General features: G+C 71.9%; 56 protein-coding genes and 2 tRNA genes. 21 read left to right on the forward strand and 37 right to left on the reverse strand.

The genetic code is table 11. The features are described from left to right. Window positions 1-451: 451 nt before the first annotated feature. Window positions 452-1,717: a tyrosine--tRNA ligase gene (tyrS, locus tag ASC64_RS12765; protein WP_056907941.1), complete on the reverse strand. Its 1,266-nt coding sequence runs from the start codon at window positions 1,715-1,717 to the stop codon at window positions 452-454. A 72-nt stretch (window positions 1,718-1,789) separates the two neighbouring features. Here tyrS and ASC64_RS12770 point away from each other — a divergent pair, with 72 nt between their 5' ends. Then, a complete protein-coding gene (locus ASC64_RS12770; RefSeq protein ID WP_056907942.1) occupies window positions 1,790-3,169 on the forward strand; it encodes a serine/threonine-protein kinase in 1,380 nt (459 codons plus the stop codon). Window positions 3,170-3,275: 106 nt separating this feature from the next. Further along, the gene (locus tag ASC64_RS12775; RefSeq protein WP_056907943.1) at window positions 3,276-4,823 is read left to right on the forward strand and encodes a serine/threonine-protein kinase; all 1,548 of its coding nucleotides are present in this window, start codon (window positions 3,276-3,278) and stop codon (window positions 4,821-4,823) included. A gap of 28 nt (window positions 4,824-4,851) precedes the next feature. Here ASC64_RS12775 and ASC64_RS12780 read toward each other — a convergent pair. Together ASC64_RS12780 and ASC64_RS12785 are read right to left on the reverse strand one after the other, a co-directional pair. Beyond that, window positions 4,852-4,925 (reverse strand) — tRNA-Ile (locus tag ASC64_RS12780). Between the two features lie 12 nt (window positions 4,926-4,937). Next, a complete protein-coding gene (locus ASC64_RS12785; RefSeq protein ID WP_056907944.1) occupies window positions 4,938-5,894 on the reverse strand; it encodes a GNAT family N-acetyltransferase in 957 nt (318 codons plus the stop codon). A 148-nt stretch (window positions 5,895-6,042) separates the two neighbouring features. On the opposite strand from ASC64_RS12785, the gene ASC64_RS12790 reads away from it, so the two are divergent. From ASC64_RS12790 to ASC64_RS12805, 4 genes are all read left to right on the forward strand, one after another. Beyond that, the gene (locus tag ASC64_RS12790) at window positions 6,043-7,467 is read left to right on the forward strand and encodes a DUF1800 domain-containing protein (RefSeq protein WP_056907945.1); all 1,425 of its coding nucleotides are present in this window, start codon (window positions 6,043-6,045) and stop codon (window positions 7,465-7,467) included. Window position 7,468: 1 nt separating this feature from the next. Beyond that, a complete protein-coding gene (locus ASC64_RS12795; RefSeq protein WP_082550454.1) occupies window positions 7,469-8,767 on the forward strand; it encodes a DUF1501 domain-containing protein in 1,299 nt (432 codons plus the stop codon). Between the two features lie 52 nt (window positions 8,768-8,819). Then, a complete protein-coding gene (locus ASC64_RS12800) occupies window positions 8,820-9,560 on the forward strand; it encodes a PIG-L deacetylase family protein (RefSeq protein ID WP_056907947.1) in 741 nt (246 codons plus the stop codon). A 193-nt stretch (window positions 9,561-9,753) separates the two neighbouring features. Continuing rightward, window positions 9,754-10,500, forward strand: coding sequence for a hypothetical protein (locus ASC64_RS12805; RefSeq protein WP_056907948.1), 747 nt, complete (start codon window positions 9,754-9,756; stop codon window positions 10,498-10,500). Window positions 10,501-10,554: 54 nt separating this feature from the next. On the opposite strand, the gene ASC64_RS12810 is transcribed toward ASC64_RS12805, so the two are convergent. The 3 genes from ASC64_RS12810 to dnaG form a co-directional block, all read right to left on the reverse strand. Further along, window positions 10,555-10,627: transfer RNA gene (locus tag ASC64_RS12810), tRNA-Asn, on the reverse strand. A gap of 52 nt (window positions 10,628-10,679) precedes the next feature. Then, entirely contained in the window at window positions 10,680-11,183 is a 504-nt protein-coding gene (locus ASC64_RS12815; protein WP_056907949.1) for a hypothetical protein, read from the reverse strand. Continuing rightward, window positions 11,180-13,081, reverse strand: coding sequence for a DNA primase (dnaG, locus tag ASC64_RS12820; protein WP_056907950.1), 1,902 nt, complete (start codon window positions 13,079-13,081; stop codon window positions 11,180-11,182). Before dnaG ends, ASC64_RS12815 begins: the two co-directional genes overlap by 4 nt. A 138-nt stretch (window positions 13,082-13,219) precedes the next feature. Here dnaG and ASC64_RS12825 point away from each other — a divergent pair, with 138 nt between their 5' ends. Genes ASC64_RS12825 through ASC64_RS12835 form a run of 3 tightly spaced genes read left to right on the forward strand, consistent with a single transcriptional unit; the run spans window position 13,220 to window position 14,218 of the window. Further along, window positions 13,220-13,627, forward strand: a complete 408-nt coding sequence (locus tag ASC64_RS12825; protein ID WP_056907951.1) for a phage holin family protein — start codon at window positions 13,220-13,222, stop codon at window positions 13,625-13,627. Beyond that, window positions 13,620-13,871 (forward strand): DUF3618 domain-containing protein, encoded by a 252-nt coding sequence (locus ASC64_RS12830; RefSeq protein WP_056907952.1) that lies wholly within the window; start codon window positions 13,620-13,622, stop codon window positions 13,869-13,871. The genes ASC64_RS12825 and ASC64_RS12830 overlap by 8 nt, the downstream gene beginning before the upstream one ends. A gap of 20 nt (window positions 13,872-13,891) precedes the next feature. Further along, the gene (locus tag ASC64_RS12835; protein WP_200937742.1) at window positions 13,892-14,218 is read left to right on the forward strand and encodes a YtxH domain-containing protein; all 327 of its coding nucleotides are present in this window, start codon (window positions 13,892-13,894) and stop codon (window positions 14,216-14,218) included. Window positions 14,219-14,256: 38 nt separating this feature from the next. Here ASC64_RS12835 and ASC64_RS12840 read toward each other — a convergent pair whose 3' ends face one another. After that, on the reverse strand, window positions 14,257-15,531 hold the full coding sequence (locus ASC64_RS12840; RefSeq protein WP_056907953.1) for a deoxyguanosinetriphosphate triphosphohydrolase: 1,275 nt from the start codon (window positions 15,529-15,531) through the stop codon (window positions 14,257-14,259). A 119-nt stretch (window positions 15,532-15,650) separates the two neighbouring features. On the opposite strand from ASC64_RS12840, the gene ASC64_RS12845 reads away from it, so the two are divergent. Continuing rightward, entirely contained in the window at window positions 15,651-16,142 is a 492-nt protein-coding gene (locus tag ASC64_RS12845; RefSeq protein ID WP_056907954.1) for a DUF5994 family protein, read from the forward strand. 24 nt (window positions 16,143-16,166) lie between these two features. Here ASC64_RS12845 and ASC64_RS12850 read toward each other — a convergent pair whose 3' ends face one another. The 5 genes from ASC64_RS12850 to ASC64_RS12870 form a co-directional block, all read right to left on the reverse strand. Continuing rightward, window positions 16,167-17,099 (reverse strand): SH3 domain-containing protein, encoded by a 933-nt coding sequence (locus ASC64_RS12850; RefSeq protein ID WP_156385185.1) that lies wholly within the window; start codon window positions 17,097-17,099, stop codon window positions 16,167-16,169. A gap of 230 nt (window positions 17,100-17,329) precedes the next feature. Then, a complete protein-coding gene (gene dusB, locus ASC64_RS12855) occupies window positions 17,330-18,469 on the reverse strand; it encodes a tRNA dihydrouridine synthase DusB (protein WP_056907956.1) in 1,140 nt (379 codons plus the stop codon). A gap of 37 nt (window positions 18,470-18,506) precedes the next feature. After that, window positions 18,507-19,070: a hypothetical protein gene (locus tag ASC64_RS12860; protein WP_056907957.1), complete on the reverse strand. Its 564-nt coding sequence runs from the start codon at window positions 19,068-19,070 to the stop codon at window positions 18,507-18,509. Window positions 19,071-19,321: 251 nt separating this feature from the next. Then, window positions 19,322-20,722, reverse strand: a complete 1,401-nt coding sequence (locus ASC64_RS12865; protein ID WP_056907958.1) for a glycine--tRNA ligase — start codon at window positions 20,720-20,722, stop codon at window positions 19,322-19,324. Window positions 20,723-20,783: 61 nt separating this feature from the next. Then, window positions 20,784-21,113, reverse strand: a complete 330-nt coding sequence (locus tag ASC64_RS12870; RefSeq protein WP_056907959.1) for an antibiotic biosynthesis monooxygenase family protein — start codon at window positions 21,111-21,113, stop codon at window positions 20,784-20,786. A gap of 63 nt (window positions 21,114-21,176) precedes the next feature. Between ASC64_RS12870 and ASC64_RS12875 the strand changes: the two genes are divergently transcribed. Genes ASC64_RS12875 through ASC64_RS12890 form a run of 4 tightly spaced genes read left to right on the forward strand, consistent with a single transcriptional unit; the run spans window position 21,177 to window position 24,289 of the window. After that, a complete protein-coding gene (locus tag ASC64_RS12875; RefSeq protein WP_056907960.1) occupies window positions 21,177-22,103 on the forward strand; it encodes a metal ABC transporter substrate-binding protein in 927 nt (308 codons plus the stop codon). Then, window positions 22,094-22,882, forward strand: coding sequence for a metal ABC transporter ATP-binding protein (locus tag ASC64_RS12880; RefSeq protein WP_056907961.1), 789 nt, complete (start codon window positions 22,094-22,096; stop codon window positions 22,880-22,882). Before ASC64_RS12875 ends, ASC64_RS12880 begins: the two co-directional genes overlap by 10 nt. Further along, window positions 22,879-23,886 carry a metal ABC transporter permease gene (locus tag ASC64_RS12885; protein WP_056907962.1) on the forward strand — a complete coding sequence of 336 codons (1,008 nt, stop codon included), beginning with the start codon at window positions 22,879-22,881 and terminating at the stop codon, window positions 23,884-23,886. The genes ASC64_RS12880 and ASC64_RS12885 overlap by 4 nt, the downstream gene beginning before the upstream one ends. Then, complete coding sequence (locus tag ASC64_RS12890) at window positions 23,873-24,289, forward strand: Fur family transcriptional regulator (RefSeq protein ID WP_056907963.1); 417 nt, start codon at window positions 23,873-23,875, stop codon at window positions 24,287-24,289. Before ASC64_RS12885 ends, ASC64_RS12890 begins: the two co-directional genes overlap by 14 nt. Before the next feature lie 15 nt (window positions 24,290-24,304). On the opposite strand, the gene ASC64_RS12895 is transcribed toward ASC64_RS12890, so the two are convergent. The 8 genes from ASC64_RS12895 to ASC64_RS12930 all read right to left on the reverse strand — a co-directional run bounded on the left by ASC64_RS12895 (window position 24,305) and on the right by ASC64_RS12930 (window position 32,418). Continuing rightward, entirely contained in the window at window positions 24,305-25,087 is a 783-nt protein-coding gene (locus ASC64_RS12895) for an isoprenyl transferase (protein ID WP_056908391.1), read from the reverse strand. A 154-nt stretch (window positions 25,088-25,241) separates the two neighbouring features. Continuing rightward, window positions 25,242-25,970 (reverse strand): DNA repair protein RecO, encoded by a 729-nt coding sequence (gene recO / locus ASC64_RS12900; protein ID WP_056907964.1) that lies wholly within the window; start codon window positions 25,968-25,970, stop codon window positions 25,242-25,244. 70 nt (window positions 25,971-26,040) lie between these two features. Next, window positions 26,041-26,907: an alpha/beta fold hydrolase gene (locus ASC64_RS12905; protein ID WP_082550455.1), complete on the reverse strand. Its 867-nt coding sequence runs from the start codon at window positions 26,905-26,907 to the stop codon at window positions 26,041-26,043. 20 nt (window positions 26,908-26,927) lie between these two features. Next, the gene (locus ASC64_RS12910; protein WP_235563737.1) at window positions 26,928-27,707 is read right to left on the reverse strand and encodes an FAD:protein FMN transferase; all 780 of its coding nucleotides are present in this window, start codon (window positions 27,705-27,707) and stop codon (window positions 26,928-26,930) included. Next, on the reverse strand, window positions 27,704-28,255 hold the full coding sequence (locus ASC64_RS12915; RefSeq protein WP_056907965.1) for an FMN-binding protein: 552 nt from the start codon (window positions 28,253-28,255) through the stop codon (window positions 27,704-27,706). Before ASC64_RS12915 ends, ASC64_RS12910 begins: the two co-directional genes overlap by 4 nt. Before the next feature lie 5 nt (window positions 28,256-28,260). Further along, window positions 28,261-29,664, reverse strand: a complete 1,404-nt coding sequence (locus ASC64_RS12920; RefSeq protein WP_056907966.1) for a ferredoxin reductase family protein — start codon at window positions 29,662-29,664, stop codon at window positions 28,261-28,263. A gap of 79 nt (window positions 29,665-29,743) precedes the next feature. Further along, window positions 29,744-31,471 (reverse strand): 2-isopropylmalate synthase, encoded by a 1,728-nt coding sequence (gene leuA, locus ASC64_RS12925; protein ID WP_056907967.1) that lies wholly within the window; start codon window positions 31,469-31,471, stop codon window positions 29,744-29,746. A gap of 188 nt (window positions 31,472-31,659) precedes the next feature. Further along, window positions 31,660-32,418 carry a class I SAM-dependent methyltransferase gene (locus ASC64_RS12930; RefSeq protein ID WP_056907968.1) on the reverse strand — a complete coding sequence of 253 codons (759 nt, stop codon included), beginning with the start codon at window positions 32,416-32,418 and terminating at the stop codon, window positions 31,660-31,662. 35 nt (window positions 32,419-32,453) lie between these two features. Between ASC64_RS12930 and ASC64_RS12935 the strand changes: the two genes are divergently transcribed. Continuing rightward, entirely contained in the window at window positions 32,454-32,942 is a 489-nt protein-coding gene (locus tag ASC64_RS12935) for a flavodoxin family protein (protein WP_056907969.1), read from the forward strand. Between the two features lie 2 nt (window positions 32,943-32,944). Continuing rightward, the gene (locus tag ASC64_RS12940) at window positions 32,945-33,766 is read left to right on the forward strand and encodes a septum formation family protein (protein ID WP_056907970.1); all 822 of its coding nucleotides are present in this window, start codon (window positions 32,945-32,947) and stop codon (window positions 33,764-33,766) included. 9 nt (window positions 33,767-33,775) lie between these two features. Here ASC64_RS12940 and era read toward each other — a convergent pair whose 3' ends face one another. The 6 genes from era to ASC64_RS12970 form a co-directional block, all read right to left on the reverse strand. After that, window positions 33,776-34,780: a GTPase Era gene (gene era, locus ASC64_RS12945; RefSeq protein WP_235563772.1), complete on the reverse strand. Its 1,005-nt coding sequence runs from the start codon at window positions 34,778-34,780 to the stop codon at window positions 33,776-33,778. Window positions 34,781-34,853: 73 nt separating this feature from the next. Next, window positions 34,854-35,630, reverse strand: a complete 777-nt coding sequence (locus tag ASC64_RS12950) for a siderophore-interacting protein (RefSeq protein ID WP_056907971.1) — start codon at window positions 35,628-35,630, stop codon at window positions 34,854-34,856. Between the two features lie 20 nt (window positions 35,631-35,650). Next, window positions 35,651-36,955 carry a class I SAM-dependent methyltransferase gene (locus ASC64_RS12955; RefSeq protein WP_056907972.1) on the reverse strand — a complete coding sequence of 435 codons (1,305 nt, stop codon included), beginning with the start codon at window positions 36,953-36,955 and terminating at the stop codon, window positions 35,651-35,653. Further along, complete coding sequence (locus tag ASC64_RS12960; RefSeq protein WP_056908395.1) at window positions 36,952-38,310, reverse strand: FAD-binding oxidoreductase; 1,359 nt, start codon at window positions 38,308-38,310, stop codon at window positions 36,952-36,954. The genes ASC64_RS12955 and ASC64_RS12960 overlap by 4 nt, the downstream gene beginning before the upstream one ends. A gap of 88 nt (window positions 38,311-38,398) precedes the next feature. After that, entirely contained in the window at window positions 38,399-38,752 is a 354-nt protein-coding gene (locus ASC64_RS12965; protein WP_200937745.1) for a cytidine deaminase, read from the reverse strand. Beyond that, window positions 38,749-39,441, reverse strand: coding sequence for a winged helix-turn-helix transcriptional regulator (locus ASC64_RS12970; protein ID WP_056907973.1), 693 nt, complete (start codon window positions 39,439-39,441; stop codon window positions 38,749-38,751). The genes ASC64_RS12965 and ASC64_RS12970 overlap by 4 nt, the downstream gene beginning before the upstream one ends. A 112-nt stretch (window positions 39,442-39,553) precedes the next feature. On the opposite strand from ASC64_RS12970, the gene ASC64_RS12975 reads away from it, so the two are divergent. Beyond that, the gene (locus ASC64_RS12975) at window positions 39,554-40,384 is read left to right on the forward strand and encodes a class I SAM-dependent methyltransferase (protein WP_056907974.1); all 831 of its coding nucleotides are present in this window, start codon (window positions 39,554-39,556) and stop codon (window positions 40,382-40,384) included. Here ASC64_RS12975 and ASC64_RS12980 read toward each other — a convergent pair. The 5 genes from ASC64_RS12980 to ASC64_RS13000 all read right to left on the reverse strand — a co-directional run bounded on the left by ASC64_RS12980 (window position 40,365) and on the right by ASC64_RS13000 (window position 44,871). Next, on the reverse strand, window positions 40,365-41,684 hold the full coding sequence (locus tag ASC64_RS12980) for a hemolysin family protein (protein ID WP_056907975.1): 1,320 nt from the start codon (window positions 41,682-41,684) through the stop codon (window positions 40,365-40,367). The two genes, ASC64_RS12975 and ASC64_RS12980, sit on opposite strands and share 20 nt — an antisense overlap. A gap of 14 nt (window positions 41,685-41,698) precedes the next feature. After that, window positions 41,699-42,160, reverse strand: coding sequence for an rRNA maturation RNase YbeY (ybeY, locus tag ASC64_RS12985; RefSeq protein WP_056907976.1), 462 nt, complete (start codon window positions 42,158-42,160; stop codon window positions 41,699-41,701). Beyond that, window positions 42,157-43,179, reverse strand: coding sequence for a PhoH family protein (locus ASC64_RS12990; protein ID WP_056907977.1), 1,023 nt, complete (start codon window positions 43,177-43,179; stop codon window positions 42,157-42,159). The genes ybeY and ASC64_RS12990 overlap by 4 nt, the downstream gene beginning before the upstream one ends. Window positions 43,180-43,288: 109 nt before the next feature. Next, on the reverse strand, window positions 43,289-44,506 hold the full coding sequence (locus ASC64_RS12995; RefSeq protein WP_056907978.1) for a hypothetical protein: 1,218 nt from the start codon (window positions 44,504-44,506) through the stop codon (window positions 43,289-43,291). A gap of 11 nt (window positions 44,507-44,517) precedes the next feature. Beyond that, on the reverse strand, window positions 44,518-44,871 hold the full coding sequence (locus ASC64_RS13000) for an HIT domain-containing protein (protein WP_056907979.1): 354 nt from the start codon (window positions 44,869-44,871) through the stop codon (window positions 44,518-44,520). A gap of 75 nt (window positions 44,872-44,946) precedes the next feature. Between ASC64_RS13000 and ASC64_RS13005 the strand changes: the two genes are divergently transcribed. Continuing rightward, window positions 44,947-45,906: a Gmad2 immunoglobulin-like domain-containing protein gene (locus ASC64_RS13005; protein WP_056907980.1), complete on the forward strand. Its 960-nt coding sequence runs from the start codon at window positions 44,947-44,949 to the stop codon at window positions 45,904-45,906. Window positions 45,907-46,005: 99 nt separating this feature from the next. Here the strand turns inward: ASC64_RS13005 and ASC64_RS13010 are convergent, their stop codons facing one another. Genes ASC64_RS13010 through hrcA form a run of 3 tightly spaced genes read right to left on the reverse strand, consistent with a single transcriptional unit; the run spans window position 46,006 to window position 48,938 of the window. Continuing rightward, window positions 46,006-46,746, reverse strand: a complete 741-nt coding sequence (locus tag ASC64_RS13010; protein WP_056907981.1) for a 16S rRNA (uracil(1498)-N(3))-methyltransferase — start codon at window positions 46,744-46,746, stop codon at window positions 46,006-46,008. A gap of 9 nt (window positions 46,747-46,755) precedes the next feature. After that, on the reverse strand, window positions 46,756-47,919 hold the full coding sequence (gene dnaJ / locus ASC64_RS13015; RefSeq protein ID WP_056907982.1) for a molecular chaperone DnaJ: 1,164 nt from the start codon (window positions 47,917-47,919) through the stop codon (window positions 46,756-46,758). Then, window positions 47,916-48,938 (reverse strand): heat-inducible transcriptional repressor HrcA, encoded by a 1,023-nt coding sequence (hrcA, locus tag ASC64_RS13020; protein ID WP_056907983.1) that lies wholly within the window; start codon window positions 48,936-48,938, stop codon window positions 47,916-47,918. The genes dnaJ and hrcA overlap by 4 nt, the downstream gene beginning before the upstream one ends. Before the next feature lie 81 nt (window positions 48,939-49,019). Here hrcA and ASC64_RS13025 point away from each other — a divergent pair, with 81 nt between their 5' ends. The 3 genes from ASC64_RS13025 (at window position 49,020) to ASC64_RS13035 (ending at window position 51,281) form a co-directional block, all read left to right on the forward strand. Continuing rightward, window positions 49,020-49,883 (forward strand): MBL fold metallo-hydrolase, encoded by an 864-nt coding sequence (locus ASC64_RS13025; protein ID WP_056907984.1) that lies wholly within the window; start codon window positions 49,020-49,022, stop codon window positions 49,881-49,883. Window positions 49,884-49,959: 76 nt separating this feature from the next. Then, window positions 49,960-50,340 carry a hypothetical protein gene (locus ASC64_RS13030; RefSeq protein ID WP_056907985.1) on the forward strand — a complete coding sequence of 127 codons (381 nt, stop codon included), beginning with the start codon at window positions 49,960-49,962 and terminating at the stop codon, window positions 50,338-50,340. 95 nt (window positions 50,341-50,435) lie between these two features. Further along, window positions 50,436-51,281 (forward strand): DUF3097 domain-containing protein, encoded by an 846-nt coding sequence (locus ASC64_RS13035; RefSeq protein ID WP_056907986.1) that lies wholly within the window; start codon window positions 50,436-50,438, stop codon window positions 51,279-51,281. A gap of 211 nt (window positions 51,282-51,492) precedes the next feature. Here ASC64_RS13035 and hemW read toward each other — a convergent pair whose 3' ends face one another. From hemW to ASC64_RS13050, 3 genes are all read right to left on the reverse strand, one after another. Continuing rightward, the gene (gene hemW / locus ASC64_RS13040; protein ID WP_056907987.1) at window positions 51,493-52,710 is read right to left on the reverse strand and encodes a radical SAM family heme chaperone HemW; all 1,218 of its coding nucleotides are present in this window, start codon (window positions 52,708-52,710) and stop codon (window positions 51,493-51,495) included. 20 nt (window positions 52,711-52,730) lie between these two features. Continuing rightward, window positions 52,731-53,663, reverse strand: a complete 933-nt coding sequence (locus tag ASC64_RS13045) for an intradiol ring-cleavage dioxygenase (RefSeq protein ID WP_056907988.1) — start codon at window positions 53,661-53,663, stop codon at window positions 52,731-52,733. A gap of 118 nt (window positions 53,664-53,781) precedes the next feature. Then, the gene (locus ASC64_RS13050) at window positions 53,782-55,602 is read right to left on the reverse strand and encodes an AMP-dependent synthetase/ligase (protein WP_056907989.1); all 1,821 of its coding nucleotides are present in this window, start codon (window positions 55,600-55,602) and stop codon (window positions 53,782-53,784) included. Window positions 55,603-55,652 lie beyond the last annotated feature (50 nt).

The following is a 55,652-nucleotide window of genomic DNA, read 5'->3' on the forward strand; positions in this document are numbered from 1 at the left end:
CACAAAGAAAGGCCAGCAAACGATGTCAACGGGGCATAACAAACTAATTCGTCGACTAATCAAACACACTGTTGAGTTCTCAAGTATCAGACGCACCCACATCGCGATCCGGTGAGGATCTCGGTTGCGTGAGGCAACTGGTCAAACCTAGCGAGCGACTTTCTGTCCGCGCAAATCGCGGACTGTTTCGCTCTGACCCGGTGGTGTCACCGTGACCGATGACCGCTTCGGGTTGTCCTGCCCGGGGCCGGGAGCCCGACCTGACCGGTCTTGCTCCCCGCCGCTCCCTGGCGACAGAGAGAACATTATGCGGATCGCTGGGATCGCGCAAATCGAAACGCTGTGACCGCGAGCACACTGGCGTTTTCGCAGGTCAGAGGCCTGTTGGGGCTGGTGGGGCGTGTCGGACTGGCCGATACGAGCCCTCCACGAGACCTCAGCAAGCGCCCCTTCAGGCCACCCGGACCCCCGCGAACTTCTTCTTCCCGCGCCTCAGCACGAGCCACCCTCCCGCGACCAGGTCGGCCTCCGTCGGCCGCAGCTCGGGGTCCTCGACACGGACGTTGTTGAGGTACGCGCCGCCCTCGGCGACCGTTCGACGCGCCTCGCCCTTGCTCGAGGCGAGCCCGGACGCCACCAGGAGGTCGACGATCCCGGGCAGCTCGCCGGCAGCGATCGTCGTGCCCCCGGCCTCGCGCAGCGCAGCACCGAGCGTCTCGGCCCGGATCGCGGCGAGGTCTCCCCCGCCGAACAGCGCCGCGGCCGCGGCCTTGGCCTGCTCGACCTCGTGCTGCCCGTGCACCAGCGCGGTCACCTCGTCGGCCAGGCGCTTCTGAGCGGCGCGCAGGAACGGCTTCTCCTCCGTCTGCTGCTGGAGGTCCTCGATCTCCTCGCGGGAGAGGAAGGTGAAGACCTTGAGCAGCTCGCCCACCTTCTCGTCCTCGGCGTTGAGCCAGAACTGGTGGAACGCGTAGGGCGAGAGCATGTCGGCATCGAGCCAGAGCGCGCCGCCCTCCGTCTTGCCGTACTTGGTGCCGTCGGCCTTGGTGATCAGGGGCGTGGCGAAGGCGTGCGCCTTGCCGCCGTCGGCCCTGCGGATCAGCTCGACGCCGCCGGTGAGGTTGCCCCACTGGTCGGAGCCGCCGAACTGCAGCGTCACCCCGTGCTGGCGGTGCAGCTCGAGGTAGTCCATGGACTGGAGCAGGACGTAGGAGAACTCGGTGTAGCTGATGCCCGCCTCGAGGCGGGACTTCACCACGTCGCGCGCGAGCATCCGGTTCACCGGGAAGTGCTTGCCGATGTCGCGCAGGAAGTCGATGGTCGACAGCGACGCCGTCCAGTCGTAGTTGTTGACCATGGTGGCTGCATTCGCGCCGTCGAAGGACAGGAACGGCTCGATCTGCCCCCGGACGCGCTCGACCCACTCCTTGACGATGTCGAGGGAGTTCAGCGTCCGCTCGCCGCTCTCGCGGGGGTCGCCGATCATGCCGGTGGCGCCGCCCACCAGGGCGTACGGCGTGTGCCCGGCCTCCTGCAGCCGCCGCGCGGTGAGGATCTGGACCAGGTTGCCCATGTGCAGGCTCGGCGCCGTCGGGTCGAAGCCCACGTAGAACTTGACGCTCCCCTCACCCAGCGCCGCGCGGAGCGCGTCGCGGTCGGTGGAGTGCGCGACGAGGCCGCGCCACTCCAGCTCGTCGAGGACATTCGGGGTCGTCACGTGGGTTCCTTCGGGTGGGGCGGGTTGGTGGACGGGCACTAGCCTAGGGCGCGGCATGAGGAGGCACGGCACGTGATCGCAGGCAGGTACACGCTCGAGCGGGAGATCGGTCGCGGAGGCTCCGGGACCGTCCACCTGGCACGCGACGAGGTGCTCGGGCGCACGGTCGCCGTCAAGCGCATCGGGATCCTGCCCGGCGAGCACGCCGCCCTGGGCCGCGCCGGCCGCGAGGCACGGCTGGCGGCCGCGCTCAACCACCCGCACGTGGTGTCCGTCTTCGACCTGGTCGAGGAGGAGGACGTGCACTGGCTGGTGATGGAGTACGTCGACGGGCGCACCATCAGCGAGATGGTGCGAGCCGACGGGCCGCTGGAGGTGGCCGAAGCGGCGGCGTACCTCGCCCAGACGGCCGACGCGCTGGCCGACGCGCACGAGGCGGGGATCGTGCACCGCGACGTGAAGCCGAGCAACATCCTGGTCTCGGACGGGGTCGCCAAGCTGAGCGACTTCGGCATCGCCAAGAGCGCCGACGACGCCTCCCTCACCCAGACCGGCCTGGTCACCGGCTCCCCCGCCTACCTGGCGCCGGAGGTGGCGTCCGGGTCGTCCGCGACGCCGGCCAGCGACGTGTGGTCGCTCGGCGCGACGCTCTACCACGCCGTCACCGGCCGCCCGCCGTACGAGGTGGGCGACAACCTCATCGGCGCGCTCTACAAGATCGTCCACGAGGAACCGCCGCGGCTGCCCGACGACCACCCGATGGCCGGGCTGCTCTCGGTGATGATGACGCGCGAGCCGGAGAACCGTTGGCCGATGCACCAGGTGCGCGACCAGCTCACGCGACTCGCGCGGGGCCAGCGCGCCACCGTGACGGCCACGGCTGCGCCCCGTGTCGACGGCGAGCGCACCGGGGAGCTGCCCACCGTGCGGACCACCGCTCCTGCGGTCGTCCCGGACGGGCCCCGCCGGAGCCGGGCGCCGTACGCCTGGATCGGCCTTGCCGCGGTGCTCGCGATCGCGGCGGTCGTCGCGGCCTACGTCTGGGCCGGTCGGGGCACGCCCGAGGCGGCCGAGGGCGACACCCCGAGCTCTCCGACCACGTCGGAGTCGACCACCACGAGCACGGCACCGCCGCTGTCGGCGAAGGACACCCGCGAGCAGATGGACGCGTTCATCACGTCCTACCTGTCGATGGTGACGACCAACCCGCGCCAGGCGTTCGACCAGCTCACGCCGGAGTTCCAGAAGGCCAGCGGCGGGTTCGACGGCTACATGGGCTGGTGGGGCAAGGTGCGCTCGGCCACGCTCGCCGACGTCCGCAGCGACCCCTCGGACCTCACCGTCGGCTACACCGTCGACTACGTCTTCACCTCTGGCGCCCGCGACACGCAGGACGTGCGACTGCAGCTGCAGCGCCTCGACGACCGCTACCTGATCGCCGGCGAGGGCTGAGCCGGCCCGGTTCGGGGCGACACATGTCCCCACGGGTGTGAAGCCCCAGCCGGGGTGGTGGCTAGCGTGTCCCGGAGCCCAGCCTTCCCCACGGAAAGGGGCACACGTGATCGCAGGCAGGTACACCCTCGAGCGGGAGATCGGACGCGGCGGCGCCGGGTCCGTCCACCTCGCGCACGACACGCTGCTCGACAGGTCCGTCGCCATCAAGCGCATCGGGCTGCTCCCCGGGACGACCGGGCAGGACATCGCGCGCGCCGAGCGGGAGGCACGCCTGGCCGCCGGCATCAACCACCCGCACGTGGTGTCGATCTTCGACCTCGTCAAGGACGCGGACTGCTACTGGCTCGTGATGGAGCTCGTCCGCGGACGCACGCTGGCCGAGGTGGTCACCGCGGAGGGCCCGTTGCCCGTGACGCGCGCGGCCGGCATCGTCGCCCAGGCGGCCGACGCCCTCGTGCAGGCGGAGCGGGCCGGCATCGTGCACCGCGACGTCAAGCCCGGCAACATCATGGTCGACGACGACAACCACACGAAGCTGGGCGACTTCGGCATCGCTCGCGCGGGCACCGACGCAGCACTGACCCAGACCGGCTTCATCACCGGCTCCCCCGCCTACATCGCGCCCGAGGTCGCCTCCGGGGCGCCCGCGACCGCGGCGAGCGACGTGTGGTCGCTGGGCGGCACGCTGTTCTACGCGCTCACCGGACGTCCGCCGTACGACGTCGGCGACAACGTCATGGGCGGCCTCTACAAGATCGTCCACGACGAACCGCCGCGCCTGCCCGACGACCACCCGCTCGCGGAGCTCCTGGCCGTGATGATGGCCAAGGACCCTGCGGACCGGTGGCCCGTGGAGAGGGTGCGCGACGACCTGAGGGGCGCGGCCCGCGGCAACCCCAGCACGGCTCCGGCCCTTTCCTCGCGACCGGGGACGAGCCCCGACGCGACGGTGCCGCTGGCCGCAGCCCCGCTCGCGGCTGGCAACGGCGGGGACGACGAGCCCACGCGGACCTCGTCGGTCCCCGTGACCCCTGTGCCACCCGTCGCACCTCCCCCGGCGCCACCGTCGGACGTGCGCGACCAGCCGTCGCGACGTCCGCTGGGCTGGGCGGCGGCCGTCCTGGCCCTCGTGGTGGTCGCCGGCCTGGCCGCCTGGATCCTGTGGCCGGGTGACGGCGAGCGCCCGAGCGGCGACGCCGGCACGACGCGCAGCGAGAGCCCGTCGGCCAGCGGCAGTCCCTCGACCTCCGCGAAGCCGTCCCAGGAGCCGTCCGAGGAGTCCACGCCGTCCGAGGAGTCCACGCCGTCCGAGTCCCCCAGCACCGAGCCTGCGCCCGCAGCCGGTGGGAACCCGGCGGAGATGCGCTCGTTCGTGGAGGGCTACTTCGCCACGGTGACCTCCGACCCCGAGACGACGTGGAGCATGCTCACGCCCGAGTTCCAGGACGCGAGCGGGGGCTACGAGCGCTACGCCGGCTTCTGGAGCACCATCGCCTCTGCGTCGCCGGGCAAGATCAAGGCGGACCCGAAGGCGCTGACGGCGTCGTACACGATCGACTACGTCACCACGTCGGGCGAGACCAGGACCGAGCAGGGCACCCTGCAGCTGGCGAAGCAGGGCGAGGACTACCTCATCGCCGGGGAGGGCTGACGCCCGCGCCCGGTTCGCACGATGCTCGTAGGGCGGGTGGGGCTCGAACCCACGACCCAAGGATTATGAGTCCTCTGCTCTGACCGACTGAGCTACCGCCCCTCGGGGCGCACCCTAGGCGATGACGGCCTCGACCTCGTACATGTGCTCCACGACGCGGAAGCCGAGGGCGGTGTTGGTGCGGTGCATCGCGGTGTTGGCCGGGGCGGTCCACGTGTGGACCTCGGTGACGTCCCCGGGCAGGCCGGCGTAGTTGGCGCACTTCAGCGCGGCACCGAGGCGGTGGCCGCGGTGCTCGGGCATCACGAGGGTGTCGTCCTGCCAGCCGTAGCGGGTGCCGTGCGGGACGAAGAGGAGCGAGTAGCCGCCGAGCACGCCGTCCGAGCGCCGGCGGGCCGCCGCCACGCGGACGTCGTACGCCTTCATGAGGCGCTCCTCGGACGCGGCCAGCCGCGCGTCGTCGAGGACCTCGACCTCGAGGTCGAGCTCACCGGTCGGGACGTCGGCGTTCATCTGGTTGCGCATCGCGAGATAGGCCTCGCGGTGCTCGTCGGGGCAGCGACCGCGCCAGGTGAGGACGTCGTACGCCGGGTCGACCTGGCCGGCCGCCACGGGGAGGTCGGCGAGCAGGTGGTCCTCGCGGTGCTTCTCGGCCGCGCCGACGGCGGTCGCGAACGCGAAGCCGGCCCCGGCCACCGAGAGGTCGACGCTGACCTCTCCCCCGAGCCGCGTGCGGCCGGCCTGTCGGGCACGCTCGACCACCGCGTCCCACAGTCCACGGCCGATCCCCCGCCGCCGGTGCTCGGGGAGCACGTCGACCTCGCACCACCCGACGTCGCGGTTCTCCTCCAGCGGCAGCTCCAGCTCGGCGACGCCGACGACCTCCGAGCCCTCCACCGCCTGGAGCCAGGTGCGCTCGAAGTACGTTCTCGGCGAGGTCGCGACGACCTCGAAGGCGTCGTACGTCGTCAGCAGCGCGTGCGGCCGGTCGGACCGGACGGCGTGCTCCATGACGGCGTGCCAGGCTCGGCGCGCGGCGGGGTCGGTGGTGTCGAGCTGCTGGATCTGCACCGGACGATCGGACCGCACCCGGCACCGGGCCGCAAACCAAATACGAGTTCGACTTCGTGTCCGGCCGCGGCCGTGGGACAGTGATCCGTCTCGGAAGTGGCTCGGGCACGGGAGGACCTCGGTGGCCAGGAATCGCAAGAAGCAGCTGTTGACCCCGTCGCAGCGGCACCTCGTCACGCGCTTCGGCTACGGCGTCGACGCGACGCTCGCCAAGGACGTGGTCCGCGCGGGCGGCGCACAGGCGTGGTTCGAGCGCCAGCTCACCCGCCCGGGGTCGTTCCCCGACGCCGCCGCCGACTCGGTCCGCCGCTGGTGGCCCGACCTCGACCGCAAGCCGGCCGACCTGTGGCAGCGCCAGGTGCAGGAGGTCCGCGGCGGCTGGGAGGTGATGGCCGACTACGGCCGGTGGCTCCTGGTCCGACGGATCCGCACGCGGCGTCCGGTGCTCGAGAAGATGACCGAGTTCTGGGAGGCGATGCTGCACGTGCCGGTCAGCGGCGACGCCCAGTTCACCTGGCGCGTCGACTACGGCGACACCATCCGCGCACATGCCCTCGGGCGCTTCGACGAGATGCTGCTCGCGACCACCACCCACCCAGCGATGCTGATCTTCCTGTCTGCCGCGACCTCCACCAAGACCGCGCCCAACGAGAACCTGGGCCGCGAGCTGCTCGAGCTGCACACGCTCGGCGCCGGCAACTACAGCGAGGACGACGTCAAGGCGTCCGCGCGCATCCTCACCGGCTGGCACGTCGACCTCTGGGAGTCCTGGGCGGCGTCGTACGTCAAGGAGGACCACTACCGCGGCCGGGTGAAGGTCAAGGGGTTCAGCGACAAGAACGCCAAGGGCGACGGGCGCCAGGTCACCAAGGACTACCTCCGCTACCTCGCCCACCACCCGCTGACCGCCCACCACGTCGCCGAGCGGCTGGCCACGAAGTTCGTGCGCGACGACCCGCCGAGGGCGCTGGTCAACCGCCTGGCCAAGGTCTACCTGAAGAACGACACGGAGATCGTCCCGGTGCTCCGCGCGCTGGTGGCGAGCAAGGAGTTCCGTGCCTCGGCCGGGCGCAAGCTGCGCGACCCCAGCGAGGACGTGGTGGCGACCTACCGGGCGCTCGGCGTCGGCATCGACCGCCCCGGGTCGGACGACTCGGGGGCGAACGCCATCCTCTGGCAGGCGCAGGGACTCGGTCTCTCGCCGCACGCCTGGCCGCGTCCCGACGGCACGCCGGTCAAGGACGAGATCTGGGCCTCGCCGGCCCGCGCGCTGGGCTCGATGAGCATGCACTGGTCGATGGCCGGTGGGTGGTGGCCCACCGTCGGGCTGCACTACAAGAAGCCGGAGAAGTGGGTGCCGGCGAAGAAGTCGATCAGGTTCGCCGACCTCGTCGACGACGTCAGCCGCGACCTGCTCCACCGACCCGCCACCAAGGGGCTGGTCACCACGGCCTGCCTGGCCACGGGCTGCAAGCCCAAGGAACGCATCGACCGCGAGCACGGGCTCGTGCAGTGGGGCTTCCCCCGGCTGCTCGCCGCCGTCCTCGACTCCCCCGACCACCTGGCGTGCTGACATGACGACTTCACCGACCTCCCCGACACCGGCCGTGCGCGCGTGCGGCTGCCCCGACTACGACGAGGCCCGGACTGCGCTCAGTCGTCGTGCGCTGCTCGGCGGCACGCTGCTCGCCGGTGGCGCCGTCGCCCTCGGCCCCGGCCTCAGCGGCACCGGCCCCCGGGCGTACGCCGTCACCAACCGCCCCGCCTCCCGGCTGGCCAACCCGTTCGGCTCGGTGCTGGTCCTGCTGTCCCTGCGAGGGGCTGCCGACGGGCTCTCGCTCGTCGTGCCGCACGCCGACCCCGCCTACTACGCGGCGCGCCCACGGATCGCGGTGCCGCACACGTCGCTGCTCGCGCCGGACGCGATGTTCGGCCTCCACCCGGCGCTCGCGCCGCTGCTGCCGATGTGGGACGCCGGCACCCTCGCGGCGGTCCACGCCACCGGCATGGCGACCCCGAACCGCTCGCACTTCGCGGCCATGGAGGCCATCGAGGACGCAGCGCCGGGCTCGACCGAGCGCAACGGCTGGCTCAACCGGCTGCTCGGCCAGCTGCCGGGCGCCTCGCCGCTGCAGGGCACCGCGATGGGCAACCAGGTCCCGACCTCGCTGTTCGGCACCGAGCCCGCCTTCGTGGTCGGCAAGGTCGACAGCGCGAAGGTCGCCGGCACCGACGAGGACGGCCGGCGCCTGGCCGCGCTCAAGCACGCCTGGAAGGGCAACGGCCTGATGGGCGCCGCGGTCCGCGACGCCATCGCCGGCGCGGAGACCTTCGGCGCGGCCCGTGACCTGCCCGCCGGCACCCCCGCCAGTGCGTACCCCTCCAGCACCCTGGGCAAGGCGCTGTCCGACGTCTCGCGCATCGTGCGCGCCGGCGTGGGCGCCGAGGTGATCACCGTCGACCAGGGTGACTGGGACATGCACACCGACCTCGGCACCCTCGAGTGGGGCGACATGAAGCGCAACGCCGGCGACCTGGCCGCCTCGATCGCCGCCTTCTTCGCCGACCTCGGTCCGGCAGCCGACCGGGTCACGCTCGTGACGCTCAGCGAGTTCGGCCGACGCGTCAAGGAGAACGACAACTACGGCACCGACCACGGCTTCGGCAACGTGATGTTCGTGGCCGGTGCGGGCGTGCGGGGCGGGACGTACTACGGCTCCTGGCCAGGCCTGCAGAACACGCTCGACGGCGACCTGCTGGTCACCACCGACTACCGCAGCGTGCTGACCGAGGTGGTCACCAAGCGCTTCGGGGTCAGCGTGGCCCAGGTGTTCCCGGGCTTCGCACCGCAGTCCGTCGGTGTGATGGCCTGAGCGCGGCCCGCTGAGGGCAGACACCGGCCGGCCCTGCTGCCATGCTCGGCCCATGGCGAACCCTCCGAGCTACGAGACCCTCCCCGAGGACTGGCAGACCGCGCTCTTCGTGGTCGCCCACCCCGACGACATCGAGTACGGCGCGGCAGCCGCGGTCGCGCGCTGGACCGGGGAGGGCAAGCGCGTCGTCTACTGCATGGTGACCAGCGGCGAGGCCGGCATCGACGGGATGCACCCCGACGAGTGCCGTCCGGCGCGCGAGGCCGAGGAGATCGCCTCGGCCGGCGTGGTCGGCGTCGACGAGGTCGAGTTCCTGCGGCTGCCCGACGGCGTCCTGGAGTACGGCGTCGCCCTGCGGGCGGCGATCGCGAAGGTCGTGCGGCAGCACCGCCCCGACGTCGCGGTGACCATCAACTTCCGCGAGACGTTCGGGGGCACGAACCTCAACCAGGCCGACCACATCGCGGTCGGCAAGGCGCTGCTGGACGGCGTACGGGACGCGGGGAACCGATGGATCTTCCCCGAGCAGCTCACCGACGGCCTCGAGCCGTGGGGTGGCGTACGCGCGGTGTGGGCCGCCGGCTCACCGCAGGCGACACACGCCGTCGACGTCTCCGACACGTTCGACGCGGGGGTGGCCTCCCTCGAGGAGCACAAGGCCTACATCGACGGCCTCGGCTGGGAGGGCTGGGACCCCGAGGAGTTCCTCGACGGCATCCTCCGCGCAGGTGGCCAGGGACTCGGCGTCACGCACGCGGCGACGTTCGAGGTGTTCCCGCTCGGCTGGGGGTGACGGCCGGCGTCCGAGTCGTCCGGCCAATGTTGCCTGCCAGGGCTGATTGCCACGCGCCTGGATGGGTAGGAGGTCGGGCGTGCGGCGGAGTTGCTACCTTTCCGGCGCACAACGGGGGTGCGTGCGGCGACGTGCGGGCCTGTGTCCGACCCAGGTCCGGAATCGTCCGGACGCAACCAAGGAGAAGCACTGCATGAAGATCCTCAAGCGCCTCGGCGGCGCCGTCGCCGTCGCAGCACTGGCACTGTCCACGGTCTCGCTCGCGACGCCTGCCCAGGCCGCGCCCGGCGACGCGACGCTCACGTTCGCCCCGACCGCGGTCCTGCCGGACAACACGTGCATCGACCACGCCTACACCTACTCCGTCGAGCTCCCGCAGGGCACTACGTCCTGGTCGATCGTCATCGAGCTCGTCGCCCCTGACGGCACCAACGCGCACCGCGAGTCCTTCGGCACCTTCAACGGCGACCCGTCCGCGGCGTCCGGCGGCCTGCAGCTGTGCTCGGTCTACGAGCAGTACGGCACCTACACGGTCGCCACGACCGTCGACTACAAGGTGGGCACCAGCCCGACCGTCTTCGGCGCCCGGCAGGTCGAGGGCACCATCGAGGTCGTCGGCCAGGCGAAGTCGAAGGTCAGCCTGAAGGCCAAGCGCAAGGGCTCGAAGGTCAAGGCTGCCGCGAAGGTCTCGGTGACCGTCGGCTCGACCACGGGGGCGCCGGCCCAGGGAAGCAAGATCACCTTCCAGAAGAAGGTCGGCAAGAAGTGGAAGAAGGTCGCCAAGGGCACCACCAACGCCTCCGGCGTGGCCAAGGCGAAGTTCAAGGCGAAGAAGGGCGACCGCGTCCGCGCGGTGTTCGCCGGTGCGGGCGAGGTCATCGTCGGCAGCGGCAGCACGCCGGTGCCCGGCGCGAAGTCGAAGGCGGTCCGCATCCGCTGACCCTCAGCGAGGACGACGAAGGGCCCGAGGCGTGACGCCTCGGGCCCTTCTCAGCTCCCCCGGTTGGACTCGAACCAACAACCCTCCGGTTAACAGCCGAATGCTCTGCCAGTTGAGCTACAGGGGATCGCTTGTGCAGCGAGGCGAAACCTTAGCAAGCCCGGACACCGTGGGTGAAATCAGGGCAGGCCGACGTCGCGCTGCATCGCCTCGAGCGCGCTGCGCGCGGCTGCCCGCACGGCAGGGGCGTCGGGGTCGACCCCTTCGTCGTACTCGTAGACCCACTGGATCCGCCCCGTGCCCGCGGGGGCGCGGCGGGCGATGACCCGCAGCCCCCGGCGCCCGCCGACCGTGACGTGGCGCTGCAGGACGACGCTGGCGGTGACCCGCTCGCGCACCAGCTCCAGCAGCCGGCCGGGCTCCTCGAGCGTGGCCGTGTGCACGGGCCGCTGCGCGCCCCAGGTGCCGACCTCGGAGAGCCGGAAGCTGTCGGTGTCGCGGTCCCAGTCGGCCGCCTCCACCTGCTCCCAAGGGACCCGCCGGGTCTCCCCTCCAGCGACGACGTAGAACGCGTCACGGGTGCCGGCGAGGACGGTGCCGTCGCTCGCGGTGGCCGCCGCCAGCACGCGCTCCCCCGCCGCGACTGCGACGGTCGGTGACGACGTGCGCGCCCAGCCCCTCACGACTGTCCGCTCGAGATGCCGACAGCACCCTCACGCAGCTTGCGGCGGTGCTGCTCGAGCATCACCAGCTCACCGAACATGCGGTTGTAGTCGAGGGCGTTGTCCACCGGATTGGTGCGCTGGAGGCGGGCCTTGACGTCGGCGATGCGGCGGGACGTGGTGAGCTCCTGGAGTCGGTAGACGTAGGCCACGGCGAACGTCGGGTTGGGGTCGGACGTGCCGCGGACGGGCTCGACGCCGAGCTCGGTGACCGCGGCGACGACGGCGGGGTCGGACGCCGCGCCACGCACCTTGGTGGACCACGCCGGGTCGTCGGCGCCGCTCGCCGGGCCGCCGGCCGCGGTGACCGCCTCCCAGACGCCCTGGAAGGTCGGGTGGGTGAAGTCGCCGGAGGTGACGTGGGTGGTCGTGCGCCCGACGCCGGACGGGTGCTGGATGACGAGCTTGAGCAGCTCACGCTCGATGAGGAAGCGGGGGTCGGAGAGGCTGGGGAGCGACGGCCGCACGGGCTCGGGTGCCGCCGCCGGCTCGGTGGCTCGTGGCGTACGACGCTCCTCGGTCGGCGCCGGCCGGCTCGCCGCGCGACGCACCTCCCGGCGCACCTCGTCGACGTCGACGCCGACCATGTGGGCGAGCTCGCGGGAGAACGACTCGACCTTGGTCTTGTCGCGGATGCTCGCCACCAGGCCGGCCGCGTCTCGCAGCGCGTCGACACGGCCGTCGGCGCGGTCGAGGTCGTAGCGGGCCAGGATGTTGTCGAGGGCGAAGCGGTAGAGCGGCTGGCGCTTCGCGACCAGCTCACGCACAGCCTCATCACCCTCCTTGAGCCGCAGGTCGCAGGGGTCCATCCCCTCCGGGGCGACCGCGACGTAGGTCTGCGAGGCGAAGACCTGGTCGCTGTCCAGCACCTTCATCGCTGCCTTCTGCCCGGCCGAGTCGCCGTCGAAGGTGAAGATCACCTCACCACCGGTCGGACCGTGGTCACCCATGAAGCGGCGCAGCACCCGGGCGTGGTCCTGGCCGAACGCGGTGCCGCACGACGCCACGGCGGTGCGCACCCCGGCGAGGTGGCAGGCCATCACGTCGGTGTAGCCCTCGACGACGACGGCCTGCTGGCTGTCCTTCATCGCGGTGCGCGCCAGGTCGATGCCGTAGAGGACGTGGCTCTTCTTGTAGATCGCGGTCTCGGAGGTGTTGAGGTACTTGGCCTCGATCCGGTCGTCGTCGAAGATGCGCCGGGCGCCGAAGCCGATCGTGTCGCCGTTGGCCTCGCGGATCGGCCAGACCAGCCGGCCCCGGAAGCGGTCGTAGTGGGAGCGGCCCAGGGCCACCAGACCGGCAGCGACGGACTCCTCGTCGGAGATCCGGCGACCGCGCAGGTGGCGCGTGAGCGCCTCCCCGTCGCGCGGCGCGAAGCCCACCCCGAACAGCTCCGCCGCCTCTTGGTCGAACCCGCGCTGGTCGAGGAACTGCCGGGCGACCACGGCGTCCGCGGTGGCGAGCTGCTCGGCGTAGAACTCCTGGGCGATGCGGTGCGCCTCGATGAGCCGGGCACGGGCCGGGCCCCTCGGGCGCTGCGGCTCGTCGTCGCCGTCCTCGCGGCGCAGCTGGACGCCGTACTTCTCGGCGAGGCGCTCGACGGTCTCGGTGAAGGTCAGGCCGTCGACCTTCATCAGGAAGGAGATGACGTCACCGCCCTCGCCGCAGCCGAAGCAGTGGTAGAAGGAGCGCGACGGGTTGACGTTGAACGACGGAGTCTTCTCGTCGTGGAAGGGGCACAGGCCCTTCAGCGTGCCGCCGCCCGCGCGCCTGAGCGTGACGTACTGCGACACGACGTCGTCGATCCGCGCCTTCTCGCGCACCTCGGCGATGTCGTCGTCGCGAATCCGGCCTGCCACGTCGGGGAGTCTACGGCGGGGCACCCACTCCCGCCGCGGGGTCTCCACATCGTCGCGGGATCCTTGGAGAGATGGCCCGTGCACCCCTTCGGGCGAACCGTGCTGGTGCGGGCCGGGGGTGTCTGCGAAGGTCGAGACATGACTGCTCAGCACGGAGCGCCAGAGGGTCAGACCCTCGGCGCACTCGTCCACCAGCTGTCCCAGCAGATCCCCGAGCTGATCCGCTCGGAGATGAGGCTGGCGCAGGCCGAGGTGGCGGAGAAGGGCAAGCGCGCAGGCGTCGGGATCGGCATGTTCAGCGTCGCCGGCCTCCTCGGGTTCTTCGCCCTCGCCGCCCTCGTCACGACCGCGATCCTGGGCCTGGCCACCGTCGTCGACGCCTGGCTGGCAGCACTCATCGTCGCGGTCGTCCTCCTCGTCGGCGCGGCCGTCGCTGGCCTGGTCGGCAAGAACAAGGTGGCCGAGGCCGGCCCCCCTGCGCCCGAGCGGGCGATCCAGGGGATCAAGGAGGACATCGCCACGGTGAAGGGAGACCACCATGCCTGAGCAGAAGACACCCGAGGAGCTCGAGGCCGACGTCGCGCGCCAGCGCGAGCAGCTCGCCGAGACCGTCGACGACCTCGCCGCCAAGCTCGACGTGAAGTCCCAGGCGCAGCAGAAGGTCGCTGCGCTCAAGGACTCGGCCACGACCGCCGACGGCTCCCCCCGCCCCGAGGTGCTCGCCGCGGCGGGGTCGCTGGCCGCGATGGCCCTCGTCCTGATCGTGTGGCGCCTGCGCCGCAACCACTGAACCACCGGAAGGAACGCACCATGAGGAAGCTGTCCCTGCTGATCGCCGCCGCTGCGGGCTACGTGCTCGGCACCCGTGCCGGACGCGAGCGTTACGAGCAGATCAAGAAGGCCGCCACCCGGGTCAAGGAGGACCCGCGCGTGCAGGAGAAGGCGCACCAGGCCGCCGACCTCGCCAAGGAGAAGGCGCCGGTGGTGAAGGACAAGGTCACCTCGGCCGCCAGCACCGCGGCCGACAAGGTGACCCCGTCGGGCAGCGGCAACCACCGCTCCGACCTCGAGGACAGCCTCAACCCCGACAACGTCGCGCTCCAGGACAACCCCTACCCGCAGGGCGACCTGCCCTAGGTCGGGTCTCGCTCGGGTCCTGCGCGTCCCTCGCTCGGCTACGGCCGGGTGAGGGACGTGTGACGGGCGACGGCGCTGGCGTCCGTGAGCGAGGCCACCTGGTCGATGACGACCCGGCGCCGTCCGGCGTCGTCCGTCGCTGCGTGCCAGTCCTCGGCGAACACGGGGTCGAGCGCCTCGACGCCGCGGGACCAGAGCGCCTCGACTAGCTCGGCCACGAGCTCACGCTGACGCTTCATCAGTGAGACGCGGTCGTCGGCCTGCATGACGTAGAGGGACGCGAGGCCCTTGAGCACGCCGATCTCGACCTCGGTCTGCTCGGGCACGACCAGGTCGGCACGGTTGCGCACGAGCGGATCGCCCCCGGTGGCGGCGAACGTCGCCTGCTGGACGCTCCCGCAGAAGCGGCCGATGAGGTCGCTGGTGAGGTTCTTGATCGCGGCGAGGCTGCGGCGCGAACCGTCGTAGGGCGTCTGCGGCCAGCTGCCGACGGCCCGCAGCCCGGCGAGGGCCTCGTCGAGGGTGGCGTCGTCGACGCCGGGGAGGTACCAGGATCGGACGGTCTCCCACAGGCCGTCACGGTCGAGCCGGGTGAGGTCGAGCCGGCCGGCGACGATTCCGTCCTCGACGTCGTGGACGGAATAGGCCACGTCGTCGGCGAGGTCCATCACCTGGGCCTCGAGACAGCGACGACGCCCCGCGACACCGGCGCGCATCCAGTCGAAGACCGGGCGGTCGTCGTCGTAGACGCCGAACTTGACGACCACCCGCGGCGTGCCGTCGGCGTGGACGCCGTGCGGGCCGGTCGCCTCGGAGCGTGGCCAGGGGTACTTCGTGCAGGCGTCGAGCGTGGCTCGGGTCAGGTTGAGACCCACCGACCGGCCGGCGTCGTCGAAGGTCTTCGACTCCAGCCTGGTCAGCAGGCGCAACGTCTGTGCGTTGCCCTCGAAGCCCCCGCAGTCGACGCTGAGCTCGGCGAGCACCCGCTCGCCGTTGTGCCCGAACGGCGGATGTCCCATGTCGTGGGCCAGCGCCGCGGTCTCGGCGATGTCGGGGTGCGTGCCCAACGCGCGCGCCAGGTCGCGGGCGACCTGCGCGACCTCGAGGCTGTGCGTGAGCCGGTTGCGGACGAAGTCGTCGGTCTGCGGACCGACCACCTGCGTCTTGGCCGCGAGCCGGCGGGACGCGGCAGCGTGGACCACGCGCGCCCGGTCGCGCTCGAACGCCAGCCGGACGGGGGCGTCGACCCGCTTGGGGGGCTCGGCGACCACGCGCTCGCGCGCCGGGTCGTCGTACAGGTCCTCGATGCTCATCGACCGGTGAGCCTAGCGAGGGCAGACGACCACCGCGCGTCGGCTCGACTAGGGTGGGGGTCGACGAACCGGCGAGCGCCACCCAGCCGGGTGCCCGGACCGGTCGAGAGGCACACGTCATGTCGACGCCGAACCACCCCGTCCACGTCCGCGATGCAGGCTCCCCGACGGATCGGCCGCTCCGGCTGCTCATGGCGCACCGCGTCGGCCACGACACCCTCGACGGCGGCTGGTGGCCCCGCAGCCGGGACCTCGCGACGGAGCTGCGCGACCTCGTCGACCACTTCCCGGCCGCCCTGGGTCGGGTCACGCACGCGCTCGTCTCCACACCCGACTGGGACGACGCGCCCGCGAGCGTCCGGGCAGCGCACGGCGAGGTCCGGGTGGGCACGCTGCCCCGGGACGGCGCTCACCTCGTCCACCTGACCACCTCGAGCCGGACGACGCTCGTCGTGCTGGTGGTTCCGCACCACTACACCGACGACCAGGGCGAGGAGGCCCTGCTGGCTGCCGCCACGAAGGGCAACTCGCACTCCACCACGGACCTGCTCGACACGGTCACCGAGCACCCCGACATCGACCGGCGGGACCTCTGGTCGACCGACGGGTGAGCCCCGCGGGGCCCCGGTGAAGTCTCAGTAGACGGTGACGTGCACGTGGTCGTAGTGGTTGGCGGTGACCGAGCCGCGGTCGGACATGCCCCGCCAGCCCTCGCCGGAGCGTTCCACGGACCAGATCTTCTGCGAGAAGATGATGTACTCGATGCCCAGCGAGGCGTAGTTGGCACGCAGGAAGTCGGCCACGGCCCAGCCGGTCTCGCCGGTGACCATGATGTCGATCGCCCGACCCTGCCCGTGCTCGCCGTCGCCGCGCCACGTGCCGTAGCTGGTGATCTGCGGCCAGTTGGCGCACACGACGTCGTGGATGTCGTAGAGGGCGGCGTGGCCGGCGTCGATGGTCGAGCCGTTGCTGCAGGTGCCGCCCAGGCTCGGGCCCTCGGGCTCGGGCTTCGGCTTGGTCGCGGCGAGGTAGTCGCTGGTCACCCAGCGCGACTGACCGTCGATGACGACCTGCGTGCGGCCGGCCTGCTCGCGGCCGGTGACGGTCACCTGACGGAGGGCGTCGATGACGCCCATCTTCTCGGCCTTCTCGCTCGGGCCGTCCCACAGGTTGAGGGCCTCCGTGGTCCACAGCGTGTCGTCGACACGCTTGGCCAGCCGACGCGCCTGCTGATCGACCTGGAGGTCGCGGCGTGCCGCCGACTCAGCCTTGGCGGCGGTGCGGATCTGCGACCGCGACACCGTGGTCTCGCCGCGGCGCAGCAGCGCGCTCGCGTTGGCGATCGACTGGCTGGTGCTGGACTGGCTGTCGCTCGACTGGCTGTCGCTCGACGCGGCCATCAGGTCCGCGCCCGAGGACTCCGGAGCCGCTGACAGCACGCCCATGGTCACCGCGGACAGGGTCGCCACGACGGCGAGCGGTGCCGACACCTGGACGGAACGGGGGATCCGGGACGGACGGGGCTTGCGGGTAGCAGGGGTTTCCCGCTTGTGGCGATGCTGAGCCACAGCGCTGATCCTTTGCACTTGCTGACGGGGGACTGCGCCGAACCACGAGGGAGATCAGGGAGAGATCACGGGGAAGCCTCGTGCCCACGTCGACGCGATCATCGAGTGAAGCACACGATTTCCGTGGTGTCCCAATCTCCCCAAGTAAAAATCAGGGTGTTTCGGCTCACCCGGCGCGGATTCCCTGCGTAGGGCGACAGGGACGACAGGCGTGACCCCGCCGGGCCGGTTCAACCGCCGGTCGTCTCGTCGGCATCCTCGCGCAGGTGCGAGCCGCGCCCGTCGGTGTCGTCGAGCCAGCCCTCGGGGAGCACGACCTTCTTGCGCGGGGCACCCTGGCGCCCCCGCGGCGTACCGAGCTCGCGCTCGGGGAACGGGGCGCTGTCGTCGAGGCCGTCGAGCAGCACGTCGAGCGAGGCGAGCGAGTGGACGAGCGCCAGCTGGTGGCGCAGCTCGCCTCCGGCCGGGAAGCCCTTGAGGTACCAGGTGATGTGCTTGCGGAACTCCTTGCAGCCCCGCTCCTCCCCCATGTGCTCCGAGAGCAGCTCGGCGTGACGGCGCATCATCGCCTTCACCTCGCCGAGGGTCGGGAGGGTGGCGACGTCCTCGCCGTGGAAGGCCGCCGCCAGGTCGCGGAACAGCCAGGGCCGGCCGAGGCAGCCGCGGCCGACGACGACGCCCGCGGCGCCGGTCTGCTCGACCATCCGCAGCGCGTCGGACGCCTCCCAGATGTCACCGTTGCCCAGGACCGGGATGTCGACGTGGTCGACCAGCGCGGCGATGGCGTCCCAGTCGGCTGCGCCGGAGTAGGCCTGCTGCACGGTGCGGCCGTGGAGGGCGATCGCGGCGACGCCGGACTCCTGGGCGATGCGCCCGGCGTCGAGGTAGGTGAGGTGGTCGTCATCGAGACCCTTGCGGGTCTTCATCGTCACCGGGACGTCGTACGGCGCGGCGGCGGCGACCGCGTGCTCGAGGATCTCCCCCAGCAGGCCGCGCTTCCAGGGCAGGGCTCCCCCACCGCCCTTGCGCGTCACCTTGGGCACGGGGCAGCCGAAGTTGAGGTCGACGTGCGCGACGCCGTGGTCGGCGCAGAGGATCTCCACGGCCTTGCCGATGTAGACCGGGTCGGTGCCGTAGAGCTGCACCGAGCGGACCGACTCGAGCTCGTCGAAGACGAGCATCTTCTTCGTGGTCTCGTCACCCTCGACGAGGCCGCGGCTGGTGATCATCTCGCAGACGTAGAGGCCGGCGCCCTGCTCGGCGCAGAGGCGCCGGTAGGCCGCGTTGGTGATGCCGGCCATCGGCGCGAGGACGACGGGGGTGTCGACGCGCAGCGGCCCCAGCGTCAGGGACTCGGGCACGGCACTCATGCCCCCATTGTCGAGCGGGGTGGCGGCCGCGCCCAAATCAGCCGGACCAGCTGATCGGGTCGTAGCCCTCCGTCGGCTCGAAGACCACGTCCTTCATGCGTGCGCCGTCCGGGGCGAGGAACACCAGGCACATCTCGGCGCTGTCGCCGGGCGCGAACGGCGTGGGCGGCGGCCCGCTCTGGCAGGCGGTGAAGTCGCCGCCCAGCGTCCACGGTGCGCCCAGGGTGTCGCGGTCGTCGCGCAGGTAGAGCGGGACGACCTGGCCGCCCAGGTCGGACTCCCCCGTGTTGGTGAGCGACACCGTGACGAAGTAGGGCCTCGCTGCCGCCATCGCCTCGTCCCGGGTCCAGCCGTCGAAGACCGACGGGCGCTGCTCGGCGACCCCGTCGACGCTCAGCTCGAGCTCGCCCGTGACGTCGGCGGTGGGCTGCCACACGAGGGTCGCCGGCTCGCCGTACGACAGCTCGGTGCCGGGCTCGGTGCCGGTCTCCACCGCGGAGATGACGGCCTCCGTCGGCTCGCCCTCCGACTCCGCGTCAGGTCCGGCGCACCCCGTCAGCGACAGCGCCAGGGCGGTTGTCAGGAGGAGGGCGCGTCGCATGGCGCCATCATCGCTGCCCCACGCGGACCGACACCACCGGTCGACGTGGTTTCGAGGCTCGCTTCGCTCGCACCTCAACCACCGAGAGTGGCGTGACCGTCCACCCCAGCCGACGCGCTCGGCGCCCGACGTCGTCTGGACCGACGAGCGAGCGAGCGCGACGAGCGCAGCGAGACAGCTCGGGAGCGACGAGGGAAGACGACGTCTTCAGGGGCGCCGAGCACGCGCGAGAGGAGCGAGCGCAATCAAACTCAGCAGCCGAGCAGCTTCTCCGCGAAGTACGCCGAGATGCCGTCGAGGCTGACCCGCTCCTGGCCCATGGTGTCGCGCTCGCGGACGGTGACCGCGTTGTCGTCGAGGGTCTCGAAGTCGACGGTCACGCAGAACGGCGTACCGATCTCGTCCTGGCGGCGGTAGCGGCGGCCGATCGCGCCGGAGTCGTCGAACTCGACGTTCCAGTTCTGTCGCAGCTCGGCGGCGAGCGCCTTGGCCTTGGGCGAGAGATCGGAGTTGCGGCTCAGCGGCAGCACCGCCACCTTGACCGGGGCGAGGCGCGGGTCGAGCTTGAGCACGACACGCTTGTCGACGCCCCCCTTGGTGTTGGGCGCCTCGTCCTCGGTGTAGGCGTCGATGAGGAACGCCATCAGCGACCGGGTGAGACCGGCGGCGGGCTCGATGACGTAGGGGATGTAGCGCTCGTCGGCGGCCTGGTCGTAGTAGGACAGGTCCTTGCCGGAAAACTCGCTGTGCTGCTTGAGGTCGAAGTCGGTGCGGTTCGCGATGCCCTCGAGCTCCTCGAAGTCACGCCCGGAGAAGCCGAAGCGGTACTCGATGTCGGTCGTGCCCTTGGAGTAGTGGGAGAGCTTCTCCTGCGGGTGCTCGTAGTGGCGCAGGTTGTCCGGGTTGATGCCGAGGTCGACGTACCAGCGGGTGCGCTCCTCGATCCAGTAGCGGAACCACTCGTCGTCCTCGCCGGGCTTGACGAAGAACTCCATCTCCATCTGCTCGAACTCGCGGGTGCGGAAGATGAAGTTGCCGGGCGTGATCTCGTTGCGGAAGCTCTTGCCCATCTGGGCGATGCCGAAGGGCGGCTTCTGACGGCTCGAGGTCACCACGTTGGCGAAGTTGAGGAAGATGCCCTGCGCGGTCTCGGGACGGAGGTAGTGCAGGCCCGACTCGTCCTCGATCACGCCGAGGTAGGTCTTGAGCATCATGTTGAAGTTGCGCGGCGCGGTCCACGCGTTGCGGGTGCCGCAGTTGGGGCAGGCGACCGAGTCGTTGATGTCGACCGTGTCGGGGTCGTCGATGCCCTTCTTGGCGGCGTAGTCCTCCTGGAGGTGGTCCTCGCGGAAGCGCTTGTGGCACGACTGGCACTCCACGAGCGGGTCGCTGAAGGTGCTCAGGTGGCCACTGGCCTCCCACGTGCGCGTCGGCAGGATCACCGAGGAGTCCAGGCCGACCACGTCGTCGCGGCGGGTGACCATGAACTTCCACCACTGGCGCTTGATGTTCTCCTTGAGCTCCACGCCGAGCGGGCCGTAGTCCCAGGCGGACTTGGTGCCGCCGTAGATCTCACCGCAGGGGAAGACGAAGCCTCGCCGCTTGGCGAGGGAGACGACGTTGTCCAGGGCGGTCGGAGCGGGCTTGGCCACGGTGGAAGTCCTTCTGCATGGGGCATGTCCGGGCCGGCTGGCTGCCGGCTCGTGCGAGCGCTCAGCCTAACGACCGGGGGTGTGCCTCGTTGAGGTCGGTCCCCTCCTCGACGACCTCGTAGGCGCTGGGCTCGTCGAGGGCGTGGACCATCAGCGGCTGGATGTGCATCTTGCTCTCGTAGGAGCCGAGCGCCCGCCGGTAGGACCCGACGTTCTCCCAGCGCGTGGTGAGCACCCACAGCGACGGGTCGTCGACGTTGCGCCCGACGTCTCCCCCGACGTAGCCGGGCTTGGCCGCCAGGATCCCGAGGGCGTGCAGCAGGCCGGCGCGCAGCTCACTCCCAGCGGCCGCGTCGGGCGAGGGCGTACGGAGGCGGGTCACGACGAGCACGGGAACCACCCTATGCCGGGACGGGTTTGACAATGGTTCTCAACAGCAGTGAGAATCGTTCTCATGTCGTCTGTTGCCCGACCCCTCGCCCTCGCCACCGTCCTCACCTCGGCCCTCCTCCTTGCGGGCTGCGGTGGGTCCGCCGACAGCGCCGGGAATGGTCGCTCGGCCGTTGCGGCGTTCTATCCGCTGGCCTGGGTGACGGGTCGGGTGGCGGGCGACGCCTGGAGCGTCGAGAACCTCACCGGCCCCGGCACGGAGCCGCACGACCTCTCGCTGGACATCAAGCAGACGGCCGCGGTGGCCGAGGCCGACCTGGTGGTCCTCGAGCACGACTTCCAGCCTGCCGTGGACGAGACGGTGCAGACCAACGCCCCGGACGCCGCCGTCGTCGACGCGGCCGAGGTGATCGACCTGATGTCCGCCTCGGAGCACGAGCACGAGCACGAGGAGGCCGGGCACGAGCACGGTGACCTCGACCCGCACTTCTGGCAGGACCCCCTGCTGATGGCCGACCTCGGTGACGCCGTCGCCGACCAGCTCGGTGAGATCGACCCCGACAACGCGACGACGTACTCCGACAACGCCGCGGACCTGCGCGGCGACCTCGAGGCGCTCGACCGGGAGTACGCCGCCGGGCTGGCCTCCTGCGAGCGCACCACCACGGTCGTCAGCCACGAGGCGTTCTCCTACCTGGCGCGCTACGGCCTCGAGTTCGAGGCGATCGCGGGCCTCTCCCCCGACGCCGAGCCCACGCCGGCCGACCTCGCCCGGCTCCAGGAGCTGATCCGCACGGACGGGATCACGACCGTCTTCTCCGAGCGCCTGGCCAGCAGCAAGATGGCCGACTCGCTGGCCGGCGACCTCGGGCTCGAGACCGAGGTGCTCGACCCGATCGAGGGCCTCTCCGACGAGACCGCCGACGAGGACTACCTTTCGCTCATGGGAGAGAACCTCGACGCGCTCCGGAAGGCCAACGCATGCCAGTGAGCCCCGAGGCGGCCTCGCCCGTCGAGGTGCGCCAGGGGTCGGTCGCGATCGGCGGCCGGCCGATCCTCCGCGGCATCGACCTCACCGTGGCACCCGGCGAGTTCCTGGCGTTGATGGGCGCCAACGGCTCGGGCAAGTCGACGCTCGTGCGCGCGATCACCGGCCTGCTGCCGCTGGCGTCGGGGTCGCTGCGCCTCTTCGGCACGCCGTACGCCGACTTCCGCGACTGGCATCGCGTCGGGTTCGTCCCGCAGCGCTCGACCGCGAGCAGTGGGGTGCCGTCGACGGTGTGGGAGGTCGTCGCCTCGGGCCGGATCACCCGGCGCCGCCTCTTCCGCCCGCTGTCGGGGCAGGACCGGAAGGCCATCGCGGACGCGATCGACGTCGTCGGCCTCGCCGACCGTGCCCAGCACGGGATCTCCCAGCTCAGCGGCGGGCAGCAGCAGCGCGCCCTCATCGCGCGCGCCCTGGCAGGCGAGCCCGACCTGCTCGTGCTCGACGAGCCCACCGCCGGCGTCGACCTCGCCAACCAGCACGCGCTCGCCGACGCGCTCGGCGTGCTGAAGTCGCGCGGCGCGACGATCGTGCTCGTCGCCCACGAGCTCGGCCCGATGGAGCCGCTGATCGACCGCGCGATCGTGATGCGCGACGGACGGGTCGCCCACTCCGGACCGGCCGTCCTCGGCGACGACGGACACCACCACCACACCGTTGCCGGCACCCACGACCACGTCCCCCACGTCGGCTCGCCGCTGGACGAGCTCGGAGGCGGACGATGAGCGACTTCCTCTCCCTCTTCTCGCTGCCGTTCATGCAGCGCGCGCTCGTCGCGGCCCTGCTGACCGGTCTCGCCGCTCCCGCCATCGGCACCTTCCTCGTGCAGCGGCGGCTGGCCCTCCTCGGCGACGGCATCGGCCACGTCGCCGTCACCGGCGTCGCCATCGGCCTGCTGACCGGCGCGTCCCCGACGTGGACCGCCGTCGTCGTGGCGGTGCTCGGTGCCGTGCTGATCGAGGTGATCCGCGAGCGCGGCCACACCAACGGCGACGTCGCCCTCGCCCTGCTCTTCTACGGCGGTCTCGCCGGCGGCGTGCTGATCACCGGTCTCGCCGGCCAGGGCGCGGCGCGCCTGCAGGAGTACCTCTTCGGCTCGCTGACCAGCATCTCGGCGGGCGACGTCTGGTTCACCCTCGGCCTCACGGTGGTGCTCCTGCTCACCACGCTCGGCCTGCTCCCCCAGCTGTTCGCGGTGTCCAGCGACCCCGACTTCGCACGGGTCGCCGGGCTGCGCGTCCGCGCCTACAACCTGCTGGTCGCCGTGCTGGCCGCCGTCACGGTCACGGTGGCGATGCGCACGGTCGGCCTGCTGCTCGTCTCGGCGCTGATGGTCGTGCCGGTGGCGACGTCTCAGCAGCTCGCCCGCTCCTTCCGTACGACGCTCACCGGGGCGATGGTCGTCGGCGTGGTCGCCGCCCTCGGCGGGCTGCTGCTCAGCGCTGCCCTGTCCTTCCGGGCGACCGTGGCCCCGGGCCCGACGATCGTGCTGCTGGCACTGGCGATGTTCGCCTCGACGTGGCCCATCGGCGTGTGGCTGCGCCGCCGGCGCCGGCTGCTCGCGCCCTTCCCCAGCGTCGTGGACGAGACCCACACCGTCACCGACGAGCACCCGCACGCCCACGGCCAGGACTGCGGCCACCGCGCCGTCCCGCACGCGGACCACGTCGACTACGTCCACGACGGCCACCGGCACGCCGTGCACGGAGAGCACTATGACGAGCACTGACGACCGCCAGCCGGTGGCCAGGCCGACGGTCCGTCCGACCCGCCAGCGCCGCGCGGTCGCTGCCGCCCTCGCCGGGTTCGACGACTTCCGCAGCGCCCAGGAGATCCACGACCTGATCACCCAGCAGGGCGACTCGGTCGGGCTGGCCACCGTCTATCGCACGCTCGCCGCGCTGGCCGACGCCGGCGAGGTCGACATGCTGCGCAACGAGGACGGCGAGGCGATCTGGCGCAGCTGCTCCGACACGCACCACCACCACCTGGTGTGCCGCAGCTGCGGCGCCACCGTCGAGGTCGAGGGGCCGGCGGTCGAGCGCTGGACCAACGCCATCGCGCAGGAGCACGGGTTCGCGGACATCAGCCACACGCTGGAGATCTTCGGGACCTGCCCGGCCTGTCGCTGAGGGTCGGGCGGGCGGTCAGGAGGGCTGGTTGGGGACCGCGCCACCGTAGCGCCGGTCCCGGCCGGCGTACGTCTCGATCGCGGACCACAGGTGCCGCCGGTCGACGTCGGGCCAGAGCACGTCGGTGAAGACCATCTCGCTGTAGGCCGCCTGCCACAGCATGAAGTTGGACAGGCGCTGCTCACCCGACGTCCGCCACACCATGTCGGCGTCGGGCAGCTCGGGGACGTAGAGGTGGCGGGCGAAGGTCTTCTCGTCGATCTTGTCGGCGTTGAGCCGGCCGGCTGCCACCTCGCGGCCGATCGACCGCGCGGCGTCGGCGAGCTCCGCGCGACCGCCGTAGTTGACGCACATGGTCAGGGTGAGGACGTCGTTGTCCTTGGTCATCTCCTCGGCGACCTGGAGCTCCTTGATCACCGACTTCCACAGCCGCGGTGCCCGGCCCGCCCAGCGCACGCGCACCCCGAGCTCGTGCATCTCGTCGCGACGGCGGCGGATCACGTCACGGTTGAAGCCCATCAGGAAGCGCACCTCGTCGGGCGAGCGCGACCAGTTCTCGGTGGAGAAGGCATAGGCGGAGATCGCCTTCACGCCGATCTCGATGCCGCCCTCGACGACGTCGAAGAGCGTGTGCTCGCCCTGCTCGTGCCCCTTGGTGCGCGGCAGCCCGCGCTCCTTGGCCCATCTGCCGTTGCCGTCCATGATGATCGCGACGTGCTCGGGCACGAGGTCCTTCGGCACCGGCGGGGGCGTCGCACCGCTCGTGTGCGGGGTCGGCGGCTTCACCTGTCGCTTCACGGTCACAGCCTAGGGCGGCGCCGGGGTGGGGCGTCGACAGCGACCCGTGCGTCGACCCCGTCCCGCGCTGCGCACCAGCGCCACGGTTCGCGGGGTGGTCCCTACGTTCTGGTACGCCGCCGTGCAGAACGTAGGGGACTACCGCGGGGCGGGTTCAGCGCTCGACGTAGGCCATCGAGCGCAGGCCGCGCTCGAGGTGCCAGGCGAGGTAGGCCGCGACGAGGCCGCTGGCCTCGCGGAGGTGTCGCGGGTCGGCGGCGTGCACGACCGGCCAGTCGCCGACGAGGAGCGCACCGAGCACCCGGACCGTCTCCGGCGCCGGCGTGGCCGAGCCGGGGAGCTTGTCGGAGGCGCACATCACGCCACCGGCGGAGGGGTTGAAGAACCGGTGCGGGCCCTCGACGCCGCACTGGACGCAGTGGTCGAACGACGGGGCGTAGCCGGCGACGGACAGCGAGCGGAGGAGGTAGGAGTCGAGGACCTGCTTGGCGGGGTGCTCCCCTCCCGACATCGCCCGCAGCCCGCCGACCAGCAGCAGGAACTGCTGGACCGCCGGCTCCTTCTCCTCGGTGACGAGCCGCTCCGCGGTCTCGAGCATCACCGTGCCGGCGGTGTAGCGGTCGTAGTCGAGGCCGAGCCGGGCGTGGAAGGGGTCCAGCGTCTCGGCCTGGGTGATCACGTCGAGGCTGCGTCCCTCGGCGAGCTGGAGGTCGACGTGCGTGAACGGCTCCAGCCGCGAGCCCCAGCGCGACGTCGTACGCCGCACGCCCTTGGCCACCGCGCGCACCCGCCCGTGCTGACGCGTCAGCAGGGTGATGATGCGGTCGGCCTCGCCCAGCTTGTGGGTGCGGAGCACGACCGCCTCGTCGCGGTAGAGGGGCACCCGGCCATTCTCCCCCACCCACCCTGCTGCAGCCGGGTGCGGGCGTCAGCGATTCGGCGGTCCCGCGTGGTCAGCGCTTCCGCGAGCGCGCGGCCCGGGGAGCCGGCGTGTCGTGCCAGCAGTCCTGGGCGAAATCGGTCGCCGCCGCGGTGAGCCGCTCGGGGCGGAAGCGCCACTCCAGGATCGACGAGGCCCGCTCGATCCGGACGTGCGACAGCTCGGCCGCCAGCATGTCGGCGTCGACGAAGGGGTGGATCGGGTCGATCGGGTGTCCGACCACCAGGGCGGGGGCCTGGATCTGCCGGCGCAGCCGCGACGACGGGGCGATGCGGCCGAAGATCACGCCGTGCAGCACCGCGGCGATCGAGTCGGCGCGGTGGTCGACGGTGTCGAGCCCGATGCCCGCCCAGAACGGCACGACGCCGCGGGGAACCGACCGGGCCAGCTTCTGCAGGGAGTTGGCGGTGAAGGGCAGGTAGCGCGCTGCGAGCATGACCGGGACGAACGCCAGGATGCCGGCCACCAGGGCGTTGTTGAGCACGGGCATCTCGACGATGAGCCCCTTGACCCGCTCCGGCGCGATGACCGCCACCTCGAGCGAGACGTTGGCCCCCAGCGACGTGCCGCCGATGACCGCCTGCTCGGCGCCGAGGTGGTCGAGCAGCGCGACGACCTGCTCGCCGAAGGCGGTCATCGAGTAGACCAGTGGGTCGGCGGGCTGGTCGGAGCGGCCGTGCCCGAGCAGGTCGAGGGTGACGACGTGCAGGCCCTGCGCCGCCATCGCGCGCGCCAGCGGCTGCTGCATCCGGCGCGGCATGAGCAGGCCGTGCAGCAGCACCACCCACTGGTCGCCCGAGCCGTACTCGGTGTACTCGAGCCGGTCGCGGCCGCCGTCGGACTCGACGAAGAACTGTCCGATCCGCTCGCTCACCAACATGGAGGGAATGTAGCGCCCGTTCAGGCCGCCCGGCCGAACGTCTCGCAGCGCCCGTCGTCCCAGACCACGAGGCCGGTGCGTCCCGGCCGGGAGCTGAGCCAGGCCAAGGCGCCCGCGCCGAGGGCGTACGCCGCGGTGGCGTCGACGTCGGCCCAGGTGAGGTCGGCGCCGACGACGGTGACCTGCGCGACGCCCGTCGCGGTGCTGCCGGTCCGGGCGTCGACGATGTGCGCACCTCGGTGCACGGCACCGGAGGTGGCGATCGCGCCCTCGCGGACCGGGACCCGGGCCACCACCCGGGTGGGGTCGTGCGGGTCCTCGATGCCGACCAGCCACGGGTCGCGGTGCGGGTCGGCGACGTGGCAGACCATGTCGCCGCCGGCCGACAGGCACACGTCGGTGTCCTCGAGCCGGAGCAGGCTGCGGGCCGCCCGCTCGACCGCCCATCCCTTCACCACCCCGCTCGGGTCCAGCGCGAGCCTGCCAGTCGCGTCCGGTCGGCGTACGTCGAAGGCGCCGCCGGACTGCACCCGCGCGACCTCGCCGATCGCGAGCACCTCGGCCACCTCCGGCGGGCACTCGGCCAGGCCGATCTCTCCGCGGTCGAGCCGGCTCACGTGCGAGTCGGCGCGGTAGGTGGAGAACACCCGGTCGACGTCGCGCAGCGTGGCGACCGCCTCCAGCCAGGCGCGCTCCCCCGCAGCCGTCGTCGCGTGGCGGCCCCGGAGGGCCAGGCTGATCGGCATCCCCATCACGTGGGCCACCTGCCGCGTCGTGCGGGGCCGGGTAGCGGTGCTCACAGCCCCGCCTGGTCGATCGCACTCTGCAGCGACTGGATGTAGCCGGTGCTGGTGAAGGTCGCGCCGCTCACCATGTCGATGGAGGCGCTCTGCGCCGACACCGTCTCGTCGGCGAGGACCGGCAGCGCGTAGTTGCTGATCTGCGAGCTCTGCGGGTCGCCCGACGGGTACTGCAGGATCGAGGCGCTGGTGACCTTGCCGCCGCTGACGGCAAGCTGGACCTGCACCGGGCCGTACCGGGTCTGCACGAGGCTGCCGGTGACCTGGGTGGCCGAGGAGCTGGACCCGGAGGAGCCGGAGGAGCCCGAGGAGCCCGACCCGGACGAGCCCGAGGAGCCGGACGACCCCGCCCCCGAGGAGGAGCCGGACCCACCGGTCCCACCCGAGGTGGTCGTGCCCGACCCGGATCCCGAGCCCGCGACGGAGCCCGAGGAGATCACGGTGTCGGCGACCTGTCCGGCGACGGTGGAGGAGGTGGAGGTGTGGTAGCCGAGGAGGAGGACCAGCATGGCGACGGTGGTCGAGGCCCAGGTGATGATGCGTCGCATCCCGCTCACCACCCGAAGCTCTCGACGTGGATGCGCCGGGCGGGGACGCCCAGGGCCAGGCAACTGCGGCGGACCGCGTCGGCCCACGGCGCCGGGCCGCAGACCCACACGTCGCGCTCGGCGAGGTCGGGGACCCAGCCGTGCAGGAGCGTCGTGTCGTCGACGAGCGGGGCGTCGCCCAGCCAGGAGTCGGGGTGCCGGCGGCGGCCCGGGAGGTCGACGACCTGCAGGCCGCGGACCGAGGCGAGGTGCGCGAGCTCGCCGGCGAAGAGCGGCTCGCTGGTCCAGCGGTGCAGCAGGACCGCCTCTCCCGGGGCGTACTCCAGGCCCTCGGCCAGCGAGCGCAGCGGGGTGATGCCGACGCCGGCGCCGATCAGCGCGACCTTGCGCTGGGTGCGGACCCGCGGGGTGAGCCTGCCATACGGTCCCTCGACGGCGACCCGGCTGCCCGGGGTGAGCCGGGAGGCCGCGCTGCTGCCGTCGCCGGCGTGCTTGATGGTGACCCGCAGGTGCCGTCCGTCGGGCGCCGAGGAGATCGAGTACGGGTTGGCGCGGGTCCAGCCCTCGCGGTCCAGGAAGCGCCAGTTGAAGTACTGGCCCGGCGCGACCCGCATCCGGTGGAGGTGGCGGCCGGTCAGGTGGACCGTGACCACGTCGTGCGACTCGTGGACGACCCCGGCGACCACCAGCTCGTGGCGCAGGGTGCGGACCAGCGGCAGCAGCACCCGCCACACGACCACGGCCGCGGCGGTGGTCCCCCATGCGGACCACCAGAACAGGGTGCGGCCGGGCGACGACGTGAAGCTCGCGCCGGTCCAGAGCTGGTGCGGGAGCGCCAGCCCGACGCCGAGGTAGGCGTAGAGGTGCATCAGGTGCCACGACTCGTACCGCAGGCGGCGCCGTGCCGCCCGGAGGCTGGTCACCACGACCATCACCAGCGCGGCGGTGCCGGCGGCCGCGAGCAGCATGCCGGGGCTGTCGAGCACCAGCTGCCACAGCATCGCGGGCGTCTGGAGCAGCTGCCCGGCCGCGTAGCCCCAGGTGATGAGCACGATGTGGGCCAGCATCAGGGTGAAGGACGAGAAGCCGATCCAGCGGTGCAGGTGCACCAGCCGGTCCTGGCCCCACGACTTCTCCAGCAGCGGCAGCCGCGCCATCAGCAGCACCTGCACCAGCAGGAGCACCGAGGCGACGAGGCCGGTCCACTGCCCCACGGAGGTGAGGGAGGTGGCCCAGCTCACCAGCGCCCGGACGCCGCCGTCGGCGGCCCACCAGGTGCTGACGAGGGCCAGTGCGCCTCCGAGGGCCACCGTGGACACGGTCCGCACCAGCTGGTCGGCGTGTGCCCGGGAGGTGGTGGCCCGCGGAGGGACCGGGTGCGGAGCCCGGGAGGCCTCGATCACTGTCATGCCTCTACGTTCGGCACCCTTGCTGTGCGCTTGCTGTGAGGGAGGCCTGAGAAGGGTACGAAAGCGGCCCGGCCGCTCGTCAGGCCCGGTTGACCGCGCTGATCACGGCCTTGAGCGAGGCGGTGACGATGTTGGCGTCGAGCCCCACGCCCCACAGCACCTTGTCCCCGACCGCGCACTCGACGTAGGCCGCGGCGATGGCGTCGCCGCCGGCCGAGAGGGCGTGCTCGGCGTAGTCCAGGACGCGTACGTCGTGGCCCACGGCGGAGATGGCGTCGACGAAGGCGGCGATCGGGCCGTTGCCCTCCCCGGAGAGCTCGCGCCGCTCGCCGTCGACGTACACGCCGACGGTGAGCTGGTCCTTCTCCCCCGCGGCGCTGGAGGTGTGCACGGAGTTGAGCTTCAGCGGCACCTCGCGGTCGAGGTACTCGGCGCGGAAGACCGCCCAGATCTCCTCGGGCGTGATCTCGCCGCCCTCGGTGTCGGTGTGCTGCTGCACGACCCGGCTGAACTCGATCTGCGCGCGGCGGGGCAGGTCGAGCTTGTGCTCGGACTTCAGGACGTAGGCCACGCCGCCCTTGCCCGACTGGCTGTTGACCCGGATCACGGCCTCGTAGGTGCGACCCACGTCCTTGGGGTCGATGGGGAGGTACGGCGCCTCCCACGGCAGCTCGCCGACCTCCACGCCCAGCGCGGCGGCCTTCGCGTCCAGGTCCTCCAGGCCCTTCTTGATGGCGTCCTGGTGGGAGCCGGAGAAGGCGGTGTAGACGAGGTCGCCGGCGTAGGGGTGGCGCGGGTGGACCGGCAGGTTGGTGCAGTACTCGACGGTGCGGCGCACCTCGTCGATGTCGCCGAAGTCGATCTGCGGGTCGATGCCCTGGCTGAAGAGGTTCATGCCGAGGGTCACCAGGTCGACGTTGCCGGTGCGCTCACCGTGCCCGAACAGGCAGCCCTCGACCCGGTCGGCGCCGGCCATCAGGGCCAGCTCGGTGGCCGCGACCGCGGTGCCGCGGTCGTTGTGCGGGTGCAGGCTGATCGCGGAGTGCTCGCGCCGGGTCAGCCCGCGGCCGAAGTACTCGATCTGGTCGGCGTAGGTGTTCGGGGTCGACATCTCGACCGTGGCCGGCAGGTTGAGGATGATCTCGCGCCCCGCCTCCGGCTGCCAGACGTCGGACACGGCCTCGCACACGCTCAGGGCGAAGTCGGTGTCGGACTGGGTGAAGATCTCGGGGCTGTACTGGTAGCCGAAGTCCTGGCTGCCCACGATCGCGCCCAACCGCTCCTCTGCGTACTTCATCACCATCTCGGTGCCGCGGACCGCGATGTTGCGACACTCGTCGGGGGTGACGTTGAAGACCACGCGCTGGAAGAGCGGCGCGGTCGCGTTGTAGAGGTGGATCGTGGCCCGCGGTGCCCCGACGAGGGAGTCGACGGTGCGCTCGATGAGGTCCTCACGCGCCTGCGTCAGCACCGAGATCTGTACGTCGTCGGGGATCCGGTCCTCCTCGACGAGCTTGCGCACGAAGTCGAAGTCGGTCTGGCTCGCGCTGGGGAAGCCGACCTCGATCTCCTTGTAGCCCATCGAGACCAGCAGCTCGAACATGGTGAGCTTGCGGGCCGGCGTCATCGGGTCGATCAGTGCCTGGTTGCCGTCGCGCAGGTCGGTGGAGAGCCAGCGCGGCGCCTTCTCGACCTTCCGGGTCGGCCAGGTGCGGTCGGGCACGTCGACGGGCACGAACGGGGTGTAGCGGGCGAACGGCATGGGGCTCGTGCCCTGCTGGTTGGTGGTGTTGCTCAGGTTGGTCATGGGTCCTGCTCCTGCTCGGTGGCGGTTGGGGCGACCGGCACGCGCCACACTCCGCAACGAGGGGGCCGGGTCTAGGCCTCGTTGCGGCGGCGAAGGAGGAGGCTGCGCATCATGACGCGACCAGAGTAGCCCCGATGCGCACGACGCGCGCCCGGTCTCCCGCGGGATGAGACGCAGGGATCGTGTGCCTACGCCCGTCCGCGGGCGGCGAACGCCACCGCGGTGAGGTCGAACGGTCCCGCGCCGAGGTTGCGGCGCAGCACCTCCTCGACCCGGGCCCGGCGCTCCTCGCCGAGGGCGGCGATGGCCTCCCCGGCGGGACCCACACCGTGCTGGTAGGGCTCCCACCACTCCTCGAACGTCGGGTGGGTGACGGTCACCGCCAGCTCCGTCGCCTCGACGTCGCGCAGGCCGGCACCCTCGAGGACCGACACCAGGCTGGCACGGGACCCGCCCTGGAAGTCGCGCTCGTCGGGGTGCTCGGGGGCGACCTCGGCGACCGCTTCCCACAGCGGCGCCATCGGGGCCCGGGAGCCGGCCAGGTCCCAGACCGTCGCGCCGACCCAGCCGTCGGCGCTCGTGACCCGCTTCATCTCGCCGAGGCCACCGACGGGGTCGGTCATGAAGTGCACCACCAGGCACGCCGCTGCGACGTCGAAGGCGTCGTCGTCGTAGGGCAGCGACTCCGCGGCCCCTTGCCGCACGTCGACGCCGGGGAAGCGCGACCGGCACGCGGCCACGAAGGGCTCCGACGGGTCGATGGCCGCCACGTGCTCGGCACCCACCCGCGCGACCAGCTGCTCGGTCAGCGCGCCCGGGCCGCACCCGACGTCGACGGCGCGCTGCCCGCCACCGACCTCCAGCCAGTCGGCGAACCGTGCCGCCAACGGCTTGGAGTAGCGACCCATGAACCGGTCGTACGCGTCACCCGCCACCTCGAAGCTCACGACCCTCGACGGTACTCGCCTCGTAGGCTCTCGTCATGCCCCGTCTGCTGGTGGTCCACCACTCCCCCACACCGTCGGTCCGGTCGCTGACCGAGGCCGTCGTCGCCGGGGCCTCGGACGAGGCGATCGAGGGCGTCGAGGTGGTCGTCCGCCCGGCACTCGATGCGCGGGCGGGGGACGTGCTCGGCGCTGACGGCTACCTGCTCGGCACCCCCGCCAACTTCGGCTACATGAGCGGCGCGCTCAAGCACTTCTTCGACACCATCTTCCTCGAGGCGGGCGGCGCCCTCACCGACGACGGGTCCGCCGCGTCGGCCGACGGCGGGAAACGGCCGTTCGGTCTCTACGTCCACGGCCGCTACGACACGACGGGCGCCGTGCGCTCGGTGCAGTCGATCGTCGGCGCCCTGCCCTGGCGCCAGGCCGCCCCCGTCCTGGAGGTGCTGGGTGACGTCGGCACGACGGAGCAGGAGTCGGCGTACGAGCTGGGCGGGACGCTCGCGGCCCTGCTGATGGAGGGATGAGCATGCTGCGCACGCTCGCCGCCGCCCTCGGCCTGGTCCTCGCGCTGTCCGGGTGCACGTCCGACAGCGCCGAGCCCGACGCCGACCCGTCGCCGGCCGCCTCACCGTCCTCGTCCCCGGCCGAGACCACGCCGCCCGACCCCGGCCCGCGGCCCAAGGTCGGCGAGTGCCACGACCTGACGTTCCGCCAGGCCGTGTCGGTGGTCGGGCGCACCGAGCCGGTCCCCTGCCGCAGGGGTCACACGGCCGAGACGTTCCTCGTCGGTCGCCTCGAGCTGGCCACCAAGGCCGGACGGGCGCGGCGGGTCGACTCGCGCGCTGCCCAGCGACAGGCCCGCGAGGCCTGCACCTCACGGCTCCCCCGCCACCTCGGGCGCAGCCCGCGCGAGCTGCGGCTCAGCATGGCGCAGGCCGTCTGGTTCACCCCGAGCCCGCATCGGGCCGAGGCCGGGGCCGACTGGTTCCGGTGCGACGTCGTCGTGGTCGCGTCGGAGAAGAAGCTGCTGCGCCTCCCGCGCCGTACCCAGGGCTGGGGCGGCGCACCCGCCGTCGCGATGTGCGGGACCGCAGCGCCCGGCACCCGCGCCTTCCGGCGCGTCACCTGCAGCGCGAAGCACGCCTGGGTCGCGGTGGCGACCGTCGACATCCCCGGCCGCAAGCTCCCCCCGCGCGGGGAGATCGCCGACCGCATGGACGCACCGTGCCGTGACGCGGCGCGCTCGCGGGCCGGCGACCCGCTCGACTTCAGCTGGTCGCAGGAGATCCCGACCGCCGAGCAGTGGGCCGCCGGACGCCACTACGGGATCTGCTGGGTCCCGGCCTAGCTCAGCGGGTCAGAAGCCGAGCTTGCGGAGCTGGCGCGGGTCGCGCTGCCAGTCCTTGGCGATCTTGACCTGGAGGTCGAGGTAGACCGGCGTGCCGAGGAGCGCCTCGATCTGCTTGCGCGCCGCAGTGCCGACCGACCGCAGGCGGGAGCCCTTGTGGCCGATCATGATGCCCTTCTGGGAGTCGCGCTCGACGTAGAGGTTGGCCACGATGTCGAGGAGCGGCTTGTCGTCGGGACGGCCCTCGCGCAGGCCCATCTCCTCGACCACCACGGCGATGGAGTGGGGCAGCTCGTCGCGCACGCCCTCCAGCGCCGCCTCACGGATCAGGTCGGCGGCCAGCGCCTCCTCGGGGGCATCAGTGAGGTCGCCGTCGGGGTAGAGCGGCGGCCCCTCGGGCATCAGCCCCACGAGCAGGTCGGCGAGCAGGTCGACCTGGTCGCCGGCGACCGCCGAGACGGGCACGACCTCGGCCCACTCCGTCGAGGTCTCCTCGCCCAGCGCGGCGATGTCCATCAGGTGGTTGGCCAGCTGCTCGGGGGTGACCAGGTCGGTCTTCGTCGCCACGGCGATCCGGGTCGTACGCCGCACCTTGGCCAGCTCGGTGACCAGGAACCGGTCACCGGGTCCGATCTTCTCGTTGGCGGGGAAGCAGACCGCGACCACGTCGACCTCGGCCCACGTCGTGCGCACCAGGTCGTTGAGCCGCTCGCCGAGCAGCGTGCGCGGCCGGTGGAGGCCCGGGGTGTCGACGAGGATCAGCTGCGCGTCGGGGCGGTGCACGATGCCGCGCACCACGTTGCGGGTGGTCTGCGGCTTGGACGAGGTGATGACGATCTTCTGGCCGACCAGGGCGTTGGTGAGCGTCGACTTGCCCGCGTTGGGCCGCCCCACGAAGGAGGCGAAGCCGCTCCGGAAGCCCTCGGGAGCCTGGTAGAACGCGCCGGCCGGGGCGACGCCCGAGAGGTCGAAGTCGTCGTCCAGCTCGTCGTCGTCCAGCTCGTCGTCGTCCAGCTCGTCGTCGTCGAGCTCGTCGTCCGGTGCCTGCGTGGGCTCCTGGTCCTCGTCGTGCCGGTGGTCGTGCTCGTCAGCCATCGCTCGCCTCCTGCGCCGCGTCGTACTCCGCCCAGATCTGCTCGTCACTCTTCCCTGCCGCCTTGCCGGCGCGCCAGACCGGGCCCGGATCGACCGCACGCGGCTGCCGGGCGGCGGTGGCGCGCCAGTAGCCCATCACGTCGTAGTGGCTGGTGGGCAGCTTGACCTCGCGCATCAGGTGCTTGCGGATCGCGCGCATCTGCGCGGACTCGCCGGCCATCCAGAAGTAGCCCTCCCCGTCCGGCCAGTCGATGCCCTCGACGACCCGGGCGAGGGCGCTCTGGCCGGCTGCCGGGGGCTGGAGCCAGGTGACGTCGGCGCTGTCGGGGAGGTAGCCGGACAGGTCGTCGGGCACCTCCGCGACGACGTACGTCGCCAGCTCGGGGTGGGTCTCGACGATGCGGGCGATCGCCGGCATCGCCGTGAGGTCGCCGACCAGCAGCAGCCAGCCCGCGCCGGGCGGGGGGTCGAACGAGGCCTTGGGCTCGGTGATCGTCACCGTGTCGCCGACGCAGTCGCGCATCGCCCACTCGGTGACCAGCCCGACGTCGTGCACGACCACGTCGAGGGTGAGCTCGCCGGGACCGTGCGAGCGCACGGTGTAGTAGCGGCTCTGGAACTGACCGGGCACCACCAGGCCGACCCACTCGTCGGGGACGCCGGTGCTCTCGAACCCCTCGACCCCGTCCAGCACGAGTCGCACGAGGTGGTCGGTCAGCGGCTCACGTCGCGCGACGCGTGCCTCGAACTGCGCTGACCGGGTGCTCACGGGGTCAGGCTATCGATCACTCACCAGTCGGGTCGCATCGGGAAATCGGAGCGCCCGTCGGCGTGGTTGCGCGTGGCCAGGACGTGGTGCAGCTCGACCTCGTCGCGCTCGAAGCCGATGCGCGAGCCGGCGATGTAGAGGCCCCACACGCGCGCGGTGCCCTCCCCCACCTCGGCGACGCACTCGTCCCAGTTGTCGACGAGGTTGCGGTTCCAGTCGCGCAGCGTGGAGGCGTAGTGCATCCGGATGTTCTCGCTGTGCTGCACCTCCAGCCCGACGTCCTGCGCGGCGGTGATGATCGTGCCCGAGCCGATCAGCTCACCGTCGGGGAACACGTAGCGGTCGATGAAGGCGCCCGTCTCCTGGCGACGGTTGTGCGGGCGGGTGATGCAGTGGTTGAGCAGCCGCCCGCCGGGCTTGAGCCGGTCGCGCAGCTGGGCGAAGTACGACGGGTAGTTGCGCACGCCGATGTGCTCGGTGAGGCCGATCGAGCTCACCGCGTCGAACCCGTTCTCGACCACGTCGCGGTAGTCGAGGTGACGCACCTCAGCCAGGTCGCCGAGCCCTTCGCGGTCGATCGCCTCCTTGGCCCACTGCGCCTGCTCGAGCGAGAGCGTCACGCCGAGTGCCTTGACGCCGTACTCGCGGGCGGCGTGCCGGACCATGGTCCCCCAGCCGCAGCCGACGTCGAGGAGCCGCTGGCCCGGCTGGAGGGCGAGCTTGCGGCAGACGAGGTCGAACTTCGCCGCCTGCGCCTCCTCGAGCGTGGCGTCGGGCGTCTCGTAGAGCGCGCAGGTGTAGGCCATCGACGGGCCGAGCACGAGCTCGTAGAACCGGTTGGAGACGTCGTAGTGGTGGGAGATCACGTCGGCGTCGCGCGTCATCGAGTGCCGCAGCCCCTCGACGGCACGGCGCCAGCGCGGCAGGTGCTCCTGCGGCGGCGGGGCCGGCGGGCGCAGGTGGTGCAGGCCGAGGCTGCGGGCGATGTTGACGGCCTCGCTCGGCGACGGCAGGCGGAACTTGGTGTGGTCCTTGAGCAGCGCCATCGCGTCGTAGGGGTCGCCGGGGTGCACGCCGGAGAAGTCGAGGTCGCCGCTGACGTAGGCGCGCGCCATGCCGAGGTCGCCGGGTGCGGTCATCAGGTAGGCCAGGCCGCGCTCGGTGCGCAGGTCGAGGCCGAACGGCGCGTCGACCGGGCCGGCGCTGCTGCCGTCGTACGCCGTGAAGCGCACGGGCAGCCCTCCTCGCACCAGCCGGTCCATCGCGTCGCCGATGGACATCCGCGCAGGGGCAGCAGCCCGGTTCGGGCCGGAGAGGAGACTCATCGTCGTCCCACCACCTTGTCGTAGAGGTCGGTCAGTCGGTCGTCGGGGTCGTGCACCGCCTTGACACGCGCCAGGTGGGCGCCGTCGTAGAGGCGGTCGAACTCCTCGCGCTCGTAGAACGCCTCGGAGTAGAGGCTCTTGTGGCCGCCGAGCTCGGTGACCTTCGCCTCGATCGCGCGGTTGCGCGGGGAGCTGGGAGCCTCGGGCCCGACGTTGACGACGCCCCAGAAGCCCACGTTGACGTAGGTGGTGCCGCTGGTCAGCGGGTAGCCGGGCCACGGCCGGTCCTCGCCCTGGCGCCGCAGCCGCAGCGGGCACAGCCACACCGGGCGCATGCCGACGTCGCGGTCGAACCACTCGAGGAACTCCGCGAGGCGGGCGACCGGGATCTCCACGTCCTGCACGACGCGCTCGCCCTGCGGCCGTCCCGCTCGCCGGTCGAGCCGGTCGCCGATGCCGAAGCGCCGGTCGAGCGCCACGAGCTTCCAGTAGACGTCGGAGCGGCGGAGCCGGCGCGGCCAGACGCGACGGACGAGCGGGTGCTGGGCACCGAAGGCCCGCGAGCACCAGAACCAGTCGGTGTCCCAGCGCCAGAGGTAGTCGTGGACGGTCAGGCGGTCGGTGGTGCGCTGCTGGAGCGAGCGGTAGTAGACCTGCTGGCCGGTGTAGTCGCTCGTGGGGCCGGGCTCGTCGGTCCAGCGGGCGAGCGTCAGGTAGAGCTCGTCGGGCGAGAACGCGACGCCGTCGAGGCCGTCGACGCGCTCGCCGGCCCACTCCCGCTCGTCGACGATCCGCGCCACCGCGCCCGCGAGCGTCGCGGCGTCGTCGAAGCGGACGTGGCGGAGGGCGGCGTAGGCCGGGACGGGCTCGAGCTCGATGCGCAGCCGGGTGGCGTAGCCGAGGGAGCCGTAGGAGTTGGGGAAGGCGTCGAAGAGGTCGTCTCCCGGCTTGGTCGTCACGATCTCGCCGGAGCCGGTGACGACGTCCATCTCGAGGACGGACTCGTGCGGCAGGCCGCTGCGGAAGCTGGTCGACTCGATGCCCAGACCGGTGACCGCACCGCCGAGGGTGATCGTCTTCAGCTGGGGCACCACGAGGGGGATGCGCCCGTGGGCGAGCGTCGCCTCGACCAGGTGCTCGTAGGTGCACATGCCCTGCACCTCGGCGACGTCGCCGTCGACCTCGATCACGCCCTGGAGGCCGCTGACGTCGAGGCCGGTGCCGGGCTCGGGCCGGCCACGGAAGAGGTTGCTGGTGCGCTTGGCCAGCCGGACGGGTGCCCCGGGTGGCAGCGCGGCGTAGGACTCACGGAGCCGTGCCACGCCGCGCTCGTGCTCGTCCCACCCCAGCGGCATGCCCACGGTGCCACGCTAGCGAGTGCGGGCGCGCCTTGGCGAGGGCGTTGTGGCGTGCGCCACTGCCGACCGCCGTCGGCGGAGGGGGTCAGTGGGCGTGCGTGCTGGACCGCGTGTGGATCCGACCGGCCGGGTCGCCGACCAGGATCGGCACGCCGGCACCGGCGAACTCGCTCGCGGCGTGGACGTCCGTGAGGTCGCCGTCGGTGAGCACGACCCCGGCCTCGAGCCCGGTGGAGCCCGACGAGAGCGCCATGGCGACGCACACCTCCAGCGCCGACAGGCGCAGGTGCGGGAGCCGGGTGCTCGCGGCGGCGTAGGTCCTGCCGTCGAGGTCGCGGACCGCAGCTCCTTCGCGCGATCGGGCACGGGCGCGGGTGGCCCGCGCCAGGGTCACCAGCTTGGCGTCCTCGGGGCTGAGGTCGGCCGACAGGTCGTTCATGGCGCCAGCCTAGTGAGCGGGCGCGGGACGCCGGCGAAGGGCGAGAGCAGGAACCATCCCGGCAGGGCGGCGGCGACCTCCCTGCTCGCGACCACGCGCACCGAGCCGTCACCGCGGGCCGCGCTCCAGGCCTTGTCGCCGCGCCACACCTCGGTGAGCGTGCGGAGGGAGGTCTGCACGGAGGCGACCGGTTCGTCGCCGGGGTCGTCGTCGCACACGTCGACGTCGCCCGAGGAGATCACCAGCCACCAGCGCGCCAGGTCGACCTCGACGTCGTCGAACTCGAAGGCCAGCACGGTCCGGCGGGCCGGCACCCGGCCGTGGTCGACGTTGCGGTGCATGTCCCACAGCAGCAGCTTGGGGTCGAGGTCGGGATCGGCGAGGTCGGGGATCCAGCGGGTCCCCCACGTGCCGAGCGCCTCCACGACCGGACGCAGCTCCTCACCCGCCTCGGTGAGCCGGTAGCGCACCTCGCCATCGGTCTCCTCGCGGGTGATCACGCCGGCGCGGACCAGCTGCTGGAGCCGGCGCGAGAGGAGGGTGGGCGACATCCTCGGCAGGCCGCGACGCAGCTCGTTGAAGTGCTCGCTGCCGACCACCAGCTCGCGCACGACGAGCAGCGTCCAGCGCTCGTCGAGCAGCTCCATGGCCTTCGCGACGGGGCAGAACTGGCTGTAGCTGGCGCCCATGACGGCACGCTACGCCGCCCGCACGCGGTGGTACAGATCGTTCACTCGCCGCCGCGCGCGGCGCCTCCTAGCGTCCTCGGCACCACCTCGAAGCGCTCTGGAAGGAGCCGGCATGACCAGTCAGACCGTGGCAGCGACCCTCGACGAGGACGCGGCCCTCAAGCAGAAGCACCGGACCATGTGGGCCGCCGGCCACTACGACCGGGTCGCGGACGAGATCATCCCGATGCTCGGCGACCGGGTGGTCTCCACCCTGGGGATCATCCCGGGCGAGCGGGTGCTCGACGTCGCGGCCGGCACCGGCAACGCCGCCGTCCCGGCCGCCCGCGCCGGCGCGCGCGTGGTCGCCTCCGACCTGACCCCCGAGCTCCTCGACCTGGGCCGCACCCGGCACCCGGGGCTCGACATCGAGTGGACGGTCGCCGACGCCGAGGCACTGCCCTGGCCCGAGGCGTCGTACGACGTGGTGGTGAGCACGGTGGGCGTGATGTTCGCGCCGCACCACCAGGCGGCGGCCGACGAGCTGCTGCGCGTGCTGCGACCCGGTGGCCGGTTCGGGCTGGCCAGCTGGACGCCGGAGGGCTTCGTCGGGCGGCTCTTCGCGACGATGAAGGAGTTCGTGCCGCCGCCGCCGGCCGGCGTGCAGCCCCCACCGCTCTGGGGCGACGAGGCGCACGTGCGTGCGCTGCTCGGCGACCGGGTCGAGGCCCTCGAGCACCGACGGGCGTACGTCGACGTGGACGTGTTCGCCGGTCCGGGCGACTTCCGCACCTACTTCCGCGACAACTACGGCCCGACCCTCGTCGCCTACCGCGGACTGGCCGACCAGCCCGCGCGGACGGCTGAGCTCGACGCGGCCCTCGACGGGCTCGCGGCGGAGTTCCGCGACGCGTCGGGACGGATGCGGTGGGAGTACGTGCTGGTCAGCGGCCGGAGGCGTTGACGCCCGGGTGGGCGTCGTCCGCGGCGGCGTCGTCGTCGCCCAGCACCGTGACGAGCACGGTCTCGATCTTGTTGCGGCGCCCCGTCGCCCGCTCGGCCTCGAGCCGGAGGCCGTGGCACTCCACGACCGAGCCGGGGATCGGGACCTTGCCCAGGTGCTTGGCCATCAGGCCGCCCACGCTGTCGACGTCGTCGTCCTCGACGTCGAAGCCGACCAGCTCGTCGAGGTCGTCGACCGGGTAGCGCGAGGAGACCCGGATGGCCCCGCCCTCGAGGTGCTCGACCTCGACCTCCTCGGCGTCGTACTCGTCGGTGATCTCGCCGACGATCTCCTCCAGGACGTCCTCGATGGTGACCAGGCCGGCGGTGCCGCCGTACTCGTCGACGACGACGGCGATGTGCTGCCGGCGGGCCTGGAGCTCGCTGAGCAGGGCATCGACGGGCTTGGAGTCCGGGACGTAGTGCACCGGGCGCATCACCTCGTCGACCCGCTGGGTGAACTCCACGTCGGGCGCCTCGAAGTCGCGGCGGACGAGGTCCTTGAGGTAGGCCATGCCGACGATGTCGTCGAGGTTCTCGTCGATGACCGGGATGCGGGAGTAGCCGCTGCGCAGGAACAGCGAGAGCGTCTGGCGCAGGTTCTTGTGGCGCTCGACGTAGACCACGTCGGGCCGCGGCACCATCACCTCGCGGGTGATCGTGTCACCGAGCTCGAAGACCGAGTGGATCATCCTGCGCTCGCCGGACTCGATGACCGCGGACGCCTCGGCGAGGTCGACCAGCTCGCGCAGCTCGGTCTCGGTGGAGAACGGCCCCTCGCTGAAGCCCTTGCCCGGCGTGATGGCGTTGCCGAGCATGATCAGCAGGGCCGGGATCGGGCCGAGGATCGTGGTCACCATCGACAGTGGCCCGGCCGAGAGCAGCGCGACCTTCACGTCGTGCTGGCGGCCCACCGTGCGCGGCGCGACGCCGATCGCGACGAACGAGACGACCAGCATCACGCCGATCGTGGTGGACACCGTCGGCAGCAGGTCGCCGTGGAAGGCGTCGCGGGCCCAGGTGGCGACCAGCACGATGGCGCTGATCTCGCACAGCAGCCGCAGCAGCAGCGCGGTGTTGAGGTAGCGGGGAGGGTCGTCGAGGAGCAGCACCAGGCGCGCGGCGCCGGGACGGCCCTCGGCCCTGAGCTCCTCGGCGCGGGCGCGGGAGAAGCCGTTGAGCGCGGCGTCGGCGGCCGAGAAGAGTCCTGCGAGCAGGACCAGCACCGCCGCCGACCCGAGCTGCCAGATGTCGGCGGTCATGTCAGGAGGTCATCTCAGGAGGGGTCCGGAGTGGAGCGCCACTTCCCGAGCAGCTCGTCCTGGAGGCCGAACATCACGGCATGCTCCTCGGGCTCGGCGTGGTCGTAGCCGAGGAGGTGCAGGATGCCGTGCACCGTGAGCAGGTCGATCTCCGCCTCGCGGCCGTGGCCGGCCTCGACGCCCTGCCGCTCGGCGACCGACGGCGACAGCACCAGGTCGCCGAGGACGCCCTCCTCGGGCTCCTCGTTGACCTTGCCCGGCCGCAGCTCGTCCATCGGGAAGGCGAGCACGTCGGTGGGGCCCTCCTTCTCCATCCACTGCCCGTTGAGCCCGGCGATGGTGTCCTCGTCGACGGCCTTGATGCACAGCTCGGCCTGCGGGTGCACCCGCATCTCGTCCATGACGAAGCGCGCGAGCCGCGACAGCCGGCGCACGTCGAGGTCGACGCCGGACTCGTTGAGGACCTCGATGCTCATCGCGGCCCCCGCTCGGCCTTCTTCGGGCCCGCGGGCGTGCGCTGGTTGTCGGCGTCGAAGACCTCGTAGGCCTCGACGATCCGACCCACCAGCCGGTGGCGTACGACGTCGGTGCCGGTCAGGCGGCAGAAGGAGATGTCCTCGACGCCGTCCAGGATGCCCTCCACGACGCGGAGGCCGGACTTGGTGCCCGACGGGAGGTCGACCTGGCTGGTGTCGCCGGTGACGACGATCCGCGAGCCGAAGCCCAGGCGGGTCAGGAACATCTTCATCTGCTCCGGCGTGGTGTTCTGCGCCTCGTCGAGGATGATGAAGGAGTCGTTGAGCGAGCGACCGCGCAGGAACGCCAGCGGCGCCACCTCGATGGTGCCCGCGGCCAGCAGCTTGGGGATCGTCTCGGGATCGACCATGTCGTGCAGCGCGTCGTAGAGCGGGCGCAGGTAGGGGTCGATCTTCTCGCTGAGCGTGCCGGGCAGGAAGCCGAGCCGCTCCCCCGCCTCGACGGCCGGGCGGCTCAGGATGATGCGGTTGACCTCCTTGGCCTGCAGCGCCTGCACGGCCTTGGCCATCGCCAGGTAGGTCTTGCCGGTGCCGGCCGGGCCGATGCCGAAGGTGATCGTGTGCTTGTCGATCGACTCGACGTAGCGCTTCTGGTTGAGCGTCTTGGGTCGGATCGTGCGGCCGCGGTTGGACAGGATGTTGAGGCTCAGCACGTCGGCCGGGCGCTCCTGCGTCTCGGTGCGCAGCATCTGGATGATCCGCTCGACGGTCTCGCTGGTGACGCCCTGGCCGGTGCGCACGAGGGTCACGACCTCGTCGAGCAGCCGCTCGGCCATCGCCACCTCGGCGGACTCGCCGGTCAGCGTGATGCGGTTGCCACGCACGTGCACGTCGGCCTGGAAGGCCCGCTCGATCAGCCGGAGGTGCTCGTCGCCCGGACCGAGGACCGAGACCATGTCGATGCTGTTGGGTACGACGACGGTGTGGGTCGGTCGCACCTGTGGGGTCGTGTCAGTCATGGATGCCCGTGACGGGCGGCCTTCCGGGTCGATGGCAGAGCCCCTCCATGCTACCGAGCAGGCGGCGTCCGGCCCACCCGGTTCGCCACCGCCCGGGCCCTGCCGGGCGTCAGGGGCGGGTGATCTGCAGCAGGCCCAGGCACATCTCGTCGGTGGTGCCCTCGCCCCAGACGACGTAGCGGTCGGGCTGGCCGTCGAAGGACGGGAGCTTGTCGCGCAGCCACTGCACGTGGCGGCACGTCACCTTCACCTGCTGGAAGGCGTCGAGGTGGATCGGTGCGATGGGCGTGCTGCCCTGGTCGTCGAAGTCCCAGACGGGGATGTCGAGGATGGTCCTCGCCTGGGGTGTCCCGGGGTTCACCTCGATCGTGATCGAGCGCCCCAACAGGTGCATGTGACCGCCCACGCCGTGGATGGTCATCGGCTCGGCGAGCGTCCGCACGCACGACTGCACCTCGCCCGGCTGTGGCTTCGTGCCGCAGAGGAGGTGGAGCAGGTCGGCGGTGTTGCCCTCGGCACCGAAGCGCTCCTTGACGTCCGCGAGCGCCGCGTCGCGGTCGCACAGCGGTCCGTCGTCGTGGGCGGCCCGGCACGGCAGCTCGACGGGCGCAGGCAGGAGCATCGTGTGCAGCGCCTGGTAGCGCCGCTTGCCGGGAGCCAGCCGCAGCTGCGCGGCGGACGTGTCGGGAGCGACGCCGGCGAGCAGGTTGTAGTGGACCTGCATCACGATCCGGCTGCCCTTGGCCAGGCGCATGCCGTAGCCGGGCTTGACGACCGACTCCTTGCCGCCGGGCGCCCAGGCGCCGATCCAGGCGGCGTCGTCGACGTTCTGGAACTGGTCGAGGCCGGTGCCTCCGAAGCAGGTCCACCCCTCGCCGTCCTCGGCGGCGTCCTTGGCCTCGGCCGCCGCGACCTGCTCCGGCGGGACCCGGAACAGGATCACGTGGTGCACCACCTCGGGGTTGCCGGGAAGGACCTGCGTGCCGGTCAGCCACGTGTCCTTCTGCAGCTCCGGGTCGAGGAGGAAGCAGCGGTAGTCGTCGGTGCCGGTGCCGTAGGGGGCCGACGGGGTGTAGCTGCCCGGCATCGCGATCGTCGTACGCGACTCGCCTGCGCGCAGCGGTCGCGCCTTCGCGGGCTCGGCGTAGTGACCGTGCTCCTCGGCGGCGGCGTCCTCGGCGCTCGGCGAGGTGCTCGCCTGCTCGGTCGGCTGGGTGGCGCGGTCGTCGGCGTCGGCGCCGTCCGAGCCCGAACCGCTGCAGGCGGTCAGCGCCAGGAGCCCGGTGGCCAGGAGAGCGGCGAGGGCACGGGAGCGGGTGCGAGGCATCGGTGTCTCGATCAGATCAGGGACTCGGTCATGCGGGATGAGCCGCCGAGCACGTGGAGGTGGGTGTGGAAGACGGTCTGGCCGGCACCGGAGCCGGTGTTGGCGATCAGCCGGTAGTCGGGGTTGCCGGCTGCGCGCGCGACCTCGTCGGCGAGGCTCACCAGGTGCCCGAGCGTGGCGGGGTCGGCGGCCGCGGAGGCGGCGGCGTTCTCGTGGTGGGCGTGCGGGATGACCAGCGCGTGGAAGGGCGCCTGCGGGTGGAGGTCCTTGATCGCGATCGCGTGGTCGTTGCGGCCCAGGACGTCGGCCGGGATCCCCCCGGCCACGATGGTGCAGAAGATGCAGTCGTCCGACCTGTCGCTCATCCGTCCAGCCTAGGGTCTGACGCCCGCGGCGTGGGAGGGATCGGCAGGGACACGCGTCCAACTACCGTGACGCGCATGACCTTCCCCTCTGCGCGCACCCCCGCGCGCGTACGCCGCTGGGCGGGCGCCGCGGCGCTCGTGGCCGGCAGCGTGGCGCTCGCCGCCTGCTCGTCCGACGACCCGGTGCCGGTGTCGGGCGATACGTCCGCGCCGACGAAGAAGCCGCGCCCCTCGTCCTCGAAGGAGCCGTCCGAGCAGCCGACGTCCGGCTCCGCCTCGGCGTCGTCCGAGCCGTCCGAGCCGGCGAGCACGGCCGTGCCCGTCTACTACGTCGGGGACGGGCCGGGCGGTCGGCCGGTGCTGTTCCGTGAGTTCCACCGGGTGACGGGCGACCCGCTGACCGAGGCAGCGCGCCTCGTGGCCGGAGGCGGGGAGCCCGACGACCCCGACTACCGCACCCTGTGGCCGCAGGTCGAGATCACCTCGGCCCGTGCTGCCGACGGCGTGCTGGTGGTCGACATCCCGTCCGACGCCTTCACCGAGCGCCCCGACGGCATGTCCAAGCGTGCGGCGAGGCTGGCCGTCCAGCAGCTGGTCTACACGCTGCAGGGCGTGCAGCAGGAGCGCCTCCCGGTGCAGCTCACGCGCGGCGGCAGCGACCCGCGCATCTTCGGCCTGCGAGCCGACGCGCCCTTCGAGCAGGTGAGCGCGCTGCGCACGCTGAGCCTGGTGAACATCACCTCGCCCGCCGAGGGCGCCACGGTCACCGGCGACACCCTGACGGTCACCGGCGTGGCCAACTCGTTCGAGGCGAGCGGCCCGTGCCGCCTGCTGGCGGGCGACCAGGAGGTGGCCCTCGCGGCCTACCAGGCCGAGGGCTGGATGGAGGACCGGCTCTTCCCGTTCGAGGTCGAGCTCCCGCTGGCCGACGCGGGGACGGGAGACGTCGTGCTCCAGTGCGAGACCGACGACCCCAGCGGCGGTGCCGAGGGCAACGGGCCCAGCGTCGACACCAAGCTGATCCACGTCGGGTAGCCGTCAACCGGCGCGTCGGACGACCAGAAGTCAGCCGCTCGGGGCAGAGCCAGGCGGGCAGGAGCCGTCGTACGCAGGTTGTGGTCGTCCGACGCGCCGTCAGGACCAGCGGTCGGTGCGCGACAGCAGCGCAGCGACCGCGACGACGCCGGCCGTCGACGTGCGCAGCACCTCGGCACCGAGCCGGACGGTGCGGGCTCCGGCGGCCTCGAGTGCCGCCAGCTCGTCGGGGGCGATGCCGCCCTCGGGGCCGACGACCACGACGATCCTCCCCGAGGTGGGTACGTCGACCGCGCTGAGCGGCGCGGTCGCGTCCTCGTGGAGGACGACGGCGAGGTCGGCCCCGGCGAGCACGGCGGCCAGGTCGCCGGTGGACGCCAGCGGCGTGACCGTCGGCAGCCACGAGCGTCGCGACTGCTTGGCCGCCTCGCGAGCGGTGGCCTGCCACTTCGCGTGCGACTTCGCGGCGCGCTCGCCCTTCCAGACCGCGACGGAGCGCGCCGCCGCCCACGGCACGATGCGGTCGACGCCGACCTCGGTGAGCACCTCGACGGCGAGCTCGCCGCGATCACCCTTCGGCAGGGCCTGCACGACGGTGATCGCCGGCGAGGGCGCGTCCTCCTGCGAGACGGAGGCGACCGTCACGGAGAACACCCGCTTGCCGGTCGCGGCGACCGCGCCGGTGGCCGAGGAGCCGAGGCCGTCGGTCAGCACGACCTGCTCGCCCTCGCGGAGGCGTCGTACGGCGACGGCGTGGTGCGCCTCGTCACCGGTGACCTCGACGACGGAGCCGACGGCGACGCCGTCGAGCGACTCGACGAGGTGGACCGGGAGCGACACAGCCCCGGCTCAGCCCTGGAAGGCGTCGCGCAGCCGGCCGAACATCGACTTGTGCGGCGCCTCGACCTGACCGTCGGGGGACTCCTCGCCCCGGATCGCGGCCAGCTCGCGCAGCAGCTCCTCCTGGCGGGGGTCGAGCCGGGTCGGGGTGTCGACGACGACGCTGACCACGAGGTCGCCGCGCCCGCCGCGCAGGCTCGGCACGCCGAACCCGCGGATGACCTGCTCGCTGCCGGACTGCGTGCCGGGGCGGATCTCGAGCTCGTAGGTCGTCGCGGTCTCCGAGTCCTCGGACTGCGGGAGGTCGGCCTCGAGGAGCGGCAGCGTCAGCTGGGTGCCGAGCGCGGCCGCGGTCATGGGCAACGAGATCGTGCTGTGGAGGTCGTTGCCGTGGCGCGTGAAGGTCTTGTGCGGCTCGACGTGGATCTCGACGTAGAGGTCGCCGGCGGGACCACCGCCGGGGCCGACCTCGCCCTGCCCGGTGAGCTGGACCCGGGTGCCGTTGTCGACGCCGGCCGGGATCTTCACCGTGAGCGTGCGGCGCGAGCGGATCCGGCCGTCCCCCGAGCACTCGCGGCACGGGTCGGGGATGACGGAGCCGTAGCCGCGGCAGGCCGCGCACGGACGAAGGGTGCGGATCTCACCGAGGAACGAGCGCTGCACGACGGCGACCTCGCCCTGGCCGTGGCAGGTCTCGCACGTGGTGGGCGAGGTGCCCGGAGCGGTGCCCTGGCCCTCGCAGGCCTCGCAGCGCAACGCCGTGTCGACCTTGAGGTCCTTGGTGACGCCGAAGGCGGCGTCGGCGAGCGTCACGTCGAGCCGGATCAGGGCGTCCTGCCCGCGGCGGGCCCGCGAACGCGGGCCCCGCTGCTGGCCGCCGGCGGTCGCGCCGCCACCGAAGAAGGCGTCCATGATGTCGGTGAACGAGAAGCCCTGGCCGGCACCGCCGAAGCCCTGGCTGAACACGTCGCCGCCCCGGTCGTACGCCGACCGCTTGCCCGGATCGCTCAGCACCTCGTAGGCGCGGGAGACGTCCTTGAAGCGATCCTGCGTCTCCGGGTCCGGGTTGACGTCAGGGTGGAGCTGCCGCGCGAGCCGGCGGTAGGCCTTCTTGATCTCGTCGGCGCTGGCGTCACGGGAGACGCCGAGGATCTCGTAGGGGTCCTGGGTCACTGGTTTCCTTCATCGAGGATCCGTGAGACGTAGCGCGCGACCGCGCGCACGGCTGCCATGGATCCGGGGTAGTCCATGCGGGTGGGGCCGACCACGCCCAGGGAACCGAGGTGGTTCTCGAGCGGGCCGTAGCCGGTGGCCACGACGCTGGTCGCGGCGAGCTCGGTGTAGGGGCCTTCGTGGCCGATGCGCACGGTGACCGCGTCGGCGCCCGACTCCCCCAGCAGCTTGAGCAGCACGACGTGCTCCTCCAGCGCCTCCAGGAGAGGCCGGACTGCGGTGTCGAAGTCGCCGTAGCGGGCCAGGTTGGCGGTGCCGCTCACCGCGACGCGCTCGTCGCTGCGGTGGTCGGACATGGCGTCGGCCAGGACCGTCACGACGGCCCGGGTCGACTCGGCCTGCTCGGGACGTACGTCGTCGGGCAGGGCGCCGAGGGCGGCCGCGGCGGCGGCGATCTGCACGCCGGCGCTGGCCTGGTTGACGGCCGCGCGCAGCTCGGCGAGGTCGGCGTCGCCCATCGGCACGTCGAGCTCGACCAGGCGCTGCTCCACCCGACCCGTGCTGAGGATGAGGATCAGCATCAGGCGCGTCGGGGTGAGCGCGACCAGCTCGACGTGGCGCACCGTCGAGCGGGACAGCGTGGGGTATTGCACGATGGCGACCTGGCGGGTCAGCTGGCTCAGCAGCCGCACAGAGCGCTGCACGACGTCGTCGAGGTCGACCGCGCCGTCGAGCAGCGTGGCGATGGCACGGCGCTCGGCAGCACTCATCGGCTTGAGGGTGGCGAGCTTGTCGACGAAGAGCCGGTAGCCCTTGTCGGTCGGCACCCGACCGGCGCTGGTGTGGGGCTGGTGGATGTAGCCCTCCTCCTCCAGCACCGCCATGTCGTTGCGCACCGTGGCCGGGGAGACCCCGAGACCGTGCCGCTCGACCAGCGCCTTGGAGCCCACGGGCTCCTCGGTGGCGACGTAGTCCTCCACGATCGCGCGCAGCACGTCGAGCTTGCGGTCGTCGACCATGGACCCTCCTCGCTCGCAGTCGTTTCTGGCACTCGTTCGGCTGGAGTGCCAACTCTACTAGCAGGCCGTAGTGTCCCGAGCATGCCCGACTCCACCCCTCGGTTCGAAGAGGTCGCGCCCCGCGTCTGGGTGGCGCACTACGACTGGATGCACGTCAACATCACCCTGGTCGGCGGCTCCGACGGGCTGCTGATGGTCGACACGCACGGATCCGCGGCCGCGGCGCGCGTGGTGGCCGACGACGTACGCCGCCTCGGTGCCGGTCCGCTCACCGGCCTGGTCAACACCCACGAGCACTGGGACCACCACTTCGGCAACGCCACGATGGTGGAGCAGTTCGGGGACATGCCGATCCACGCGACCGAGTGGGCCCGCGACCACATGGAGGTCTCGGCCGGCCACACCTTCGAGATGTACGAGCAGGCCACCGACCACCCGCGACGCGAGGAGGTGCTCGCCACGACGCTCCGGCTGCCGACCCACACGTTCTCGTCCGTCATGCAGGTCGACCTCGGTGACCGTGCGGTGGAGCTGATCCACCCGGGCCGCGGGCACACCGCCGGCGACCTGGTCGTCCGGGTGCCCGACGCCGACGTCGTGCTGGGCGGTGACCTCGTCGAGGAGTCGGACCCGCCGTTCATCGGGGACGACTCCTGGCCGCTGGAGTGGCCGGCCACGCTCGACCTCGTGATCAGCCTGATGACCGACGCGACCGTGGTCGTCCCCGGCCACGGCCAGGTCGTCGACAAGGAGTTCGTGCAGGACCAGCGGACCGATCTCGGCGTGATCGCCGAGACCATCCGCGACCTCGCCGCCCGCGGCGTGCCCCAGTCGGAGGCGCTCGCCCAGGGCGAGTGGCCGTGGGACCGCGAGCGCCTGACCAGCGCCGTACGCCTGGGCTACGAGCACCTCCCCCGCAGCCAGAAGCGGCTCCCCCTGATCTAGTCGCGCGACTCCCGCTCAACCCGACCACACCCCGCAGGGGCTGGTCTCGACGGGCCCCGCCCAGTAGGACTGGAGCATGAGCGAGAACAGCGAGTCCCAGACCGACAACCCCGAGTCGACCGACACGCCGAAGGCGGCCAGCGGCACCAGCCCGGCCGACGCCGACCACTCCGGCGGCACGGCGTCGCCCGACGACGCGACCCTCGGTGGCATCTCCGACGACCAGCTGCCCGAGGACCTCCAGCCCGGCGAGGACAACCCGCTCGCCGAGCCGCTCGACCCCGACGACGAGGCGACCAAGGACCAGGACGAGCTGGAGATGGACGCCACCCAGGAGGACCTCGGCAAGCCGCCCGTGCAGTCGAGCGGGGAGTCGGACGACCAGTCCGAGGAGTCCGACGAGCCCGACGCCAACAGCGGCGAGGGCGCCCAGGGCGCCGGCATCACCGGAGGCTGAGCAGCGCTGGCGCGGGTCAGGCCCGTGATCTCTTCGGACGTGGCGCCACGGCGTGCCACCCCCGATCTGCGGACGGGTCCGCCTACCGTGTCCCGGTGCCTGTCGATCGCTACGGAACCGACGTCCTGTCAGGAGACTGGCGTGTCCCGAGGAACGGACGCGCCGTCGAGGTGCCGACGGAGCTCGGCATGGTCGTGGAGGAGGTCACCACCGACTGGTGCGGCGAGGTCGTGGCCGTCGACCGTGACATCGACACCCTGACCCTCGAGGACCGCCGCGGCAAGCGGCGTACGTTCCCGCTCGGCCCGGGCTTCCTGCTCGAGGGCAAGCCGGTCATCCTCACCCGACCGGTGCGCGGCGGCGCACCCGCAGCCCCGACCCGTACCGCGTCCGGCTCCGTGGCCGTGCCCAACGCCCGCGCCCGCGTGGCCCGGGCCAGCCGCATCTTCGTCGAGGGCCGCCACGACGCCGAGCTCGTCGAGAAGGTCTGGGGTGACGACCTCCGCATCGAGGGTGTCGTCGTGGAGTACCTCGGCGGCGTCGACGACCTCGCCGACCACCTGCGCGACTTCAAGCCCGGCCCGCAGCGTCGCGTCGGGGTCCTGGTCGACCACCTCGTGCCGGGGTCGAAGGAGGCGCGGATCGCGGCCAACATCGCGCGCTCCCCCGTGGGCAAGCACGTCCTGGTCGTCGGCCACCCCTTCATCGACATCTGGCAGGCGGTCAAGCCCGACCGGCTCGGCATCCCGCGCTGGCCGTCGGTGCCCAAGGGCATCGACTGGAAGTCCGGCACCTGCCAGCAGCTCGGCTGGCCGCACCGCGACCAGGCCGACATCGCCCGCGCCTGGAAGCACATCCTGGGCCGGGTCTCCTCCTTCGCCGACCTCGAGCCCGCCCTCCTCGGCCGGGTCGAAGAGCTGATCGACTTCACGACCCAGTGACATTGGCTCGCTCCGCTCGCATGTCGCGGCGCTCGTAACCCGCTCGTTCGTCGTCGTTGTCGCGACCTCCCCCGCTTCGCTCCTCCGCTCGCAACCCTCCTCCTGCACTCCCGGGCGCGCCGCGACGAAACACCGGCCACCGATCGGCGAACCGGCCCGAATCGCCCCTCATCGTCCACTCACACACTCGAAGCGAGCGCAGACAACACAGCTAGTCGACGAGGTCGCGGACCACGGCGTCGGCGAGGAGCCGGCCGCGCTGGGTGAGGACCAGGCGCTCGGCGGCGAGCTCGACGAGACCGTCGGCGACCAGGCGGGCGACGTGCGAGCGGCCGGTGGCGTCGAGGGCGGTGACCGGGAGGCCTTCGACGAGACGGATCTCGAGCAGGATGCGCTCCATCCGCTGGGCCTTCCAGCCGAGCACCTCGCGGCCGTGGGCGGGTGAGACGCCGCGGCCGAGCCGTTCGGCGTAGGCCGCCGGGTGCTTGACGTTCCACCAGCGCACGCCGCCGACGTGGGAGTGGGCGCCGGGGCCGACGCCCCACCAGTGCCCGCCCGTCCAGTAGAGCAGGTTGTGGCGGCACCAGTGGTCGGGCGAGGTCGCCCAGTTCGACACCTCGTACCAGCTCATCCCGGCGCCGGCGAAGCGCTCGTCGGCGAGGTGGTACTTGTCGGCCAGGTCGTCCTCGTCGGGCATCGACAGCTCGCCGCGCCTGACCTGGCGGGCCATCGCGGTGCCCTCCTCCACGATGAGGGAGTACGCCGAGATGTGGTCGGGCTCGCAGGCCAGCGCCGCGTCGACCGAGGTCTCCCAGTCGGCGAGCGACTCCCCCGGCGTCCCGTAGATCAGGTCGAGGCTGACGTCGTCGAAGCCGGCCTGGCGGGCCCAGTCGACGACCGCCGGCACGCGCATCGGGTCGTGGGTCCGGTCGAGGGTGCGGAGCACGTGGTCGACCGAGGACTGCATCCCGAAGCTGATCCGGTTGAAGCCGGCCGTGCGCAGCTCCTCGAGGTCCCACGCGGCGACGCTGTCGGGATTGGCCTCGGTGGTGATCTCCACGTCGTCGGCCAGGCCGAACTCCGCGGCGGCGCTCGCCACGATGGCCCCGAGGTCGGCCGCCTTCAGCAGGGTGGGCGTGCCGCCGCCGAAGAAGATCGTGTCGATCGGGACGTCGCGGTGGCCGAGCACGTTGCGCGCGAACCGGATCTCGCGGATCGCCGCCTCGGCGTACGACGACCGGCTGGCGCCGACCTCGTCGCCCAGCTCGTGGGCGGTGTAGGTGTTGAAGTCGCAGTAGCCGCACCGCACGCTGCAGAACGGGACGTGGACGTAGAGCCCGAAGGGCTTGCTGCCGAACTCGGCCCTGGCCTCCTCGGGGAGCAGGCCGTCCTCGGGGGCGGGGTCGCCGTCGGGCTGAGCGGGGGGCACAGCCCGTATCCAACCACCCCTCAGATGGGCACGTTCAGCATCGACGTGTAACCGTCTGTGACAGAACCCTTCACCGTGGCCATCTGCAGGGAGTAGCCGTCGCTGAAGATGTTGTCGGAGTCGAGGCTGATCTGGGCCAGGTTGACGACCGACGACTCGTATCCCGGCGTGGCGTACACGGTCTCGCACACGTCCTGCGGGAGGGCCAGCTGTGAGGTGCGCAGCTTGTTCGACACGTCGGTGGCGGCGTCGAGCGACTCGTAGACCTCGAAGTGCACGTGCGGCCAACGGCCGGAGTAGCAGCCGGGGAAGATCGAGGTGAACTCGACCCAGCCGTCGGCGTCGGTCTCCTGGACGCCGCGCAGGTAGTTCTCCTCCTGCGCGGCGCCGTCGTACATCGAGTAGCTGCCGTCGCGGTCGCAGTGCCAGGCGTAGATCGCAGCGCCGGCGAGCACCTCGACGTCGTCGCCGGTGAGGTCGTGGACCCGGAAGCGAAGGGTGAGCGGCACGCCCTCGGCGACGCCCGACGCCGAGCCGAAGCTGCTGGTGATGTCGCTGCGCACCACGCCGCTCTCGCTGAGCACGTCGGGCCCGTTGGATCCGTCACCCGGGTAGGGGCCGGCCGTCTCCTCGGGGATCTCCCCGTCGGCGGTCTCGACCGAGGAGTCCGCGCCCATGCCACCGCCGTCCGGGCCGCCGCCGGGACCGCCGCTCGGCGGCCCACCTGTGGCGGCACCCGTGGAGCCCGAGGCCGTCGACGCGGACGACTCGTCGCTGGCGCAGCCCGCCACCGCGACCACGCCGAGCCCGCCCAGGACCCCGAGCACTCCCCTGCGGCCCATGCTGCGCGCGAAGCCGCGACGCTGGATCGTGCCGAGGTCGTGCTGGAGGCCGAGGTCGTGCTCGTGGACCTCCTCACCGTCGTGGTGCTGGTCGCCGTGGTGCTGGGTCATGGGTGCTCCTGACAGCCGGGACGTGGCCGGGAAAGGGGAATGGGTGCCAGTGGTCTCCCACTGGCACCCATTCGACCGGTGCTCCCTGTGCCCTCCCTGTGGAGGCGCTGGCTCGGGGCTAGGCGTACATCTCGTCGATCAGCGCCTTGTGGTTGTCCTCCACGACGTTGCGCTTGACCTTCATCGACGGCGTCAGCTCACCCGACTCGACGGTGAGGTCGTGGTCGAGGAGCTTCCACTTCTTGATGGTCTCCCAGCGGTTGAGGTGGCTGTTGAGCTCCTCGACGTAGTCGCCGACCATCTTCTGCACGGCCTCGGACTGCACGACCTCGGTGTAGGACGCGCCGCTCATGCCGTTCTCCTCGGCCCAGCCGGCCATGGCGTCGGGGTCGAGGGTGACGAGCGCGACGCAGTAGTTGCGCTCGTTGCCGAAGACCATGAACTGGCTGGCGTAGGGGCACACCGCCTTGAACTTCGACTCGATCGCCGGCGGGGCGATGTACTTGCCGCCGGAGGTCTTGAAGAGCTCCTTGATGCGCCCGGTGATCACCAGGTGGCCGTCCTCGTCGAGGGCACCCTTGTCGCCGGTGTGCAGCCAGCCGTCGGAGGTCAGCGTGCGCGAGGTCTCCTCGGGGAGGTTGTGGTAGCCGTCCATCACGCCGGGACCCTTGATCATGATCTCGTCGTTGTCGCCGAGCTTGACCTCGCTGCCCGGGAAGACCGGGCCGACCGTGCCGAACTTGTTCTGGTCGGGGTGGTTGACGAAGGAGCCCGCCGAGGTCTCGGTGAGGCCGTAGCCCTCGAGGATCTTGATGCCGGCCGCGCCGAACCACTCGGCGATGTCGCGGTTGAGCGCTGCGGCGCCGGAGATGAAGAAGCGGACGTTTCCGCCGAAGCGGTCGCGGATCTTGGAGAACACGAGCTTGTCGAACAGGCCGTGCTGCACCTTGAGCGCCAGCGGGACGGACTTGCCCTCACGCTTGAGCCGCTCGACCTCGAGGCCGACCTTGAACGCGCTCTTGAAGATCTTCTCCTTCGCGCCGCCCTCGGCCGCCTGCATCGTGACGATGCGCCCGTGGGCCTTCTCGAAGATGCGCGGCGCCGCACCCATGAAGGTCGGCTTCACGACGCCCAGGTTGTCGACGATCTTCTCGACGCGACCGTCGATGGCCGCGGCGAAGCCGCACGCCATCTGCGTCGACATCAGCACCTTGCCGAACGAGTGGGCCATCGGCAGCCAGCGGAACTCGAGGTCGTCGGGACCGAGGATGCCCTGCGCGCGGATCGCCTCGCCCTCGTAGACCCACGACGAGTGACGCAGCCGCACGCCCTTGGGGCGACCGGTGGTGCCGGAGGTGTAGATCAGGGTGGCGAGCTGGTCGGGGGCGATCGCCTGCGACGTCGTACGCACCACGTCGGGCTGCTCGGCGAGCAGCGCGGCACCCATCGCCGCGAGGTCGTCGAGGGTGATCACCCAGTCACCCTCGGCCTTGCCGTCGAAGGTCACCACCTTCATGACGTGGGGCAGCTCGGCGCGGTGGGCGGTGAGCTTGGCGAGCTGCTCGTCGTCCTCGGCGAAGACCACGCGGCTCTCGGAGTCGCCCAGGATGTACGTCGTGTCCTCGGCGTTGGTGCTCGGGTAGACCGTCGTGGTGGCGCCGGCGGCGCACATGATCGCCAGGTCGGCGAGGATCCACTCGTAGCGGGTGCCGGACGCGATCCCCACGCGCTGCTCGGGCTGGACGCCGAGCGCGATCAGGCCGGCGGCGAGCGCCTCGACCTTGTCGCCGGCCTGCTTCCAGGTGACCGACTCCCAGGCCTCGCCACGCGGGAAGCGGAACGCCTCCGCGTCGGGAGTCGCGGCGACGCGGTCGAAGAACTGGACGGCCACGTTGGCCGGCATGGTGTCGAGAAAGGCCGTGTCGATGGTGATCGGCATCTGTTACCTACTCATTCGTCGGAGCGTGGCGCGGCCGCGCCACACAGCGG

Source organism: Nocardioides sp. Root122 (assembly GCF_001425025.1).
GTDB lineage: Bacteria > Actinomycetota > Actinomycetes > Propionibacteriales > Nocardioidaceae > Nocardioides.

Coding starts and splice junctions, on each gene's coding strand:
- ASC64_RS12880 (WP_056907961.1), top strand. CDS start 22,094: ATGCCAGTGAGCCCCGAGGCGGCCTCGCCCGTCGAGGTGCGCCAGGGG.
- ASC64_RS12990 (WP_056907977.1), bottom strand. CDS start 43,179: ATGACTGACACGACCCCACAGGTGCGACCGACCCACACCGTCGTCGTA.
- ASC64_RS13030 (WP_056907985.1), top strand. CDS start 49,960: ATGAGCGAGAACAGCGAGTCCCAGACCGACAACCCCGAGTCGACCGAC.
- dusB (WP_056907956.1), bottom strand. CDS start 18,469: ATGAGTGCCGTGCCCGAGTCCCTGACGCTGGGGCCGCTGCGCGTCGAC.
- ASC64_RS12975 (WP_056907974.1), top strand. CDS start 39,554: ATGACCAGTCAGACCGTGGCAGCGACCCTCGACGAGGACGCGGCCCTC.
- ASC64_RS12905 (WP_082550455.1), bottom strand. CDS start 26,907: ATGTTGGTGAGCGAGCGGATCGGACAGTTCTTCGTCGAGTCCGACGGC.
- ybeY (WP_056907976.1), bottom strand. CDS start 42,160: ATGAGCATCGAGGTCCTCAACGAGTCCGGCGTCGACCTCGACGTGCGC.
- ASC64_RS12995 (WP_056907978.1), bottom strand. CDS start 44,506: ATGCCTCGCACCCGCTCCCGTGCCCTCGCCGCTCTCCTGGCCACCGGG.
- ASC64_RS12970 (WP_056907973.1), bottom strand. CDS start 39,441: ATGGGCGCCAGCTACAGCCAGTTCTGCCCCGTCGCGAAGGCCATGGAG.
- ASC64_RS13050 (WP_056907989.1), bottom strand. CDS start 55,602: ATGCCGATCACCATCGACACGGCCTTTCTCGACACCATGCCGGCCAAC.
- ASC64_RS12915 (WP_056907965.1), bottom strand. CDS start 28,255: ATGCGACGCATCATCACCTGGGCCTCGACCACCGTCGCCATGCTGGTC.
- ASC64_RS13000 (WP_056907979.1), bottom strand. CDS start 44,871: ATGAGCGACAGGTCGGACGACTGCATCTTCTGCACCATCGTGGCCGGG.
- ASC64_RS12875 (WP_056907960.1), top strand. CDS start 21,177: ATGTCGTCTGTTGCCCGACCCCTCGCCCTCGCCACCGTCCTCACCTCG.
- ASC64_RS12795 (WP_082550454.1), top strand. CDS start 7,469: ATGACGACTTCACCGACCTCCCCGACACCGGCCGTGCGCGCGTGCGGC.
- ASC64_RS12935 (WP_056907969.1), top strand. CDS start 32,454: ATGCCCCGTCTGCTGGTGGTCCACCACTCCCCCACACCGTCGGTCCGG.
- ASC64_RS12885 (WP_056907962.1), top strand. CDS start 22,879: ATGAGCGACTTCCTCTCCCTCTTCTCGCTGCCGTTCATGCAGCGCGCG.
- ASC64_RS12955 (WP_056907972.1), bottom strand. CDS start 36,955: ATGAGTCTCCTCTCCGGCCCGAACCGGGCTGCTGCCCCTGCGCGGATG.
- ASC64_RS12960 (WP_056908395.1), bottom strand. CDS start 38,310: ATGCCGCTGGGGTGGGACGAGCACGAGCGCGGCGTGGCACGGCTCCGT.
- ASC64_RS12980 (WP_056907975.1), bottom strand. CDS start 41,684: ATGACCGCCGACATCTGGCAGCTCGGGTCGGCGGCGGTGCTGGTCCTG.
- ASC64_RS12920 (WP_056907966.1), bottom strand. CDS start 29,664: ATGACAGTGATCGAGGCCTCCCGGGCTCCGCACCCGGTCCCTCCGCGG.
- ASC64_RS12800 (WP_056907947.1), top strand. CDS start 8,820: ATGGCGAACCCTCCGAGCTACGAGACCCTCCCCGAGGACTGGCAGACC.
- ASC64_RS12825 (WP_056907951.1), top strand. CDS start 13,220: ATGACTGCTCAGCACGGAGCGCCAGAGGGTCAGACCCTCGGCGCACTC.
- leuA (WP_056907967.1), bottom strand. CDS start 31,471: ATGACCAACCTGAGCAACACCACCAACCAGCAGGGCACGAGCCCCATG.
- ASC64_RS12965 (WP_200937745.1), bottom strand. CDS start 38,752: ATGAACGACCTGTCGGCCGACCTCAGCCCCGAGGACGCCAAGCTGGTG.
- ASC64_RS12940 (WP_056907970.1), top strand. CDS start 32,945: ATGCTGCGCACGCTCGCCGCCGCCCTCGGCCTGGTCCTCGCGCTGTCC.
- ASC64_RS12890 (WP_056907963.1), top strand. CDS start 23,873: ATGACGAGCACTGACGACCGCCAGCCGGTGGCCAGGCCGACGGTCCGT.
- ASC64_RS13045 (WP_056907988.1), bottom strand. CDS start 53,663: ATGACCCAGCACCACGGCGACCAGCACCACGACGGTGAGGAGGTCCAC.
- ASC64_RS12845 (WP_056907954.1), top strand. CDS start 15,651: ATGTCGACGCCGAACCACCCCGTCCACGTCCGCGATGCAGGCTCCCCG.
- ASC64_RS12830 (WP_056907952.1), top strand. CDS start 13,620: ATGCCTGAGCAGAAGACACCCGAGGAGCTCGAGGCCGACGTCGCGCGC.
- ASC64_RS13005 (WP_056907980.1), top strand. CDS start 44,947: ATGACCTTCCCCTCTGCGCGCACCCCCGCGCGCGTACGCCGCTGGGCG.
- ASC64_RS12860 (WP_056907957.1), bottom strand. CDS start 19,070: ATGCGACGCGCCCTCCTCCTGACAACCGCCCTGGCGCTGTCGCTGACG.
- ASC64_RS12835 (WP_200937742.1), top strand. CDS start 13,892: ATGAGGAAGCTGTCCCTGCTGATCGCCGCCGCTGCGGGCTACGTGCTC.
- ASC64_RS12840 (WP_056907953.1), bottom strand. CDS start 15,531: ATGAGCATCGAGGACCTGTACGACGACCCGGCGCGCGAGCGCGTGGTC.
- ASC64_RS13025 (WP_056907984.1), top strand. CDS start 49,020: ATGCCCGACTCCACCCCTCGGTTCGAAGAGGTCGCGCCCCGCGTCTGG.
- ASC64_RS12805 (WP_056907948.1), top strand. CDS start 9,754: ATGAAGATCCTCAAGCGCCTCGGCGGCGCCGTCGCCGTCGCAGCACTG.
- hrcA (WP_056907983.1), bottom strand. CDS start 48,938: ATGGTCGACGACCGCAAGCTCGACGTGCTGCGCGCGATCGTGGAGGAC.